At 37.3% G+C, this 57,671-nt stretch carries 51 protein-coding genes and 1 riboswitch (1 of these 52 running past the window's edge); of the genes, 45 read left to right on the top strand and 6 right to left on the bottom strand.

The genetic code is table 11. From position 1 onward, the window contains the following. Nucleotides 1-895, bottom strand: the 5' portion of a protein-coding gene (locus JF53_RS07100) for a tetratricopeptide repeat protein (protein WP_047980600.1). 113 nt of this gene lie to the left of the window's left edge; only the first 895 of its 1,008 coding nucleotides appear in the window; its start codon is at nt 893-895; the stop codon falls past the left edge of the window. Between the two features lie 354 nt (nt 896-1,249). On the opposite strand from JF53_RS07100, the gene JF53_RS07095 reads away from it, so the two are divergent. Next, nucleotides 1,250-2,743 (top strand): peptide MFS transporter, encoded by a 1,494-nt coding sequence (locus JF53_RS07095; protein WP_047980601.1) that lies wholly within the window; start codon nt 1,250-1,252, stop codon nt 2,741-2,743. 55 nt (nt 2,744-2,798) lie between these two features. Here the strand turns inward: JF53_RS07095 and JF53_RS07090 are convergent, their stop codons facing one another. After that, entirely contained in the window at nt 2,799-3,569 is a 771-nt protein-coding gene (locus JF53_RS07090; protein WP_047980602.1) for a class I SAM-dependent methyltransferase, read from the bottom strand. A 161-nt stretch (nt 3,570-3,730) separates the two neighbouring features. On the opposite strand from JF53_RS07090, the gene JF53_RS07085 reads away from it, so the two are divergent. The 3 genes from JF53_RS07085 (at nt 3,731) to JF53_RS07075 (ending at nt 6,815) form a co-directional block, all read left to right on the top strand. Continuing rightward, nucleotides 3,731-4,360: a hypothetical protein gene (locus tag JF53_RS07085; RefSeq protein ID WP_047980603.1), complete on the top strand. Its 630-nt coding sequence runs from the start codon at nt 3,731-3,733 to the stop codon at nt 4,358-4,360. A 37-nt stretch (nt 4,361-4,397) separates the two neighbouring features. After that, nucleotides 4,398-5,153: an acyl-[acyl-carrier-protein] thioesterase gene (locus tag JF53_RS07080; protein WP_047980604.1), complete on the top strand. Its 756-nt coding sequence runs from the start codon at nt 4,398-4,400 to the stop codon at nt 5,151-5,153. A gap of 123 nt (nt 5,154-5,276) precedes the next feature. Further along, a complete protein-coding gene (locus JF53_RS07075; protein WP_047980605.1) occupies nt 5,277-6,815 on the top strand; it encodes an alpha-amylase family glycosyl hydrolase in 1,539 nt (512 codons plus the stop codon). Nucleotides 6,816-6,862: 47 nt separating this feature from the next. Here the strand turns inward: JF53_RS07075 and JF53_RS07070 are convergent, their stop codons facing one another. After that, nucleotides 6,863-8,626, bottom strand: coding sequence for a glycoside hydrolase family 13 protein (locus JF53_RS07070; protein ID WP_047980606.1), 1,764 nt, complete (start codon nt 8,624-8,626; stop codon nt 6,863-6,865). Nucleotides 8,627-9,086: 460 nt separating this feature from the next. On the opposite strand from JF53_RS07070, the gene JF53_RS07065 reads away from it, so the two are divergent. The 8 genes from JF53_RS07065 to JF53_RS07030 all read left to right on the top strand — a co-directional run bounded on the left by JF53_RS07065 (nt 9,087) and on the right by JF53_RS07030 (nt 18,838). Beyond that, a complete protein-coding gene (locus tag JF53_RS07065; protein ID WP_047980607.1) occupies nt 9,087-10,334 on the top strand; it encodes an extracellular solute-binding protein in 1,248 nt (415 codons plus the stop codon). Between the two features lie 72 nt (nt 10,335-10,406). Next, on the top strand, nt 10,407-11,711 hold the full coding sequence (locus tag JF53_RS07060) for a carbohydrate ABC transporter permease (RefSeq protein ID WP_047980608.1): 1,305 nt from the start codon (nt 10,407-10,409) through the stop codon (nt 11,709-11,711). 2 nt (nt 11,712-11,713) lie between these two features. Continuing rightward, the gene (locus JF53_RS07055; protein ID WP_047980609.1) at nt 11,714-12,565 is read left to right on the top strand and encodes a sugar ABC transporter permease; all 852 of its coding nucleotides are present in this window, start codon (nt 11,714-11,716) and stop codon (nt 12,563-12,565) included. A gap of 43 nt (nt 12,566-12,608) precedes the next feature. Next, on the top strand, nt 12,609-13,454 hold the full coding sequence (locus JF53_RS07050; RefSeq protein ID WP_047980610.1) for a component of transporter: 846 nt from the start codon (nt 12,609-12,611) through the stop codon (nt 13,452-13,454). A 120-nt stretch (nt 13,455-13,574) separates the two neighbouring features. Next, entirely contained in the window at nt 13,575-15,230 is a 1,656-nt protein-coding gene (locus JF53_RS07045) for a glycoside hydrolase family 13 protein (protein WP_047980611.1), read from the top strand. A gap of 330 nt (nt 15,231-15,560) precedes the next feature. Next, complete coding sequence (locus tag JF53_RS07040; RefSeq protein ID WP_047980612.1) at nt 15,561-16,577, top strand: LacI family DNA-binding transcriptional regulator; 1,017 nt, start codon at nt 15,561-15,563, stop codon at nt 16,575-16,577. 131 nt (nt 16,578-16,708) lie between these two features. Continuing rightward, nucleotides 16,709-17,854, top strand: coding sequence for an exo-beta-N-acetylmuramidase NamZ family protein (locus JF53_RS07035; protein ID WP_053071866.1), 1,146 nt, complete (start codon nt 16,709-16,711; stop codon nt 17,852-17,854). A gap of 12 nt (nt 17,855-17,866) precedes the next feature. Continuing rightward, a complete protein-coding gene (locus tag JF53_RS07030; protein WP_047980613.1) occupies nt 17,867-18,838 on the top strand; it encodes an N-acetylglucosamine kinase in 972 nt (323 codons plus the stop codon). A gap of 160 nt (nt 18,839-18,998) precedes the next feature. Here JF53_RS07030 and JF53_RS07025 read toward each other — a convergent pair whose 3' ends face one another. After that, a complete protein-coding gene (locus JF53_RS07025) occupies nt 18,999-20,570 on the bottom strand; it encodes a SpoIID/LytB domain-containing protein (protein ID WP_047980614.1) in 1,572 nt (523 codons plus the stop codon). 336 nt (nt 20,571-20,906) lie between these two features. Between JF53_RS07025 and JF53_RS07020 the strand changes: the two genes are divergently transcribed. The 12 genes from JF53_RS07020 to JF53_RS06960 all read left to right on the top strand — a co-directional run bounded on the left by JF53_RS07020 (nt 20,907) and on the right by JF53_RS06960 (nt 33,522). After that, nucleotides 20,907-21,623 carry a PIG-L deacetylase family protein gene (locus JF53_RS07020; protein WP_047980615.1) on the top strand — a complete coding sequence of 239 codons (717 nt, stop codon included), beginning with the start codon at nt 20,907-20,909 and terminating at the stop codon, nt 21,621-21,623. 21 nt (nt 21,624-21,644) lie between these two features. Beyond that, a complete protein-coding gene (nagZ, locus tag JF53_RS07015) occupies nt 21,645-23,252 on the top strand; it encodes a beta-N-acetylhexosaminidase (protein WP_047980616.1) in 1,608 nt (535 codons plus the stop codon). Beyond that, nucleotides 23,252-24,448 (top strand): anhydro-N-acetylmuramic acid kinase, encoded by a 1,197-nt coding sequence (locus JF53_RS07010; RefSeq protein ID WP_047980617.1) that lies wholly within the window; start codon nt 23,252-23,254, stop codon nt 24,446-24,448. Before nagZ ends, JF53_RS07010 begins: the two co-directional genes overlap by 1 nt. A gap of 60 nt (nt 24,449-24,508) precedes the next feature. Further along, complete coding sequence (locus JF53_RS07005; RefSeq protein WP_047980618.1) at nt 24,509-25,858, top strand: extracellular solute-binding protein; 1,350 nt, start codon at nt 24,509-24,511, stop codon at nt 25,856-25,858. 117 nt (nt 25,859-25,975) lie between these two features. After that, nucleotides 25,976-26,908, top strand: a complete 933-nt coding sequence (locus JF53_RS07000; protein ID WP_236686923.1) for a carbohydrate ABC transporter permease — start codon at nt 25,976-25,978, stop codon at nt 26,906-26,908. 11 nt (nt 26,909-26,919) lie between these two features. Beyond that, entirely contained in the window at nt 26,920-27,885 is a 966-nt protein-coding gene (locus JF53_RS06995; RefSeq protein ID WP_047980619.1) for a carbohydrate ABC transporter permease, read from the top strand. A gap of 248 nt (nt 27,886-28,133) precedes the next feature. Continuing rightward, the gene (murQ, locus tag JF53_RS06985; protein WP_053351198.1) at nt 28,134-29,054 is read left to right on the top strand and encodes an N-acetylmuramic acid 6-phosphate etherase; all 921 of its coding nucleotides are present in this window, start codon (nt 28,134-28,136) and stop codon (nt 29,052-29,054) included. Nucleotide 29,055: 1 nt separating this feature from the next. After that, the gene (locus JF53_RS06980) at nt 29,056-30,003 is read left to right on the top strand and encodes a GNAT family N-acetyltransferase (protein ID WP_157052470.1); all 948 of its coding nucleotides are present in this window, start codon (nt 29,056-29,058) and stop codon (nt 30,001-30,003) included. 27 nt (nt 30,004-30,030) lie between these two features. Next, nucleotides 30,031-30,900: a MurR/RpiR family transcriptional regulator gene (locus JF53_RS06975; protein WP_047979887.1), complete on the top strand. Its 870-nt coding sequence runs from the start codon at nt 30,031-30,033 to the stop codon at nt 30,898-30,900. Nucleotides 30,901-30,962: 62 nt separating this feature from the next. Further along, a complete protein-coding gene (locus JF53_RS06970; RefSeq protein WP_047979886.1) occupies nt 30,963-31,922 on the top strand; it encodes a GNAT family N-acetyltransferase in 960 nt (319 codons plus the stop codon). Next, nucleotides 31,922-32,968, top strand: a complete 1,047-nt coding sequence (locus JF53_RS06965; RefSeq protein WP_047979885.1) for a serine hydrolase domain-containing protein — start codon at nt 31,922-31,924, stop codon at nt 32,966-32,968. The genes JF53_RS06970 and JF53_RS06965 overlap by 1 nt, the downstream gene beginning before the upstream one ends. 5 nt (nt 32,969-32,973) lie before the next feature. Next, nucleotides 32,974-33,522, top strand: a complete 549-nt coding sequence (locus JF53_RS06960) for a DUF402 domain-containing protein (RefSeq protein WP_047979884.1) — start codon at nt 32,974-32,976, stop codon at nt 33,520-33,522. Nucleotides 33,523-33,851: 329 nt separating this feature from the next. On the opposite strand, the gene JF53_RS06955 is transcribed toward JF53_RS06960, so the two are convergent. After that, a complete protein-coding gene (locus JF53_RS06955) occupies nt 33,852-34,310 on the bottom strand; it encodes a DinB family protein (protein WP_047979883.1) in 459 nt (152 codons plus the stop codon). Nucleotides 34,311-35,120: 810 nt separating this feature from the next. Between JF53_RS06955 and JF53_RS06950 the strand changes: the two genes are divergently transcribed. The 21 genes from JF53_RS06950 to pseI all read left to right on the top strand — a co-directional run bounded on the left by JF53_RS06950 (nt 35,121) and on the right by pseI (nt 56,135). Then, entirely contained in the window at nt 35,121-36,209 is a 1,089-nt protein-coding gene (locus JF53_RS06950) for an ABC transporter ATP-binding protein (protein WP_236686922.1), read from the top strand. Between the two features lie 36 nt (nt 36,210-36,245). Further along, entirely contained in the window at nt 36,246-37,313 is a 1,068-nt protein-coding gene (locus JF53_RS06945) for an ABC transporter substrate-binding protein (protein WP_053071834.1), read from the top strand. Between the two features lie 118 nt (nt 37,314-37,431). Then, entirely contained in the window at nt 37,432-38,217 is a 786-nt protein-coding gene (locus tag JF53_RS06940; protein WP_047979881.1) for an ABC transporter permease, read from the top strand. Further along, complete coding sequence (locus tag JF53_RS06935; protein WP_047979880.1) at nt 38,214-39,065, top strand: ABC transporter permease; 852 nt, start codon at nt 38,214-38,216, stop codon at nt 39,063-39,065. The genes JF53_RS06940 and JF53_RS06935 overlap by 4 nt, the downstream gene beginning before the upstream one ends. Before the next feature lie 211 nt (nt 39,066-39,276). Beyond that, a riboswitch (cyclic di-GMP riboswitch) is annotated at nt 39,277-39,362 on the top strand. Nucleotides 39,363-39,488: 126 nt separating this feature from the next. Further along, a complete protein-coding gene (locus JF53_RS06930; protein WP_047979879.1) occupies nt 39,489-40,022 on the top strand; it encodes a PilZ domain-containing protein in 534 nt (177 codons plus the stop codon). Between the two features lie 320 nt (nt 40,023-40,342). Continuing rightward, nucleotides 40,343-41,224, top strand: coding sequence for a flagellin Hag (gene hag / locus JF53_RS06925; protein WP_047979878.1), 882 nt, complete (start codon nt 40,343-40,345; stop codon nt 41,222-41,224). 472 nt (nt 41,225-41,696) lie between these two features. Further along, on the top strand, nt 41,697-42,305 hold the full coding sequence (locus JF53_RS06920; RefSeq protein WP_053071833.1) for a hypothetical protein: 609 nt from the start codon (nt 41,697-41,699) through the stop codon (nt 42,303-42,305). Next, nucleotides 42,295-44,160, top strand: a complete 1,866-nt coding sequence (locus JF53_RS06915) for a motility associated factor glycosyltransferase family protein (RefSeq protein ID WP_047979877.1) — start codon at nt 42,295-42,297, stop codon at nt 44,158-44,160. Before JF53_RS06920 ends, JF53_RS06915 begins: the two co-directional genes overlap by 11 nt. 68 nt (nt 44,161-44,228) lie before the next feature. Then, nucleotides 44,229-45,422, top strand: a complete 1,194-nt coding sequence (locus JF53_RS06910; protein ID WP_047979876.1) for a glycosyltransferase — start codon at nt 44,229-44,231, stop codon at nt 45,420-45,422. Between the two features lie 227 nt (nt 45,423-45,649). Further along, entirely contained in the window at nt 45,650-45,973 is a 324-nt protein-coding gene (locus JF53_RS06905) for a cupin domain-containing protein (protein WP_047979875.1), read from the top strand. A 35-nt stretch (nt 45,974-46,008) separates the two neighbouring features. Beyond that, nucleotides 46,009-46,743 (top strand): sugar phosphate nucleotidyltransferase, encoded by a 735-nt coding sequence (locus JF53_RS06900; protein ID WP_047979874.1) that lies wholly within the window; start codon nt 46,009-46,011, stop codon nt 46,741-46,743. Nucleotides 46,744-46,771: 28 nt separating this feature from the next. Next, the gene (locus JF53_RS06895) at nt 46,772-47,989 is read left to right on the top strand and encodes a WavE lipopolysaccharide synthesis family protein (protein WP_047979873.1); all 1,218 of its coding nucleotides are present in this window, start codon (nt 46,772-46,774) and stop codon (nt 47,987-47,989) included. 199 nt (nt 47,990-48,188) lie between these two features. After that, the gene (locus tag JF53_RS06890; protein WP_047979872.1) at nt 48,189-48,428 is read left to right on the top strand and encodes an acyl carrier protein; all 240 of its coding nucleotides are present in this window, start codon (nt 48,189-48,191) and stop codon (nt 48,426-48,428) included. A 14-nt stretch (nt 48,429-48,442) separates the two neighbouring features. Beyond that, complete coding sequence (locus JF53_RS06885) at nt 48,443-49,186, top strand: SDR family NAD(P)-dependent oxidoreductase (RefSeq protein ID WP_047979871.1); 744 nt, start codon at nt 48,443-48,445, stop codon at nt 49,184-49,186. 32 nt (nt 49,187-49,218) lie between these two features. Beyond that, entirely contained in the window at nt 49,219-50,583 is a 1,365-nt protein-coding gene (locus tag JF53_RS06880) for an AMP-binding protein (protein WP_047979890.1), read from the top strand. Beyond that, nucleotides 50,580-51,647, top strand: coding sequence for a LuxE/PaaK family acyltransferase (locus tag JF53_RS06875; protein ID WP_047979870.1), 1,068 nt, complete (start codon nt 50,580-50,582; stop codon nt 51,645-51,647). Before JF53_RS06880 ends, JF53_RS06875 begins: the two co-directional genes overlap by 4 nt. Next, the gene (locus tag JF53_RS06870) at nt 51,647-52,846 is read left to right on the top strand and encodes an acyl-CoA reductase (protein ID WP_047979869.1); all 1,200 of its coding nucleotides are present in this window, start codon (nt 51,647-51,649) and stop codon (nt 52,844-52,846) included. The genes JF53_RS06875 and JF53_RS06870 overlap by 1 nt, the downstream gene beginning before the upstream one ends. Continuing rightward, a complete protein-coding gene (pseH, locus tag JF53_RS06865) occupies nt 52,843-53,385 on the top strand; it encodes a UDP-4-amino-4,6-dideoxy-N-acetyl-beta-L-altrosamine N-acetyltransferase (RefSeq protein WP_236686921.1) in 543 nt (180 codons plus the stop codon). The genes JF53_RS06870 and pseH overlap by 4 nt, the downstream gene beginning before the upstream one ends. Then, entirely contained in the window at nt 53,385-54,107 is a 723-nt protein-coding gene (locus JF53_RS06860) for a cytidylyltransferase domain-containing protein (protein ID WP_047979868.1), read from the top strand. Before pseH ends, JF53_RS06860 begins: the two co-directional genes overlap by 1 nt. Then, entirely contained in the window at nt 54,108-55,082 is a 975-nt protein-coding gene (gene pseG, locus JF53_RS06855; RefSeq protein WP_047979867.1) for a UDP-2,4-diacetamido-2,4,6-trideoxy-beta-L-altropyranose hydrolase, read from the top strand. It abuts the gene before it with no gap. A 6-nt stretch (nt 55,083-55,088) separates the two neighbouring features. Beyond that, entirely contained in the window at nt 55,089-56,135 is a 1,047-nt protein-coding gene (gene pseI / locus JF53_RS06850) for a pseudaminic acid synthase (protein WP_047979866.1), read from the top strand. A 137-nt stretch (nt 56,136-56,272) separates the two neighbouring features. Here the strand turns inward: pseI and JF53_RS06845 are convergent, their stop codons facing one another. Further along, the gene (locus tag JF53_RS06845; protein ID WP_053351196.1) at nt 56,273-57,565 is read right to left on the bottom strand and encodes an IS256 family transposase; all 1,293 of its coding nucleotides are present in this window, start codon (nt 57,563-57,565) and stop codon (nt 56,273-56,275) included. Nucleotides 57,566-57,671: the final 106 nt, after the last annotated feature.

The following is a 57,671-nucleotide window of genomic DNA, read 5'->3' as shown; positions in this document are numbered from 1 at the left end:
ATAGACCAAGATTAAATTCACCGTAGGAATCTTCTCGATCAGCAGCCATCCTATACCAATCAATAGCTTCTTCTCCGTTACCATTTTCGATTGCCTCATGACCAAGTCGATTGGCGGCAAACACATCTCCATGAAGGGCAGATTGGATAAACCATTCCTTTGATTTTTCTAGGTCCGTGGCTGTTCCAACTCCGTTTTCATACATATACCCTAATGTGTACATCGCTTCAGGAACGCCATGTTTTGCGGCAACTGTAAACAATTCTAGTGCTCGTTTTTCATCCTTTTCCACGTACTCCCCTCGGAGATACATGTCAGCATAATTATTTATGGCATCTGGATGTCCCTTCTGAGCAGCTTCTTGATAACAGGTATACGTTTTTTCGAGATCTTGTGCGACAACATCACCATCATAATAGAGATTTCCCAACCAATATAATGCATCGGCATTTCCTGCTAGAGCAGCAAACTCATACCATGTGAAAGCCCAATCGTTATGCCCTATTTGTTTATAAAAATCTCCTAGTTCAAGCTGTGCTTCTGAATCACCATGCATTGCTTGTTGATATAATGTAATAACTTGTTCCCTATCAGAATCAGAAAGATAAATGGCAGTGGTATGGTCAGTTGTTGTTACGAAGTCTTTTAATATCGTTAAAAAATCTAGCTGCAGCTTATATGCAAATTCGGGTTTAAACACTGTTAAGGCATAAATTTGGTCATGAAGAATTTTACTAGCATCTGTTAGATTGCTATTATTCGCTATGTTACATAGCTCGAAAATTTGAAGCATATATACATGCATTTCATCCTTATTTTTCAATTTAGTCAAAAGATTTGCTGCTTCTCCATACCCACGTTCTTTAAGTATTTGTTGGATAGTTTGTAATTCCACGAAGGGACACTTCCTTTATCAATAATCTCTCTATATCATATCATTTTTTCCTGTTAATCGAGTTTCTTCACCGGTAAAACAGTTTGATAATTGATATTCAAATAATCACATTATTAGAATATTTTATGATAAAATCCATTATTTTACATCACAATAAATTGTAAAAGATGGATATACTAACTGTTGTATCGCTTACATAAAAATCATTCGTTATCTTGCTATTTTTTAGAACAGTTTCACTTTTCCTTAAAGCCTTTACGTGAATAAAAATATGTCTTAGAATGGGAAAAGTCAGCTTGAGAAGAGTTTTCAGTTTATTTAAGGAATTTCAACAATCAGGAGGCTTTTATACGTATGAATCAACAAGATAAGGATGCCATGCTAAAAACCATCCCGCAAAAAGGGTTTTTCGGTCATCCAAAAGGTTTATCGACTTTATTCTTTACTGAGTTCTGGGAGCGTTTCTCCTATTATGGAATGCGCGCCATCCTTCTATTTTACATGTACTACGAAGTATCAGATGGTGGACTTGGTATCGATCAGACTACTGCGAACTCTATTATGGCGATTTACGGATCGCTTGTATATATGTCTGGTATTATCGGTGGTTGGATTGCGGACCGTGTTCTAGGAACTGCAAGGACCGTATTCCATGGTGGAGTACTTATCATGGTCGGTCATATCATCCTAGCGCTACCAGCTGGAGTTCCTGGTTTATTTATATCCATGGCATTCATCATTATTGGTACAGGATTACTGAAGCCGAATGTTGGAGGTATGGTTGGAGATCTTTACAGCAAGAAGGATCCACGTCGTGATTCTGGATTTAGCATTTATTACATGGGTATTAACATGGGTGCCTTTATTTCACCATATATCGTTGGTACACTTGGTGAGGGAGTAAGCTTCCATTTAGGATTTGGTATTGCGGCAATTGGTATGTTAATTGGTCTAGTTGTCTATGTAATTACGCGTAAGAAATATCTAGGTTTAGCTGGTTCATTTGTTCCAAATCCACTAAAGAAAGAAGAAAAAGGACGTATTGCAAAGATAGTACTAGCGGCAGTTGTTGTGTTAGGACTTATCGGCTGGATGGGTATTTCTGGTGGTTGGTTATCAGTTGAACGTGTTATTTTCTTCATTAGTATTCTGGGTGTTATTATTCCGACGGTTTACTTCATCTTTATGTTCCGTAGCCCTAAAACGACTTCTGAGGAAAAATCTCGTTTGTTGGCATATATCCCATTATTCGTCGCGGCGATGGTATTCTGGGCTATTCAAGAGCAAGGATCAACAATTCTTGCAACATACGCAAATGAACGTACTGATCTGAACTTCTTAGGAATTGAATTACATGCATCTTGGTTCCAATCACTTAACCCATTATTCATTATTATGTTTGCACCATTATTTGCTGGAATGTGGATAAAGTTAGGTGACAAACAACCATCAGTATCTCAAAAGTTTTCATTTGGTCTAATTTTCGCAGGATTATCATTCATCGTGATGATATTCCCAGCGTATTTCAATGGAACGGAAAGCTTAGTTAGCCCAATGTGGTTAGTATTAAGTTTCTTCCTAGTTGTACTTGGTGAATTACTATTATCACCAGTCGGACTATCTGCTTCCACAAAGCTTGCACCTGCTGCCTTTGCAGCACAAATGATGAGTCTATGGAACCTTTCTAACTCATCTGCACAAGCAATTAACGCACAGGTTGTACGTTTTTATAAGCCGGACACAGAAGTTATTTATTTCGGTGTCATTGGTGGAATCGCAATTGTATTAGGTATTGTTTTATATCTGTTCTCGCCAAAGCTTAAGAAGTTTATGAAAGGCTTGAACTAACAAAAAATGCTGGCTCTGAAATGTTAGAATATTTCTAGAGCTAGCATTTTTTTTGTTAGTTGGTAGGGGTAGAAACAACTAGTCTAAGTGCACCGTTGAAGCGCGACATTGTTCGATGTTCACCAAATTTTTTATCCCACATGCCAGAATTCAACTCATCTTCTAATCGCTTCACAAGTCGATTCTCTTCCTCTTCGGATAGGAACCCCCAGGCAGACTGTGCCTGCCGGACTTCTTTTTGAAGAAAAGCTTCAGGTCTACCATAAAAAGCTTCCTGGAAGCCATCGACACAATCCAGTGGAATAGGGACAGGAATAATTTCTGTTCTTCCACCAAGGATTTCGGATATTTTCTCTATTCTAGGATAACGAGATCGTTCGACTTCCACTAATTCTCGGAAATAATGACTGTTCCAAAATACATCTAATGCATCTGGATCATACGTCATGATAACCACTTGATCCCTCGTTACTCTTCTAAGTTCGGTTAGTCCTTGTTCTAAATTCGGCCAATGATGAACGGTCAGAGTTGCCATAGACGCATCAAATGAATAATCGTCAAATGGTAGATGGTCCGCAGTTCCAATGACGGCAGGTGCTTTATTATGTTGAATCCGCTGAGCGCGCATCGTAGCAGAGGGTTCAACTGCCACAACATAGCGGTCTTTCGGTTCATAGGACCCTCCGCCTGCACCAACGTTTAAGACAGTTTTTGCAGAACCGAGTGCTTTGTGGACATATTCTTCAATACGTGGGTCTGTTTGCCGGTAGCTAGAATACTGCTGACCCTGTATATCGTAATTATAACCAGTAGAATTACGTGTCACTTCTCATCCATCTCCTTAAGCGTGTATAAATTATAGGTCTTCTACATTACTTATTCGCTTTTCATTGTTATTTTCCTTCTTGAACGGTAGTGTTGCTGTCAGGTTACATTTATTTTATAGTTGTATTATGTTTTTTTGAATTTAAAAAGGAAGTGAAATCCTTGAATACCGAAAAATCAACCATGCTCTTAAAGCTATTAGAAATTAATGGACCCCTACAAATGGTGGAATTACTAGCTAAACTTGATATTGAAAAAATCACACTTAGCAAACTAATCGAGATGATGAAACAACAAACATTAATTATTGAGGTCGGACCTGAACTTTTCGCTATCTCATCAACTGGTAGGTCTATCATTAAGAGTAATGGAAAAAAAATAAACGACCAAGAAATAATGAAGCAATCAATACATAACCAAATGGATCGGGAAATCAAGAATATCTATACGGTTCATGACGATAACAGAGTTTTGGCGTTGGAGGAGAGACTGAAACGACTAAAAAAAGAAAATGTACAATTAAAAGATGAAAATCTGCAGCTGCAAAAAGAAATAGAAGTTAACCATATACTAGAAAAAGAGTATGATAAGGGTAATGATACAATTCTATCAAAACCAGCACTATATAAAATTGCCGAATTAGAACATAAGATAGAGAAGCTTACATATGAAAAGAATAATTTAATCGTAGAAAATCAAGACTTGCAAAGAGATTTACAGATTGAAAAATATAAAAATAGGAGAATAAACACGGTAAAGATTCAAAGTGCTGACTTAGCGGATAAGATATAGTTCATTCGATATTATTTTTGTTTTTGGGAGCGATTAGATGGAACCATCAATGATTTACAAAAAGAACTATCATATTGATTTACGGGATGTTGATTTAAAGAAGGAGCTAAGACTAAGTACGTTGTTTGGTTATTTTCAGGATGTAGCGAATTTGGCCGCTGAAAATCTCGGTGCAAGTATCCAAGATCTGGAGCAGAAGTATGGGGTTGCTTGGATCTTAATGCAAATTCGAGTGGATGTTATCCGAAATCCGAAATTAGATGAGGAAATCACCATTGAAACATGGCCATTAGAACCGGGGAAACTCGAATTCGAACGTGATTTTCTTGTGCGAGATCAGCAAGGTGAAATTATTGCTCGAGCGGTCTCAGTTTGGGTGGTAATGGATATTGCAAAACGTAGGTTAAAACGAAGTGATACGATTTCACTTCAATATCCGTATGTCGTCACGGAAAGGGCAATGGATATTACACTTGGTAAGCTAAAGGGTTCGGAAAACTTAGACACAGCCTATCTAAAAACGATTGGGTATAGTGATATTGACTTTAATGGTCACTTGAATAATTCTCGATATGTGGATTATATGATGGACTGTTTTTCAGTAGAGGAGCACCAAGTCTATCATATAAGTTCTATAGAAGTGAATTATTTAAACGAGGTGTTACCTGGAGACACATTAGTTTTGAAGAAGGACTTATCTTCCGTTGAAAATCAAATGATTTACATCGAAGGTTTACGTAAGCGGGATGAGAAAATAGTATTTCGTTCAAAAGTAAAAATAGCTAGTAATTAAGGGTAGAGAAGGCTTCTTGTAAGTCATCTCTATCCTATTTTTATAGGTATACTATACTTTGCCAGTACACAAATAAAGAATAATAGGATAGAATGATTTGGAGTATAGCAGGGGGGACTTTTTATGTGGGAAAAGTTAATCGCTTTCATTTTGGTATTGTTAGTAATTGGTAGTGTAGCGCCAGTCCATGCGGCTGAACAAAAAGCAAGTACTTGGCAGGATGAAATTATCTATTTTGTGATGATCGATCGTTTTAATAATGGCGATACAGCGAATGACTATCAAGTAGATTCCAGTGACCCAAGCGCCTATCATGGTGGGGATTTCCAAGGAATAATGGAAAAGCTCGATTATATAAAGGAAATGGGATTTACAGCAATTTGGTTAACGCCAATTGTTAACAATGAAGCAAAAGGATACCATGGTTACTGGACAGAGGATTTCTACGAGGTAGAAGAGCATTTTGGCACATTGGATGAATTTAAATTGCTCGTCCAAGAGGCACATAATAGGGACATTAAAATTATTTTGGACCTAGTGGTAAATCATACTGGTTATGAGCATCCATGGCTAAGTGATCCAGACAAACATGACTGGTTCCATGAAGATAAGCCAATCTTAAATTCTAATGACCAAAACTTAATAGAGACTGGTAGACTAGCAGGATTGCCGGACTTAGCGCAGGAAAACCCGGAAGTGCGAGAATATTTACTTGATATGGCAAAATGGTGGATTGAGGAAACAGACATCGATGGGTACCGGTTAGACACTGTAAAGCATGTACCAAAAGATTTCTGGGAGGATTTTTCGAAGGAAGTAAAAGCGGTAAAAGAGGACTTTTTCTTAATCGGTGAAGTTTGGCATAATGATCCTACGTATGTTGCCGATTATGCCAAAACTGGGATTGATTCTTTTGTCGATTATCCATTTTACAATGAAGCAACTCGAATTTTTAGTAGTCCTGACCAAGCAATTGGTAAATACATGAATGGGATTTGGCAACGAAATGCGGTACTTTACGAGAACCCTTCTATTCTTGGGAATTTTATTGATAATCATGATAACAAACGATTTACACGACTAGCTATTGAGAAAGACCAAGATCCAGTATCTCGTTTAAAGCAAGCCTTAACGTACTTGTATACTGCCCCCGGTATCCCAATTGTTTACTATGGGACCGAAATCGCTATGGATGGTGGAGAAGACCCTGATAACAGAAGGATGATGGAATTTCAGGACCATGAACTGGTCTCGTATATTTCTGAGCTAGGTAAGATTCGTCAGGAGTATCCTGCATTATCTCGGGGAGATTATGAATTATTACTTGATCAAGCAGGGATGACAGTATTTAAACGGAGCGATGCTGAGCAAAGTATGCTTGTAGCGATCAACAATACAACGGCAGATCAAACCGTTACTATGACAAATGATATGATTGAAGCGAATCAACAATTGCGAGCAGTTTTAGGTGAAGGCATCATTTCGGGAAATTCTGATGGATATGTGATTCGTACATCAAGTGAATCAGCAGAAATTTTTGTTATAGAAGATGAGGAAGCACAGTTAATGGGAATGACTAGTTGGGTTGTAGGAACAGGGGGACTAGTCATCATTCTTGGTATAGTTTTCTTAATAGTCAAAAGGAAAAAGGTAAAACCATAAGGAAAACACCCATAATTATTGAGTCGATTATGGGTGTTTTCCTTATATTATACTTCAAATATCCTGTAGCCAAGACCGTTAACAGCAATCGTATTAGATACTTGTACCGATTGTTTTGTATCGTTCTCAACATGCCATTCAACTACCGTTTTATCCGTCTTTAATACTTGATTTACCGGCACTTCAATTTCGTTCGCACTATTATTTACGACGAAAATAAGACGTTTTTCGGAATTGAATTTCTCATAAATAACATAATTCTTTTCATTGTCTGCGTGGATGAAGCGGATATCCGCATGGTTCCCGAAGACGGATTCTTCTTTTCGCCATTTTAGCAATGTCTGCACGTACGTGAATAACACTCTATCCTGTTTTGCGATATCCCATTCCATACAAGCTCGACAGCCGGGATCTTGGCCGCCATCCATGCCGATTTCATCACCATAATAAATACATGGTGATCCGATAAAGCTAAGCTGAATTAAATACAATAGCTTTACGCGGTCATGATTTCCATTTGCTAGTGTAAGAATCCTAGGTGTATCGTGACTGTCTAACAGGTTAAACGCTACTTCATTGACATTTTTAGGATACATATGCAACACATTGACAATGGAGTCCACAAATTCTGTGGCAGTAATGGAATCCTTCGCTAGGAAATCGATTGCACTAGTTGTGAACGGATAGTTCATAACGGCATCAAATTGATCCCCTTGTAACCAAGGCATCGAGTCATGCCAGATTTCCCCTAAGATGTAAGCATCAGGCTTTGCGTTTTTGACGACATTCCGGAACTCTCTCCAGAAAGCATGATCGACTTCATTGGCTACATCTAAACGCCAGCCATCAATATCGAATTCCTCCACCCAATAGCGAGCAACTTCTAAGAGATATGCTTTTACCGCAGCATTTTCTGTATTTAACTTAGGCATGAAAGGTGTGAAAGCAAATGTATCATAATTAGGCTTTGGCTCCGTTACAACTGGGAAGTCCCAAAGATGGAACCAATTTTTATAATTGGATTTATCCTGCTTTTCTAAAACATCCTGAAATGCTGGGAAATAATAGCCACTATGATTAAATACAGCATCTAACATGACACGGATACCACGGTTATGGCACTCCTGAACCAGCTTGCGAAACGTTTCTTTATCACCAAACTGTGGATCGATTTCCATATAATCAATGGTGTCATATTTATGATTGGAATAGGCTTTAAAGATTGGTGTGAAATAAATACCACTAATCCCTAATTCAACAAGGTGATCAAGGTGATCAATAACGCCTTGGAAGTCACCACCGAAGAAATTCGTTGGTGTTGGATCTGCACTACCCCAAGGTAAAGTTCCTTCTGGGTTTATCGATTCATCCCCATTGCCAAAACGTTCGGGGAAAATTTGATACCATACCGTGTCTTTCACCCAAGTCGGGGCAGAAAAAACGTCAACATTATTAAGATACGGGAAACAGAAGTAGTTTCCGATGTCAGCAGGAGCAGTATTGAAAAAACCTCTTTCCGTATAGAAGTAGGTTTCTTCTCCATCTATACATGCAAAGGCATAGCGCATCCGATGGAATTCGGGCTCGACATCGATTGTCCAGTAATCATAGAGAGATGTTGAACCAGATTTTCTCATAGGCCTACGTTGGGTTTGCCATTTTTCATTAACCCAGTCATATGGGTCACCGAATAGAAGCTCTACGCTTTGTAAATCGTCTTTTTTCGATTGAAGCATAATGTGCAAGGTATCCTTGTCATACGCATAGGCAAAGTTGTTTTTTGGACGGTGGAAAATTGCTTCTTTAATCATCTTATCCTTCTCCTTTTTAAATGATAGTAGTTTACTAATGAAAAAAACAACCCCGCTTACTGTAGTAGTAAACGGGGTTGTTGTATCGAACAATGCATTGCCCTCAAGTTATACCATTAATGTAAGGCAATCGTTTTAGAAAGTCAACTACAAGTTTCAAAGAAAAAAATATTTATGAAAACGATTGCATTTTTTAAATAAAACCGTTACAATAATTTTGTAAGGTTGCGCAAACGTTTTCACACTTTAATCGTGAAACAAATTATAAAAGGGGGAAGCTTATGGTGATTGATATAATTTTGGTTACCAAATGAAGATGATAGAAAAATAGATATCCTTCGCGGTACTAAAAAATGTCAAGAAGCATGTGCCTTACAAGATTAGTAGTTTTACAGATTAATAAAAATAGAAGCTTCTAGTTAAAGGATTTAACTAAAAATGAAAGAGAGGATTACTTATTATGAAAAAATTCGCTTTAATCGTTATGTTAGTTAGTTTATTCGCTTTAGCAGCTTGTGGCGGGGATAAGGAAGAAGGCAATAGCTCTACAGATGGTGGAGAAAGTGCTGGCACATTAGAAATCGGAGTTGAAGCAGGTTATATTGATTATGTTAATGAGCTTGTTCCTGCTTTTGAAGATGAAACTGGTATTGATGTTACCGTTACAGAAAGAGATTTATTCGAAACTCTAGAAGCGTTACCATTAGATGGACCAGCTGGAATAGCTCCAGATGTTATGATTGCTCCTTATGATAGAGTAGGTAACTTAGGGCAACAAGGACATCTTGCGGAATATGCATTCCCAGATGATGGTCGTTATGATGATTTAGATAAGCAACAAGTTACAATAGATGACAAAACTTACGGAGCTCCATTCGTAATTGAATCGCTAATTCTTTACTACAACAAAGATTTAATTGATCAAGCTCCAGCTACTTTCGAAGAATTGGAAGCGTTAACGGAAGATGACCGTTTTGCATTTGAATCTGAAAGTGGAAGAAGCACAGCATTCTTAGCAAACTGGTTGGATTTCTATAGCACATACGGTTTACTATCTGCTTATGGTGGTTATGTGTTTGGTGAGAATGGAACAAACCCTGAAGATGTAGGGTTAAACACAGATGGTGCAATTGAAGGTATTGAATATGCAACAGAATGGTTCAATAAATGGCCACAAGGTATGTTAGATGCAACAACTGCTGGTAACTTTATTGATGAGCAATTTACTACTGGTAAAGCTGCTGCAATTATTGGTGGACCATGGTCTGCTTCTAACTACAAAGAAGCTGGTGTGAACTATGGCGTATCAATGATCCCAACATTACCAAATGGTGAAGAATATCAACCATTTGCTGGTGGTAAAGCGTGGATTGCAAGTGCTTATGCGAAAGATGCAGATGCCGCTGCTAAATGGTTAGACTTTGTTACAAATCAAGAAAATCAACAAAAATTATATGATGATAAAGGTGAAGTTCCTGCGAACCAAATGACAAGAGCTACAGTTAGTGAAGCAGGAGATGAGCTAACAACTGCAGTAATCAACCAATATAATAATGCAATTCCTATGCCAAACATTCCACAAATGGCCGAAGTTTGGACTGGTGCAGCAACATTAATGTTTGATGCGGCTTCTGGTAATAAGACAGCAGAAGAAGCAGCAAATGATGCAGTGAACGTTATTAGTGAAAACATTTCTCAAAAATACTAATAATGTAAAATGAAACTTTGGCAGAGATACGTTTCTCTGCCTCAGTTTATTTTTAAAGGGAGTGAGATTATTGTGGAGTATAAAGAAACTGACAAAAAGCGTGTGAGAACTGCAACATTGCTCTCTATAATTCCAGGCTTGGGCCAACTATATAACAAACAGCTGTTTAAAGGAATTGTATTTCTACTCATTTTTGCTTTGTTTATAGTAGAGATGATTGGTTATGGAGGGGAAGCATTAGTAGGATTAATCACTCTTGGTAGTACACCAGGTGTCGATCACTCTCTATTTATCTTAATTGAAGGTTCATTACAGCTATTAGTTTTGTTATTATTCATATTGTTTTATGCCATTAATATTAATGATGCAAAAAAGGTTGCCAAACAATGGGTAGAAACGCAAAAAGTTAATACCTCAACGAAATCAATTCTGTTAAATCTTGCAGATCATGGTTTCCCTTATTTATTTACAATTCCGGCATACATTGCCATGATTTTCGCAATTGTATTCCCAGTATTAGTAACGATATTTATTGCATTTACGAATTATGACTTCTATCATATTCCACCAGCGAAGCTTATTGATTGGGCAGGTTTTCAAAACTTTACCAATATCTTTTTCTTAAGCTCCTATCGTGATACATTCTTGGCAGTGTTTGGGTGGACAGTCATTTGGACTGTTGCCGCAACAACACTTCAGATAACAATTGGTGTATTTACCGCCGTTGTTCTGAATCAAAAGTTTATTAAATTCAAGCGGTTATTCGGAATTATTTTCTTATTACCGTGGGCAGTTCCAGCGTTTATCACAATTATGAGTTTTTCAAACATGTTTAATGATAGTATTGGAGCAATGAATACCCAAGTAATTCCATTGATTGATGCGTTAATTCCATTCGTTGATATTGGTAGCTTACCATGGAAGACGGATCCGTTTTGGACAAAGATTGCGATTATTATGATACAGGGCTGGCTAGGCTTTCCGTTCATTTATGTACTTGTCTCGGGTATATTGCAGTCCATTCCTGAGGAACAATATGAGGCAGCTAGAATTGATGGAGCGGGTGTTCTGCAACGATTCAGACATATTACCATGCCTACAGTATTCATGATTGCGGCACCAATTTTCATTACGCAATACACAGGTAACTTTAATAACTTCTCTATGATTTATCTATTTAATGAGGGTGGTCCAGGAAGTATCGGTGCGGGTGCTGGATCAACGGATATTTTAATCTCGTGGATTTATAAATTGACAACAGGAACTTCACCGCAATATTCTGTTGCGTCGGCAGTAACCTTGTTTATTTCCATGTTTGTCATTGTAATATCGTTAATTATCTTTAAGAAAACGAAAGCATTTGAAATGGGGGATTAATGATGAGCAAATTAGTGAAGTCCCAAAAAACCTCCCGGTTGCTTACGAAACTATTTACGTATTTCTATTTAATTCTACTAGCCGTAATCATTATTTATCCACTATTAATTACGGCAAGCTCAGCATTTAAGGCTGGAAATCTAACCGCATTTGATTTAAGCTTTGATGCAAATTGGACGTTAAGTAACTTTAGTCGACTCTTTAGTGAGACATTGTACGGGGAATGGTATTGGAATACGTTGATTATCGCATTGGTTACAATGGTAGTCCAAGTAACAGTAATTACATTAGCAGGTTATACGTATAGTAGATACCGTTTTGTTGGTCGTAAAAAGAGTTTAATGTTCTTCTTAATCGTTCAAATGGTACCGACTACCGCAGCATTAACGGCGTTCTATGTTATGGCGTTACTGTTAGGTGCTTTAGACCAAAGCTGGTTCCTGATGTTCCTTTATATAGGTGGCGGTATTCCGATGAATACTTGGTTAATGAAAGGTTACTTCGATACAGTACCATACGATTTGGATGAATCGGCTAAGTTAGATGGTGCTGGACATTTAAGGATTTTTGCACAAATTGTATTACCACTAGTAAAACCGATGATAGCTGTGCAATCCTTATGGGCGTTTATGACACCATTTGGTGAATATATGCTTGCGAAGTTCTTGCTTCGTACACCAGAAAATTATACGGTAGCGATAGGTCTGCAAACCTTTATTAACAACCCGCAAAACCAAAAAGTAGCATTGTTTGCGGCGGGTGCGATTTTAATTGCAGTTCCAATTTCCGTATTATTCTTTATGCTGCAAAAGCATTTTGTTGCTGGCCTAACTTCTGGTGGAACTAAAGGATAGTAATACAGCATGAGAGTTAATTTTATAGAAATGATGTGAATACATGAGAACAGATATATTTCCACTGAACTATTTTAAAAGCATAACGACACCGACGAACATCTTTAAGGGCAGAAAGCAATTAAATTGGTTCCAGATAGTTATCATCTTCTTATTTCTGAATGGGTTAATGATGATTCCATTATCGATTAATCTTGCAAAAATGGATTCTTATCCGGTTCAAGAAACATTTCCGAATGCGTTTGAGCTAGTGGACGAATCTGTTGTAACCGCATTACAGGAAGTGGAATTTTCACAGGGAGCAATGATAGCGAACCAGCAATTCTATTTCGAACGTGAGAATGGCGTTGTTGGGGGAAATGTATCAAATGCTGAGGAAAGGTCGGCATTACAGAAGGAAAATGCGCTACTTTTCTTAGAGAATGAACTTGTCATCAAGGAAGGAGACAATCCTGTTACACGAGTAATGTACACAGAGGATTTCTCTATGGATGGCGTAACTAGTGTGGAAGGCTTACAGACGAAAATCTCGGAGCAATGGTTTATTCAAAACAAGAGCTTCATTGTTGGAAGCTTATTGATGTCGGTATTTATCTTATTACTAGTAAGCATCGTTTTCATTTGCTTAGGTGCGGCAGTATTTGTGTACCTAACCAAAAAAGGACAGCTTTCATCAATTAAGACATATAAAGAATCGGTAAATCTAATCGTGAACACCATTGGACTATCGACAGTTATCGCATTGATAATAGGATTCATTCAATTCGACATTATCGTTATGATTATGACCCAAACACTTGGCTTTGTTATCATGCTATTGATTGTATTCGCCAAAACACGTTTTCACGATAGCGAAGACATTGTAGAAGAGACTAACGAATACAAGTAACAGTAATGCAAACAAAACATTCTATTTATAAACAGGAATCCAACGGTCAGTATAAAAACTGACCCCACTTCCGATAGCTATATTTCATCAACAAGAATATGATTAGCAAGGAGAATTTTCATGAAAAAAGTATGGTGGAAGGAAGCAGTCGCTTATCAAGTATATCCACGAAGTTTTATGGACTCAAACGGAGATGGCATCGGCGACATCCAAGGCGTCATCTCAAAACTTGATTATCTTAAAAATCTCGGTATCGATGTCATTTGGATGAGCCCAATCTATCAATCTCCCAATGATGATAACGGCTACGATATAAGTGATTATCAAGCTATTATGGATGAATTCGGAACGATGGAGGATTTTGATTTGCTTTTATCCGAGGTACACCGACGTGATATGAGATTAATCATGGATTTAGTAATTAATCATACATCAGACGAACACCCTTGGTTCATCGAATCACGTTCTTCCAAGGATAACCCTTACAGAGACTACTATTTATGGCATCCTGGTAAGGACGGAAAGGAGCCGAATAATTGGGAATCTATATTTGGTGGTTCCGCATGGAAATATGACGAGAAAACAAATGAATATTTCCTACATGTATTCTCTACGAAACAGCCCGATTTAAACTGGGAAAATCCAGCTGTTCGTAATGATTTATATAATATGGTAAATTGGTGGCTTGATAAAGGTATCGATGGATTTCGTGTGGATGCGATTTCCCATATTAAAAAGATTCCAGGATTTCCGGATTTACCAAACCCAGAAAATAAGCAATATGTTCCATCCTTTGATGGTCACATGAACCGTGAAGGAATTCAAGTATATTTGGAAGAGTTAAAGCAGAAAACCTTTGCGAACTATGACATTATGACAGTTGGAGAAGCAAATGGTGTAAGTATTGAGCAAGCAGAGGAATGGGTAGGAGAGAAAAACGGGAAGTTCGATATGATTTTCCAATTCGAACATTTAGACCTCTGGGGAAAAAATACGAAAACAGGCATCGATATCCATGCATTGAAACAGACAATGACTAAATGGCAAAAGGGACTTGAAGGTGTAGGCTGGAATGCTCTATTCCTTGAAAATCATGACCAACCAAGATCAGTTTCTACTTGGGGGAACAGTGGGGAATATCGAGTAGAATCTGCCAAATGTCTAGCTACTATGTACTTTCTCATGCAAGGGACACCATTTATTTATCAAGGTCAGGAGATCGGCATGACCAATGTCCAGTTCCCATCGATTGATGATTACGATGATGTTGGGATGCGGAATTATTATTTTCATGAATTGGAAAAAGGAACTCCTGAATTAGAAATCATGGAAGTCATTTGGAAAACAGGTCGCGATAATTCGAGAACACCAATGCAATGGACAATTGAGAAAAATGCAGGTTTTTCTAATGGAACACCATGGATGAAGGTAAATCCGAATTACACAGAAATCAATGTAGAAAGCGAAATGAAGAACCCAAATTCTATTTATCATTATTATCGAAAGCTAATCCAATTACGAAAAGAGCAATCTGTTCTTATCTATGGAAACTACGATATTGTGATGGAAGAACACAATCAAATTTATGCGTATAAGCGTACCTTAGGTGATGAAGCGGTATTAATTATGACAAATTTATTTGAAGAAGAGGTAGTATTTGACTTCCCAGCTGAATTCGTCAATACTCGAAAAGAGTTATTATTAAGTAACTACGATGACAATAAAGAAAATATACTTAAACCATATGAAGCTAGAGTTTATAAACTAGTTAAATAGGGTTAGGAAAAAGGGGGCAAAAATAGTTTGTCCCCTTACTGCTTAGATACGATTATGTGGGATATTTGATGATGTACCAACTTTGGTGTAGGCTGTTACGATGTGGTTGCTTTTTTAAAATGGTATGGATAGCTTTTTTAGAAGCCAGATTCAGAAATTAAGTAACCTGCCGATAAAGTAAATGTAAGGGTTTTAAATCAGACAGAAAACGATCAGTCTGCATACCTTGAAATCATGTAGAAGAGTTGAACTAAAACAGAATTTTTAAGTGGTAAACATGAAAAAATCGAAGAATATAGCAAGATAAAATGTAAATTAGAGGGTGATTAAATGGTAACAATAAAAGATGTGGCAAAAGCAAGTGGTGTATCACCCTCTACGGTTTCTCGTGTGATTGCCAATAATCCTAGAATAAGTGAAGAAACGAAGAAAAAAGTGCGTAGGATGATGAAGGAATTAGGCTATCATCCGAATATTAATGCCCGTAATCTAGTTGCTAAGTCTACTAAAGCAATAGGTGTTATTATGCCATCTTCTGCAAACCGTGCTTTGCAAAATCCATTTTTCCCCGAAATACTTCGAGGAATTAGCTCTGTTATTCATGATGTATCATACTCAATGTTTCTTTCGACTGGTGAAACGGAGGAGGAAATATTTAAGGAAGTTCAACGAATGGTTTATGGCAGTTATGTAGATGGTGTGATTTTACTTTATTCTCGTGTAGAAGATAAGGTGACCAACTTTTTACGTGAACAGGGATTTCCGTTTGTCATAGTTGGAAAACCTGACCGCTTTGAGACAGAAATTACCCATGTGGATAATGATAACTTCAAGGCTGGAAAGGAAATTACAACCCACTTAATTGAAATGGGGCATGAACGAATAGGCTTTATTGGTGGTTCTCGCGAGTTGCTAGTAACGCGCGAACGTGAAGGTGGTTATGAAGCTGCATTACGAGAAGCGGGAATTCCGAATCAGGAGTCGTATAAAATTCACACGCAGTTTTTGAAATCGGGTGGACGAGAAGCAGTGGAGCATTTACTTTCCCTGGAAACAATCCCAACAGGCTTAGTAGTCAGTGATGATTTAATCAGTTTAGGAATGTTAAGTAGATTAGAAGAGTCTGGTATCCGTGTCCCGCAGGATGTTTCGATGGTTAGTTTTAATAATGTTTACTTATCGGAGATTACTAGACCGGCCTTGACGACTGTCGATATTCATATTCAAGAATTAGGTGCTCAATCAGCGAAAGTACTGATTGAAAAAACGATAAATAAAAATGAGCCTGCGAAACGAATTATAATTCCACATAAAATCGTTTATCGGGATTCTGTGAGCAAACATTAGAAGAGGCCAATTTTGGCTTCTTTTTTATGCTTTCTTTCAGTTATGTATAAGGTGACTGAAAATTACGATTGTTATTGACCTGGTTATGGTATGATAGACATGAATTCAGACAGTTGTTGGGGAGTGGTGTTGTGAAGGTAGGCTTAGAGGTTTTTCTTGAAAAGCATACAAACATCGTCAAGGGGCAGCGAGTAGGGCTGTTAACCAATTTAACAGGGGTTAATCATCAGCTTGAGGCAACGATTGATTTATTTTATAAGCATGACGCAATTCAACTAACGGCATTATTTGGACCAGAGCATGGTCTTCGTGGAGAGGTTCAAGAGGGCCAGCATGTTGATTCCAGCATTGATTCGTATACGGGAGTACCAATATATAGCTTGTATACAAAGGATAAGAAACCAAATACCACAATGCTAGAAAATGTTGATGTAATGGTTTGTGACCTACAGGATATTGGTACACGGTATTATACGTTTATTTATACATTGGCAAATGTGATGAAAATTTGTGGGCAAATGGGTAAAAAAGTTATCGTACTAGATCGTCCTAATCCGATTAATGGTGTATCAGTTGAAGGAAATTTGGTAGAAGAGCGTTTCCGTTCGTTTGTTGGTCAATATCCTATGCCAGTCCGACACGGGATGACAATCGGGGAATTATCTGTATTATTCAAGCATGAATTTGGTATCGAGTGCGAGCTCGAGGTTATTGGAATGGAAGGTTGGCAACGGGGGATGTTTTTTGATGAGACAGATTTATTTTGGGTGCCTCCTACGCCGAATACAACGACGATGGATATGTGTCTGTTGTACCCTGGAACCTGTCTAGTGGAAGGGACTAACTTTTCAGAAGGAAGAGGGACAACAAGACCGTTCGAAGTAATCGGAGCACCATTTGTAGATGGACGAAAATTAGCGACCGAATTAAATAATCTTTCATTAGCGGGAGTGTTATTCCGCCCAACAGTGTTTAAACCGATGTATTCCAAGCATGCGGGAGAAGTCTGTGAAGGTGTACAGGTACATTTAGCTAATCGAATTATTAATCCATTTGAGATTGGAATTTACTTGATAGAAACACTAGCCAAATGCTACCCAGATGAGTTTTCGTATATAACAGCAGGAAAAGCAAATCGCTACTTTATCGATTTGTTGGCAGGAACAGATGATTTAAGACATCAGGTAGAGCAAGGGAATACAGCGCCGTTCCGTGAGTCGCTCTCGGCATCGGCACAGGAATTTATCACGATTAGAAAAAAATATTTACTCTACTAGTAGGTGAATAGGATGGTATATGTTGTCGGTATTGATGGCGGCGGGACAAAGACAGATGTGGTCGTTGCCGATGTAAAAGGGAATGTTTACATGTGTACTACATATGGAACAACCAATCCGAATACGATATCGAAGCAAGAATTGGAGGAAACGATTGCTAGTATTTTTCGAGATTTGAGGCGGAAAATAACAGTTACTGAGGTACACGCTGTTTTTGCAGGAATCTCTGGTGCGGGGAGTCCTGAAACCAAGCAGTATTTAGAAGGATTGCTACTAAAATATGTTGGGGACACCACAGAAGTTCGCGTTGAAATCGATGCATTGAATGCATTGTATTCCGGGACAATTGGAAAGCCGGGCATCGTTCAAATATGTGGCACTGGTTCCATTACCTATGGAATAACTAGTCAAGGGAAACAGGATCGTGTTGGTGGCTGGGGATATTTAGTAGGTGATGAGGGAAGCGGATATGATATTGGAAGACGAGGGATAAGTGCAGCTCTGAAACGACTGGATGGTCGAGGGAAAGACACTATTTTAGTGGAACTACTTTTCGATCGATTTGGGGTTCATAATGCTCGTTCCTTAATTGATAAAATCTATCAAGCTAATAATCCGAAAGTTAAGATAGCTCCAGTATCAGAACTAGTGCTGAGAGCTTTTGAAAAGGGAGATGAAGTCTCAAGTGAGATTGTTCGTGCAGTCGTTTCCGATGTTGGTGACAGTATTCGCGTGCTATACCGAAAATTATTTCATGACGATGAAGTTGCTCCAGTTCCAGTCGTGCTTTGTGGTGGTGTTTTTCAAGCAAAGCGTGTTATTCCGGTATTACTCCGGGAGGAACTACAGGATCTGGGTTCATCCATTGCGATTATGCTGCCTGAATTACCACCAGTTGCGGGGAGTGTGTTTGCTGCCTATAACATGATTGGTTTAACTCCTGATGAAGGCTTGATAGAAGCCTTGAAGGTTCGATTGAAATAAACAAGGCTGGACATAAGCAATTAGCGGCAGGTGTTTGCTCCTTTGGGGTATCCACCTTACCAGTTTCCCACCGGACCTACGTATACGCCCTACACTAAATTTGAGTGTTGGTCGTATTTTGCTTATGCCCCAGCCTTAATTTTACCTTTAACTCAAACCATTAATCCCATACTTCTAACTCAATCCCTTGATAATAATGCTTTAAAATTTGATCATAGGTACGGTTTTTAACGGCCATGCCCATTGCACCGGTTTGTGACATGCCGACACCGTGACCCCAGCCGCCGCCATAAACTTCAAAGCCAGTTAGTTCTTTAGTTCGTTTATCGTTTACCGGCTCTATATAGAAGAGGGTGCTGAGTAAAACACTTTGTGCGCCATTGGCATTAATGTATTTTAATGCCCAGCGGATTTGATCTTTGTATTCATAGAAGGTACCGTTTTCTGTTATGAATTCAATTTCTAGAACTCTACCGGAATTGGAACGTTCTACCACATTAATTTCATAGACTTCTCCAACATCGGTGCTAAAATAGTCACTTAGCACCTCACTAATCTCTTCTTTTGTCCATTCAAAATACCAACGATGGTAGCGAGACCAGTCTGCTTCAAAGTCACCATTTCTTGTTGCGCGTAGTGCCTTTGGATTGGCACTGTTTTTGAATACTGCAAGGGTTGGTACATGCTCGAAGGATTTTCCTCGTTGCGAATCTGGTACTCCACGCAAATAAGGCACAGGGTCAGAATTCCATACATCTTCATTATTTGCTGTAAATCCCCCTGAGGTTGAATGGTAGACTGCGCTAATTAAGTCACCGTTATACGTTGCAACAACCCCAGCGGTTTCTTGGACTGCTTGGGTGGAAACGGGTTGTTCCGCATCATAGCCCCCATATACTTGATCAGAAGTAGTTGGGAGTAAATCATAGCCATCCGCATTACGCTTTCCTAGACCAGAGATGGCGTAAGTTCTAGCTGCAACGGCTTGTGCTTTTTGTGCTTCTAGCTCGCCATATGGATTTGGTGGCAATTCCAAAGGTACAACCCCATATAAATATTCCTCCAGTGGTAATTCATTAATACCTGCTAGTGTACCACTGCTATTAAAGGCAACTTCACCAATTCCCCGGTATTGTTTTCCGTCAATCTTAATGAATCCATTTTCGGAGCTAATCTGAATTGCATTGGGGACAACTGTTTCAAAATCCTCTGCAATTACGCGGAATTCTGATTCACCAGATGAGACGGTTATTAACCGCCAATAAGCATCACTTGCAGCAAACCCTTGAGCAATCATTTGTTGGCGGAAAGCTTCTCGTTCTCCCCAACCGGCATTAGCAGGAAATTTACCAATTAATAAACGCCAGCCATTATTATAGTCTTCCACATACGTGTCATAGCCAGCAATTTCTGCTCGATTTAACCAATCCTGCATATAAGGGACATTGGTTGTCCAAGCTGTTTGCAGCCAGTAATTCGTTTCCACAGATGCTGCCTGAGAAAGCTCAACTTGTACCGTTTCACTAGTACCACTGTAAATAATTGCGCCTGTTTCTTTATCCGTAATCGTAAAATCTTGATTACTCCCGATGGTAATGGACTCAGTAGATGGTACGACACCAATACGTATTTGTTGTGTGGGACTGTCTGCAAAACTAGACAAATGGTTACTAAAAAAGCTTGCTAATACTAGTAAACTTACGAAAAAAATCAAACTAACCTTTCTTAACATGTGTAACACCTCCATTTTTTAAGCGCTTACACAGTTACTATTCAACATTAATGATAAGAATCCTCTTTCAGATAATAGGATAAAAGATGTGTTTTTCGTTAATTTATAGCTATTTAGTCCTGTTTAATACGATATTTTTGAAATATTAGACCGAAAAAATATAAAAAAATATGAATTAGTATTTTAATTTATCGGATTTATTGTATAATGATAGTGTTACATTATTCAGAAAATATAAGTTCTTCTTCTATAAGGCTTCGATAAGGTATTTTATTTCGCTCAAAAAAAGTATGTAAGCGATTACATCAAGTCATATCCATAGGAAGAGGTGCAGACATGAATGGAAAACATCACGTAATGGTAATTGGTGCTCATTGTGGGGATGCTGAGATTCAGGCAGGCGCAATTGCCCATAAATATGCAAAAGCAGGACATGAGGTGACATTTTTACATTTAACTGCAGGGGAAAAGGGAAATCCTACACATATTTCGGTGGAGGATTATCGGGAACAAAAAATTAAAGAGGCAGAAAAAGCGGCAGCTATACTCGGGGCTAAAAGCATTACATTAGGTTATAAGGATGCAGAGTTGAAGGAAGATGAAGAAACAGTAACAGCTGTAGCCAAGCTTTTTCGGGAACTAAAGCCAACGATTGTCATTACTCATTGGGTAAATAGTATGCATCCCGATCATGCCCTTTGTCCAAAGATTACACAGGCAGCATGGTTAAAGGCGGCATTGCCAGGGTTTGATATCGATGGGTTACCACCACATTCGTTATCAAGAATGCTTCATAGTGAAAACTGGGAGGATATGCAGGGCTATGAGCCAGATATTTATGTTGATGTTTCAGAAGAGTTTGATACGTATCTGGAAGCATTATCTCAATACTGGTTTATTATGAATTCCACTTCGTTCCGTTACTATGACTATTATAAAGCGCTTGGAACCATGAGAGGCTGTTTAATGCGAACAACCTATGGGCAAACATTGAAGTTCCCAATTGGCAGCAACACGCGAAAAGGAAGCTCTATTCCGGGATTTGAGCTATAGAAAAAGGGCGGTGTATAGGTCATGGAGATGACGATTGATAAAAAGATTGGCCAGTTAATGGTTTTTGGCTTTAAAGGAAAAACAGCAACACCAGAGATAAAGAAGCTTATTCAGCAACAGCATGTTGGTGGCATAATTCTTTTTGGGCGAAATATTGGTACGACAGAAGAAGTTCTTGCTTTAACGACAGAATTACAAAAGGTAGCCAAAGAATCGGGTCATAAACAACCGTTACTCATCTGTATAGATCAAGAGAATGGTGTTGTTCGTAGGCTAGGAGAAGGGGCTACTATCTTTCCGGGTTCTATGTTACTTGGGGCAACAGGTAGAAGTGAAAATGCTTATATAACAGGACTCTTGACTGGTCGTGAACTAAAATCGCTTGGGATAAATTGGAATTTGGCGCCTGTTTTGGATGTGAATAATAATCCAGACAATCCAGTTATTGGCGTGCGATCTTATGGCGAATCTGCGGAGATGGTTGCTGCGTTTGGTAAACAGGCAGTTAAAGGGATGCAGGATGCTGGCGTTATTACCACCTTAAAGCACTTTCCGGGACATGGGGATACAAATGTTGACTCACATCTCGATTTACCAACGATTGCCCATGATATGGAACGGTTGAAGCAGATTGAACTGAAGCCGTTTATCGAGGTGATGGAACAAGGGGCAGATACGGTGATGACGGCACATGTATATTTTCCTGCGATTGAAAAACAGCCAGGTGTACCAGCCACCTTATCAAAAAAGGTTATTACAGATTTGTTAAGAGAAGAATTAGGGTTTACTGGCGTAGTGACAACTGATTGCATGGAGATGAATGCAATTTCAGAAGGTATCGGTACGGCAGAAGGGGCAGTTGCCGCCTTAAAAGCAGGAGTAGACTTGATTATGGTCTCGCATCTTCAATCCAGACAATATGAAACATTAAGTCTTGTCAAAGCAGCAGTCCAGTCTGGTGAAATTACGGAAGGAGAATTAGATACAGCTTATGAACGTGTGAAGCGATTGAAGGCTGACTATTTAACCTGGGAGGATATTCCACTAGCAGCTACCCCAGTCGTGCCAACCGATGTTGGCAGTAAGTTTCATGAAGTAGAAGCATTTGAACTTTACAAGCAAGGCATTACTTTGGTGAAAAACGAGCAAGAGCTACTACCACTTAATCTTGTAGAAGATAGTCGTGTTTTGGTCGTATACCCTGAAAACAGCTATGCAATGCAAGTAGAGGATAAGCGCTATGCGACGTTTTCCCTCGGAGAAACTGTACATAAACTACATGAAAATACCGAGATTTTTGAGCTTTCCAATCCGCCAACAGCTGAAGAGATAAGCAATCTTAAGTTAATTGCAAAGGATTACCAAGCCATTATCGTAGGTACGCTTTCGGTAAAGCCAAGAGACAAACAAATCGAACTGGTTAAAGTGCTATTTCAAGAAAATCCACAAATCGTGGTAATTGCGACAAGAAGTCCCTATGATATTTCATATTTGCCAGATGTTCCAGCATATATTGCCACTTACGAGTTTACAGCACCAGCACTAAAGGTAGCAGTGGAAGCAGTATTTGGAAAGGTGACTGTAAAAGGAAAACTACCAGTAACGCTTCCTGAGAAGAAGGGAGAATAATGATGCCAATGCAGCAAGATGATTGCTATGCAGTCGGAATTATGTCAGGTACTTCTTTAGATGGTATAGATATAGCTGTCGTAAGGATAGTAGAGAAAGAAACGATCCAGCTCGAATTGACGTATTTTGAATCCTTTCCATATGCAGCTGACATTAAGCGGCACCTATTAGCACTTTGCGATCTGACTAGTGCCACGATCCAACTGATAGCAAGTATGAATATGTTACTGGGTAAGTTATATGCAGATGCAGCGTTAAAAGGGATACAGGGTGCTGGTCTTCGAAGGGAAGAGATCGCCTTTATTAGTTCCCATGGTCAAACCATTTACCATCAGCCCATTGGGATTGATATAGCTGGTGAGAACGTAACAGCTACACTACAAATTGGGGATATTAGTATGATTGCCGAAAGAACTGGTATTACAACGGTAGGAGACTTTCGAACACGAGACATGGCTGCTGGTGGTCAAGGAGCACCACTTGTGCCTTATGCTGATTTTCTATTATTTCGTGAAAAAGCAATTGGTCGTGTGCTCGTGAATATCGGTGGAATTTCCAATATAACGGTACTACCAGCAAATTGTAAGGAGTCTGATGTTCAGGCATATGATACAGGTCCTGGTAACATGATTATTGATTATTTTGCTAAACGAATGACGAATGGTAAACAAGCTTATGACAAAGACGGCTTCATCGCGGCAAAAGGCAAAACGAACCTAGAATGGCTGGAGAAATTATTGCTAGAGCCGTATTATGCACAGCAACCACCGAAGTCCACTGGAAGAGAGCTTTTCGGGGAGGAATATGCCCGTAAACTTTGGGATGAGGCGGAGGAACGGTCGATTAGTTTTGAAGACCGAATTGCGACAATTACCGAATTAACTGCGGTTACACTGGCAAATGAACTAAATCGCTATGCTATGCAAGTAAAGCTTCGGGAGGTTTTTGTCAGTGGTGGAGGTAGTAATAATACAACATTAATGAACGCTATTAAAAGGCACATGCCAGAAATGATAACTGTACATAAAACCGATGACATTGGGATGCCTGCTGATGCAAAAGAAGCAATGGTTTTCGCGTTGCTAGGCTATCAGTATTTGAATAAAAGAACGAATAATTTACCAGCAGCTACTGGGGCAGAATCGAAAGTCATGATGGGAAAAGTAGCATGGGGGTCTGCTGAAGGAGGTGAATAATTTCAAGCATTCATCCATTTTTGTTGAACGATTGAAAATTAACAGTAGGGGGAAGTAACCATGAAAGGAAAAATGAAACTGTTTTTGATGCTGTTATTGGCATGTGTACTTGTATTAAGTGCCTGTAACAATGATTCATCTGGTGAGACAGATGCAGATGGTAACTGGACTGGAACGATTACAATCTGGGATGGACCTCGTTGGGCAAAAGAGGGGGATACATCTGGTGAAGATGGTGAAGGGAATAAATATTTCTGGTTAGAAGAAAAAATTGAGGAATTTGAAGCTGCTCATGAAGGGGTAGAGATTGAGTTGGTACAGGTTCCTTGGGCTGAGATGCCAGATAAACTAGGGGTTAATATTGCCGGTCAATCATGGCCAGATATTGCACCAGTGGATATTAGTGGAAGTGCTGTGAGCATTGATCATATCGAACAAGGTGTTGTGGAGCCTCTGAATGATTTCTTTACAGAGGATGAGTTACGTGATTTCTATGACAATGCACTTGATGCGTATACGTACAATGATAAATTATACGGTATTCCAAACTCACTAACCGTTCATTCGATGTTGTTAAACTTAGATTTGTTTGAAGAGGTTGGTGTGGAACCACCTGCAAATGGAGAATGGACTTGGGATGAATTCGTTGAAACAGCTGAGAAATTAACATTTGATCGTGATGGTGATGGCGAAATGGATGTTTATGGATTTTCGACGTATATCATGCCTGGCTATTATGAAGCATGGCCATTTTTCTACATGAATGGAGCACAGCCTTTAAGTGATGACTTATCGGAGTTTACCTTTGATTCACCCGAAGCAATTGAAGCTATTCAAGCACTTGCAGATTTGAAGCTTGAGGATGGTGTTGCCCCAGTTTCAATGGGTGGTGCTGATGTTGGAGGTACCTTCCAAGCATGGGCAAGTGAAGAGCAACGTACTGTAGCAATGGAACCGTGGGCTACTTGGGCGATTACATCTGCTCAATCCGCGTATCCAACTAACTTTATGGTAGCCAATTATCCAACTGGTTCAACCGGAGAGCCAATTACAATTGGTGGTGTCGGTGGTTGGACGATGTTTAAGCAAGAAAGTGATGCGAAGAAGGAAGTTGTCGCGGAGTTCATGAAATTCATTTCTGATACAGATGAGCAATTCCTAATGGCGCAAGAGTATGGTATCTTCCCAGCTCGCATTAGTGCAGCAGAACAAGATCCATATGCAGATAATCCAGAAATGGCACGTGCACAAGAAATGTCTTCACAAGTGGTGATGCTACCGCGTCATCCAGAGTGGAAGAAGATTGATGAAATTATTCAACGTGAATTGCAGCTTGTATTTAACGGTGAGAAAACCGCTGAAGAAGCAATGGCTACTGCTAAACCTGAGGTGGAAGCATTGCTAGAGTAGGGATGAAAGGTAGACTTTGGGATTCCAGAGTCTACCAGCTTTTCTTCATCGGATAGTGATATTGGTAATTCTTTATCAGGCTTTACATAGTGAAAAGGACAGCGGGGAGGGAGAAATTTGGACGGATCTACTACATCAATTAAAAATTCAATGAAAAGTGCTGGAAAGAGTTTAAAAAGAACTGGGTATTTGATGCGAAAAAACTATGCAGCATACCTCTTTTTACTCCCAAAATTAATGTTATTTGTTATCTTTATCGCCATACCGGTTGTTTGGGCGTTTGTTTTATCATTTCAAGAATACCGCATTATGGATTCGAACGTATTCGTTGGGTTTGCTAATTATATGCAGGTGTTTGAAAGTGATGCCTTTAAGAAAGCACTTCTCAATACATCCATCTATACAGTAATAACGGTACCATTCAATGTTATTACCGCTTTAATTGCTGCATCGCTCATTCATTCGTTAGGTAGGTTTGCGCAAAGCTTTTTCCGAGCGGCATTCTATTTACCTACAGTGACATCGATGGTCATCATTGCGATGGTATGGCGATGGATGTATAACTATGAGTTTGGCTTATTTAATCATGTTATCGGTTGGTTTGGGATGGATTCGGTTAACTGGCTTGGTCAAACAGATTCAGCTTTATCAGCAATTATTATTATGCAAATGCTTATACCATTTGGTGTTGGGATTATCTTATATTTAGCTTCGATGAGCTCCATATCTGATTCCTTATACGAAGCCGCAACGATTGATGGTGCTAATGCATTTCAGAAATGGATGCGAATCACAATTCCGATGTTAAAGCCATCGACGGTGTATTTAACGCTACTAAGTACGATTGGTTCCTTCCAGGTATTTACGCAAATCATTTTAATGACTGGTGGCGGTCCTGGGTATGCAACGGAAACATTAGTGCACTTAATCTATAAAACTGGTTTCCGAGATTTTGAGTTTGGTTTGGCTGCGGCACAATCTGTTGTCTTATTTTTCATCATTTTAGTGGTATCAATTCTCCAATACAGAGCATTACGCCATGACGAGTAGGAGGGAAATACATGAATAAGCGATTTAGTTTGAAGAAGACGATTGTCTATATATTGTTAATCTCGGCAGCTGTTATTTCCCTTTTGCCATTGTACTGGGTGTTTAGTACTTCTGTTCAGTTAAGTAGTTATCAGGACGAGGAGCTAGATCGTCCGACTTCCTATGTGAATGCCAATCCACCAAAGATGTTTCCAGTTGGAATACCAGAGTATTTTGAGCATTGGGGAAAAGCAAGGGAAGCTGAAAAAATAGGGGATACGGAACAAGAAGCCTATCACCGTGACGTGATGGATAAAATTGTAACCGATATGTTTTCCGGTTTTAAACGATTATTCCAGCAAAATAATATGGGAATGTGGTTTATTAACAGTTTGTACATCGGTGTAGTGGTGACGATTGGAATACTATTATTTGATTCGATGGCCGGATATGTACTAGCAAAGAAGAAGTTTCCGGGACGAAATTTTATCTTCTGGTTAATTATTTCCACCATGATGATCCCATCACAGGTAACGCTAGTTCCGATGTTCATTATGATCCGTGATTTAAATTTAATGGATACGCATTGGGCGCTAATTTTACCGGATTTATCGATGGTATTTGGGGTGTTTTTAATGCGGCAATTCATGTTCTCGATTCCAGATGAATTATTGGAAGCGGCTAAAATCGATGGGGCAAGTGAATGGAAAACGTATTGGAGTATTGTCTTACCCCTTGCTAGACCAGGATTAGCAGCATTAGGGATATTTACATTTATGAACGTATGGAACTCCTTCCTATGGCCAATTATCGTATTAAATAGTGCGAAATTGTATACATTACCGGTTGGACTAAAAACGTTACAGGATGCTAATCTAGCAGATTTCAAGCTACTCATGAGTGGAGCTGCTATCGCTTCGATTCCAATGATCATCGTATTTATTTTCTTCCAGCGTCATTTTGTAAAAGGATTGACTTTGGGTGGCGTGAAGGAATAATCGGGTTTGGGCGGTATCAGTAGAAATGGCAGGATATCAGCAGGGAATGGGAAACATCAGCAGATATGGCCGGATATCAGCAGGGAATGGGAAACATCAGTAGGTATGGCCGGATATCAGCAGGGAATAAGAAATATCAGTAGATATCCTAACATATCAGCCGGAAAATTAATGAACTGTAGTAAACAGTAAACACGAGGAAACTAAATTAACTTCATGCTATATGGGATGAAGTGAAATAGGATGGTATGCAAATGAATAATTTATCAGCTTTGATGACAGAAATGAGAAATGAGCGTTCGATGACGATTGATAGCATGTCTACTTCTGATATATTAACGGTTATTAATCAGGAAGATCAGAAGGTAGCATTGGCGGTGCAAGCGGTATTGCCGGTTGTTGAAATGGCTGTTAATAAAATTTACGATTCATTGAAAAATGGTGGAAAGTTATTTTATGTAGGGGCAGGAACAAGTGGTAGACTAGGTATTTTAGATGCGGTGGAATGTCCGCCGACTTATAGTACACCACCTGATTTGGTGCAGGCGGTTATGGCTGGTGGTACAAGAGCAATTGAAAAGGCGGTTGAAGGTGCTGAGGATAGTGAACAATTGGGGGCAGATGACCTGAGGCAACGCGGTGTAACCGAGATAGATGTTGTCGTTGGGATTGCAGCAAGTGGACGTACTCCATATGTTGCTGGGGCACTTCAATATGCTAGGGGAATTGGTGCATCAACAGTGAGTTTGACGAGTAATAAAAATGCTGTTATTAGCAAATTTGCCGATGTGGCGATTGAGGTTGAAACTGGTCCAGAGGTGATTACAGGATCGACAAGGATGAAAGCAGCTACCGCACATAAACTGGTTCTTAATATGCTTACCACCGCAACGATGATTAAAATCGGTAAAGTGTATGAAAATTTGATGGTAGATGTGAAGGTAAGTAATCACAAATTACAGGAAAGAGCAATTAATATCGTATCGACAATCACCAATGTACCGTATGACCATGCGAAGAAAACATTGGATGAAACGAAGAATGAAGTAAAGCCTGCGATTGTCATGATTAAAACAGGGGTTACAGTGGACGTGGCAAGGAAAGCTATTCTTGATGCAAATGGTTTTGTTCGAAAAGCAATTGACATTGCAGAAAAAAGGGGAGTTTAACATGATCACTTACCGATGTTATCAGTCAGGTGATGAAGAAAACATTGTTGCGCTTTGGAATAGCTGTCTACCGAAGGATCCGATAACTGCTAGTAGATTTCGGAATCTAGTTTTATTGGATGCAAACTTTGATCCAAAAGGATTACAGTTAGCCTATGATGAGGACCGACTGGTTGGTTGTGTATATGGCTTAAGAAGATTACTCCCGATGATAGGAACAGATCTGGAAGAAGATAGTGGCTGGATTACGTTTTTCTTTGTGGCGAAAAAGTATCAGAACAATGGAATTGGAACAAATCTATTCCAAAATGTGGTAAAATTTTTAAAAGAGAATGGTAGAAAAAGTATATTCTTTTCTTCCTATGCACCGAATTATATTTTACCGGGATTGGATGAAGCTACTTATCCAGAGGGCTATCAGTTTCTGCAAAAGCAGGGATTTACTAGACTATATTCTCCGGTTGCAATGGACCTTAGTTTACTAGATTTTTATATGACAGAGGATATTCAACAGCTCAAAACAAAGCGAGAAGCGGAAGGATATACGTTTTCTATTGCAGAGGATAAGGATTTATATGAAGTAATTCAATTTGCGAACAAAGTGTTTAACCCAGATTGGGGTAGGGCAATTCGAGAAGGAATCCTGCAGGTTTTACCACTAGAGCGAATTCTAATTGCTAGGCACCAGGAAAAATTGGTAGGATTTTGTTTGTATGGTGGGTATGAAGGTGTTGGAGAGCGGTTCGGTCCGTTTGGTGTGGATCCAGAGCAGCAAGGGAAAGGACTTGGAAAGCTTTTGCTTCATGAATGTTTATTCCGCATGAAGGCTGAGGGGCTGCATAATGCTTGGTTTTTATGGACTGGGGAGAAAAGTGCAGCAGGACATTTGTATTTGAAAACTGGATTTGAAATAACTAGAACATTTCATGTGATGAAACTGGAATGTTAATGGGAATAGAGAAAGTGAGTTGAACGCATGTCTTACATGACTGGCGGCTTAACGATGTTAACGGAGATGTTACCTACGTTGCCTCCCTCAGAGAAAAAGATTGCATCGTATATCATTAGCCATCCTGAAGAGGCGATCAAGCTGACTGTTCAAGAACTTGGCAAAAGAAGTGAAACAAGTGGTGCTGCCGTTATACGACTTTGTAAATCGCTTGATTTAAATGGGTTTCAAGATTTGAAATTTCGTATTGCTGGAGATATCCAAAAGACAACGAATGAGGGATTCCGAGATATTAAACCAAATGAACCGTTGCAAGCAATTATTGATAAAATGACGAACAATAGCATCCAAACGATTCGTGAAACTGCTGAACTACTCAGGACGGATGAGCTGGAAAAAGCAGTTCATCTCTTATTACATGCGAAGAAAATTCACTTTATTGGTGTGGGGGCATCTGGGATTATTGCGAAAGATGCCGAGCAGAAATTTTTACGAATCAACAAAACAGTCCACGCATTTTCCGATATTCATATGGCGGCAACACTTGTTGCAAATGGTGATGAGGATGATGTCGTGGTAGGAATTTCGTTTTCGGGTGAAACGAAAGAGGTTGCAAAGATATTAGAGCTTGCCAAGATGAAAAACATGAAAACAATTAGTCTAACGAAATATGGTAGTTCTAAGGTGGCGGATCATGCTGATATTCGTTTGTATACGTCAGCAACGCGGGAACCGACATTTCGCAGTGGGGCAACATCATCACGAATTGGGCAACTACAGGTCATTGATATCCTGTTTATGCGTGTTGCGACTTTGAAATATGAGGAGACCGTAGAGTACATTGATGTGACGCGTGATGCAATTAATTTTATAACGATGAATGATAAGAAGAAGTAAGACAACATAGGAAGAGCTGACTCAATTGGGTTGGCTTATTTTATTAGATGGGAGGAAATGGGATGCAATTGAAGCCCTGGCGGAGTGTTAGACTAGAAGAACTAGTAGCATTATGGAATAAGGAATTAGAGGAACGCTTTCCAATGCGTAAGGAATTATTATTGCAGAATAGCTTTTTGGATGAAAATATTTCGTATGGTGGTTCGCGGATAGTTGTTAATGAGAAAGATCGTGTGATTGGCTTTGTTATTGTGAAATATGTAAAGGAAGAAACGCCAGTTAAAATGCGCGATGATATTGGCTGGATTCAAGCACTGTTAGTTGATTCAGCGTATCGAAAGCAAGGGATTGGTACACTGTTACTTAGGCATGCGGAAGAGGTATTGAAGGAAAAAGGAATGAAGGGGATTACGTTAGGCAGAGATACGTATCATTATTTTCCTGGTGTACCAAGTGAGGATAAGGAAACGGCACGGTGGTTTGAAAAACGAGACTACCAGCATTATGTAACCGATTATGATATGAAGTGTACGTATTTGGCTAGCGAAAAGCTTGCATGGCCAGCGATGCAAAATGTGGAATTTTTGCTTTTACAGGAAGGAGAAAAGGACGCATTATTAGATTTTATGCACCGTTGCTTTCCTGGTAGATGGGAGTATGAAGCCATGCATTATTTTAAAAAAGGTGGCACTGGCAGGGAGTTTGTCGTGGTGAAGGAGAATGGGAAAATTATTGGATTTTGCCGGATAAATGATGCTTTGTCACCTATAATGATGGGAAATGTTAACTGGGCACCATTGTTTGATGTCGATACGGTTGGTGGAATTGGACCACTTGGTGTTGCTGCTTCTCGGCGGAAGAATGGCTACGGGTTGGCTGTCGTGCGGGCAGCAGTGGCTGCTCTTCGGGAGCGTGGAGTGACGGATATTATTATTGACTGGACTGGTATTATCGACTTTTATAAGAAGTTGGGCTATGACATTTGGAAGAGCTATAAAGCATATAAAAAGGAGATTGGCTAATGCGGGAGAAGGTATTGCGATTTTTGCAAAAGGAAGTCGATTTGAATCATATTCCTGGTGCCGTGATTCATGTGTCCTATCAAGGGAATGTGTTATTGCAGGAGGCGATTGGTTACCGGTCAGTTTTTCCAGCAGAAGCTCCAATGAAACTGGATACGGTTTTTGATTTGGCTTCGTTAACGAAGGTTGTGGCTACGTTACCTGCGGTGTTAAAGCTGATGGATGTGGGGGAACTCCGACTAGATGACCGTGTTGCTTCCTTCTTACCTGCATTTGGCAGTCGAGGAAAAGAGGAAGTGACAATTCGGCATCTGCTAACCCATACATCAGGACTGCCAGCACATATAGCGTATTTTAAAGAAAAGTTGAATGCAGACCAGATACTAGATCGGATTTGTAACCAGCCTTTGAAAAATGCTAGTGGTTCCAAGGTGGTGTATAGTGATCTTGGGTTAATTACGTTGTATCACGTGATTGAAGTGATTACTGGTGAGCGCTTTGAGGATTATGTTGGACGTGAGATTTTTGCACCACTTGGGATGATGGAGACGGGTTTTAATCCTACCTTTGATAAAAGTCGATATGCGGTGATGGAGTATAGTGAACAGCTACAAGGCTATAAAGCAGGTATTGTCCATGATGAAAACACTGAATCAATGGGTGGCATTAGTGGGCATGCTGGACTTTTTTCCACTATTCAGGATTTATCAACGTTTGCTAGAATGATAGAACAGAATGGGATTTGCAATGGGAAGCGAATTTTATCGGAAGCGGGTTTGCGGCTTTCGAGGAAAAATTATACACCATTTGATGAGGAGTATCGTGGGCTTGGCTGGATATTGAAGAGTCCAACCTATTCATCTTGTGGGGATTATTTTTCCGATATGTCATATGGTCATACGGGTTTTACTGGAACTAGTATATGGTTTGACCCGGAAATGGAGTTGCATGTGATTCTGTTAACCAATCGCGTGCATTTTGGAAGAAAACCAGCGATATTAAGGCTACGGCCGAGACTACATAATCTAATTCGTTGTTATTTTTAGGGGAGATGGTTGTGGTGTTGAAAAGAAGATATGGGAATCGCCCTGATTGGAAACGAATCATTAAACGTGATTATGCGCAATCTTATTTTGATACGGAAGAATTCAGAGGTTATGTTTGTTTACTCCACACCGTTGAGGTTCGAGAACCATTGCATGTAAATTATGGGGAGAAGAAGTTATGTATTGTGGACGATGGCTATTGGTGGCTACAACAGTTTCCTAGTGGTGAAAAGTATTGCGTTACGACGATGTTTGATGCGGATGGGGAAATTGTGCAGTGGTATATTGATATTTGCCTTGAAACGGGCTTAGAGGAAGGCATTCCGTGGATGGATGACTTGTTTTTGGATATTATTGTGTTGCCATCAGGCGAGCATTTTTTAGTAGATGTAGATGAGCTTGATGATGCTTTAAATAAGGGAGTTATTGATCGGGCGGATTATGAGTTAGCATGGGATGAAGCGAAGCGGTTGATGAAGTTGATTGAGAAGCGGGAGTTTGGATTGTTGGATTTGGCGGAGGAGCATAAGAGGTTTTTTATAGATAAAGAGTGAATTTTGGGCAATGTGATTTTGCTATAAAAGAACCTTGAAGGGAAGTCCAATAGGTATAGGCTTTAACAGTCGCTGTTACGATTTTCGTCATGATAAATAGAAAATAACCGCCCCCACTACTGTGGTGTTGGCGGTTATTTCCATGTTCTATCTATTAGTCATAGTCAACCGCTTTTTGCGGTTTAGAATTGCTACTACCGAATGGTTGCCGCCACTCGGTTTTTCTATTTTTGATATATCATAATTTCGAATGTCTAAAACAGAAACGCTAGCTTTTTTAGGATTTTTCTAATCTATTTTTCGACAAAAATCGGGTGGTGACAGGCACCTTATTTTTCGTTTTCGTATACTTGTTTCATTGCTTTTAATTTTCCTAGTACTTCTGCTTCGCGGTGTGCGAGCATGATTAACAGATCTCCGTGTGTTTCTACATGGCTATGCGGTACTTTGAATTTTACGTTTGATTTCCAGAAAAGTTCATCGAAGCTGTTGATTCGGTTTTGCTGAACGAGTAAATTTTCTTTTAATTGGTCAAGTGTAGGTGGGGTAATCTTCCAATCAGATGATTTAATGTCCGAACTAAATAGCTCAGCATATTCAGTAGGAATGCTTTTCGATTTTTGGCTAACAAATAATAGTTTTTCATCAAAAAATAGTGTATTACCAATTTCCCAGCGCATGGTGTTTTCAAAGTATTTGAATTGATGATCAAGAATGTTTTCATCTAAATCCTCAATAAATGTAAGTAATGAAGTTCTTGCAAGGTTGAATTGTTTTAATTCAGACATAATAAATTCCTCCTATATAATCGTCGTACTTAGTATAGAGGAATGGGGGGGTAAATAAAAGTAAAGTGCCCGAGCGTGTGCTAGCAATCGTTATCGATTAGAATGTTGCTGGTGAGTAGTCACATGTTTTAGGTTCGGCATAACATGAGGATACTTCGGGATATATTATGGGAAGTTCGGCACAAATCGGTTTGCTTTCGGGTTAACTAAGAACTGGTTCGGGATTCCGGATTTGGTTCGGGATTTCTCCTCCGTGTTTCGGGAGTTCCTTATTCGAGTTCGGGACTTCTCACGCGACATTCGGGATTCCTCGCTCCGCTTTTGAAATCCCTAGCTACACAAGTAAATTTCCCAGCGCAATTCGACAAAAACCGGGAAGTGACAGGCACCTCTTTTGCACGGTGCTTGCTCCTGGTGACTTTTGCAATTTTTCTCTACACATTTTGTGGTTTTTGTAGTAAAATAGATTTTGTTAAATTTTTATTGCGATTTCGTGATAGAAGCAAGGATTTACTCATATATTTGCCTTGAAAGGAAAGATGGCATTTTCGCTAGTAGTTATTGCCTGTAAACCATGAAATTACATATAGTTTCACCTTTAACAGTACGCACCCAACGGGGAAGGACATTTACATGAAATGGGATCCTTTACCTGGTAGAGAAGGGTGTATTTTTAATGCCTAAAATTATGACTGATTGTCATTCTTTTTTCTAAGAATAGTTATGCGCAGGCAGGAAAAAGTAAAACGTATGGTAGACTCGCTAAAATACATAACTGTTCGATACATATAGTAAGAAATACTCACGGAAATGGAGGGATGCATGTTGGGTGTTCAAATGGTGCAATTGGAACATGTGACGAAGGAATTCGATGACACAACTGTCGTGGATGACTTGAATTTAGATATCAGAGCCGGGGAATTTCTGACCTTACTAGGTCCATCTGGCTGTGGTAAGACGACAACGCTACGCATGATAGCGGGCTTTGAAAAGCCAACGAATGGAAAAATCCTATTAAATGGGAAGCAAGTAGATGAGATGGAGCCTTATAAACGTGAAGTGAACACAGTGTTCCAGAGCTATTCCCTGTTTCCACATATGAATGTTTTTGATAATGTGGCATTTGGGTTAAAGATGAAAAAGGTTAGCAAAGACGAAATCACAGAGCGTGTGACAAGAGCATTAAAGCTTGTTCAGTTAGAAGCATTTGGGAATCGTAAGCCGAAGCAATTAAGTGGCGGACAGCAGCAACGAATTGCTATAGCTCGTGCAATTGTTAACAATCCTCAGGTATTGCTTTTGGATGAGCCACTTGGAGCATTAGATTTGAAACTGCGTAAACAAATGCAGTTAGAACTGAAACACTTACAGCAGACCTTAAACATTACGTTTATTTACGTGACACATGATCAAGAAGAAGCCTTAACTATGTCTGATCGAATTGTCGTTATGAATAGTGGTAAAATCGAGCAAATTGGTCTTCCTTATGAAATATATGAGCAGCCAAAGACACGATTTGTCGCAGACTTTATTGGCCAAACCAATATTTTAGAAGGTACTGTTACTGCTTTAAATGGAGAATCTGCGACGATGGAATTTGATGGACAAAGCTTTGAAATTCCGAATACAGCTGATGTGACGTTAAACGAAGAAGTATTTATCTCGGTTCGTCCTGAAAAAATGCAAGTTAGTAACACGCCATTTGATGGATCTGTCAATGTGAAGGGTACTTTTAAAGAGAAAATATACGTGGGATCTGTCACAAAGATTGTTGTTAGTATGCCGAATGGAAAAGAAATTACCGTTCATGAGGCACATGATAAAATCGCTGATTTAACGAATACTAATGATGTCTTTGTAAGCTGGAGTCCTAAAAATGCGGTTATTCTTAAAAAATAACATAGACTATAATTTTATGATTGGAGATGGGAAGGATTGAAAAAGTTTTTTGTGTTTGCATTATTTAGTATGTTGATTGTATTTCTTGCGGCATGTGGATCAGATGATGATGCCAATAATGCAGGTGGGGAAAAGGAATTAAGTGATGAGCTGCTTGTATTTAACTGGAGTGAATATATTCCACAGGAAGTTATTGATGGTTTTGAAAAAGAATTTGGAGTAGACGTTGTGTATTCTACATATAATTCAAACCATGAAATGCTGACAAAGGTACAAAGCGGAACAGTTGCTTATGACCTGGTGTTTCCATCTGATTATTATGTGAAACAAATGGTTGAAAATGATTTATTGCAGGAAATAGATTTCGATAATATTCCTAATTACGAGAATATCGCAAATGCATGGCGAGATATGCCGTTTGATCCTGAAAATAAATATTCCGTGCCATTTATGTATGGCTATGACGGAATTGCTTATAACAAAGAATTTATTAAAGAGCCACCTACTAGCTGGGAGGATTTATGGAACCCAGAATATGCAGGTAAAGTACTTCTTTTAGAAGAATCAAAAGAAGTATCGAACATGACTCAACAACTGTTAGGAAATGATATGAACGATCCTACGGAAAAACAATTAGAAGCTGGTGCAGAAAAATTAAAGGAATTAGTACCAAATGTATTAGCCTTTGATGCAACACCTTCAGATCGTTTAGTAAGTGGGGAAGCTTGGATTGCGCATGGCTATTCTGGTGCAGCTGCAACAGCTTGGTTAGAAAATCCTAACATAGATTTCGTTTTACCAGAAGAAGGTGGAATCGTGTGGTTAGATGCGATGGTCATCCCGGAAACGGCGAAGAATAAATACACTGCAGAGGTATTTATTAACTACTTGCTACGTCCGGAAGTAAGTAAAGAGTTATCAGAGTTTATTCCTTATGGTAATCCGAATGAAGAAGCAGTTAAAATCTTACCAGATGAAATCAAAAATAGCCCGGGAATAAACTTCCCAGAAGAAATTATCAAAAAAACAGAGTGGAATCTACCACTTGATGCAGATCGTACACAAATAATGAACCGTTTGTTCCAAGAAGCAAAGGTAGATTAAATTAGAATTGCATAAAGGAGACACTCTTTGGGATGTCTCCTTTCTTTATACATAAACTGGTCTCTGTCTGAATTCTAGCAGAGCTTATATTTTTAACAAGGGAAGGTAGGTGGAAAATGTGAGAAAACGAACGAAGAAGATTTTGTTTTCCTTTTCACTACTCGTCTTTTTATTCTTTTATATCCCAATTCTTTTTGTCATTATCTATTCATTCAATGATTCCAAGCTAGGAACCGTCTGGACTGGCTTCACCCTAAAATGGTATAGCTCCATTTTTGAAAACAGTCAGTTGATAGGTGCGACGATGAATAGTCTTTATTTGGCGGTTGTTTCCACCATTATTGCCACTATTTTAGGAACACTAGCCGCACTGGCGCTACATCGTTATACGTTTATTGGGAAAAAATCAGTGGAATTTCTCTTTTATATTCCAGTTGTCATTCCTGATATTGTTGTCGCGGTAGCCCTACTTGCGATATATGGAATCTTAAACATGTCACTAGGACTGAACACGGCGATTCCAGGTCATGTTGCGATTACGATTTCCTATGTCATGCTGGTTGTCCTAGCGAGATTATCTTCGTTTGATAAATCTCTAGAAGAAGCTGCAAAGGATTTAGGAGCAAACGAATGGAAAACATTTTGGAAGGTGACATTCCCACTTATTTTTCCAGGAATCTTAGCTGGAGCGTTACTTGCCTTTACGATATCACTTGATGAATTTGTTATTTCGTTCTTTACACTCGGACCTGGCGATAATACACTACCAGTACTAGTTTACTCGATGGTTCGATTAGGTGTTTCTCCAGAAGTAAATGTATTATCAACGTTTATTATTTTAATCTTGGTAATTGTAGTCGTGATCATGGGCTTACGAATGCGAAAAGGGGGAGAAGTTAAATGAGAAGAAGCTTCAAACAAGCATATATGCTGTTATCCCCTAGTCTGTTATGGTTAACCTTGTTTTTAGTTATACCAGTGGTGTTTATTGGCGTCATCAGCTTCACAACGAATGGTGATTTTGGAGCAATAATTTATCAGTTTAGTACGGAAGCCTACAGTGCAGCGTTTAGCTCGCTTTATGCAAAAGTCATTTGGCAATCACTGTGGTGGTCCTTTATTGCGACCTTAATTTGCTTATTCATTGCCTATCCATTTGCATACTTTATCGCCAACGCAGGTAAGTGGAAAAATTTATTGTTGCTACTAGTGATGGTGCCGTTTTGGACTAATTTACTGGTGCGTTTATATGCATGGATTATCCTGATGAATAATAATGGCGTTATTAATAATTTCCTAGTGGATACAGGAATTATAGAAGAACCACTGTCCTTAATGTATTCACCTGGTGGTGTTATCTTAGGCTTAGTGTATGGATTCCTTCCGTTTATGATATTGCCGATTTATTCATCGATTGAACAGCTGGATAAAACGTATTTAGAGGCTTCAGAGGATTTAGGGGCAGGGCCAGTTCGGACTTTCTTACATGTGACACTACCGCTAACATTCCCTGGAATCTTGGCTGGGTTTATCATTACGTTTGTTCCATCGATTAGTGTGTTTGTTGTGACCGACTTATTTACTGGTGGAAAATTACTGATGGTTGGGAATGTCATTCGTGATGCATTTTTAGTGGAGATGAACTGGCAGCTAGGTGCGGCATTATCGTTATTGTTGATGATCCTAGTGTTATTATCGCTGATGATTTTCATGCGGTTTACGAATCGGAAGGATCGAAAGTTGTTGGTATAAAAATGATGGTTAGGAAAAAGTATGCTATTTTTAGCGTGCTTTTTTTCTAAGTAAAATCAATAACTGATTAGGTCTTTATGACTACCTATCGGGGTTTATGGGTAGGTCTTTAGGATGGATTTCAGTAAAATGTGATATAATTTACAACTTTTATTAAAATATTGTCGAATTATGGAAATGTTTTTAGTATAATGGCACTAGACGTATAGGTTTTACGAAAAGGCAAACTTATCGAAAGGTAAGGACGCAAAGCAAAGGGCCTAAGGTTAAATGTGCTATGGCAGCCTAGCTACCGAAGAAAACTGGGACTGGATTGTGGGGAGAACCGTTATTCTTTGGGGTTCTCCTCTTTTATATGACGGTAATAGTCTCTAAATGAAATTAATCGTAAACCGATAATTTAGATAGAAATGAGGTGTTTCAATGGATACTAGAGTTTATATCATTATTCTGGCTGTTGTTTTTCTTCTATTATTAGTGTCATTATTTATTCTCATAAAAAAATTCTTTCATAGTCCCCATTCAGAATCCGCAGCTACGAATGAAACAAATGAGGAGTCAAGCGATCATTCCGGTAAAAATCTCAGAGAAAATTTTCGAGTTCCGCTAGAAGATGTATATTGTTTTGTTGAATTTCTTGATGTGGAAAACGAGGAATTAAAGCCGAAGTTCTTTAATGGCACCATGAAGAATATTAGCGCTGGCGGTGTAAAAGTTGTTTGTAATCATGAGTATCCAATACTAGATGATCTCAAGATCAAAATCCGGTTTACCTTACGCGATAGTATGTTTATTCTGAAGGGCAGATTGGTACGTAAGGAGACCTATCCAGAAAAAAATAAATTCGGATACGGTGTACAGTTCACGAGTCTTTTTGATGAGGAACGTGAGCTTTTGTATCAGATTTTGAATCGGATGGTGATTGAGAAGAAGCGGGAGAAATTGGTTGGGAATTAAATAGTTGTGGAATGGGTCTTTGGTTGTTGTGCCAGGGGCTTATTTTTTTGCCTAGAAACCAGTAGTTTACAAATGGGTTTACAGCTACCGATAAAAAAGAATAAATTTTTATTGAAAAAGATTAAACATCTTTTTATTGTGCCGATATAAATGATACATCATCGCGATGAATGAAATGTTTTGGCCGAACATTTAACAGTGTGGAGTGGAAACTCCTTAAACTATCAAACAACTAATAACTCATAGAGTTATTATACATGCGAGGCATAAGGATGTGGCTCGCTAAAATAAAAAACTACTTACATGGAGGTAAGGAAAACATGATTATCAATCACAATATTTCAGCATTAAACGCACACCGTCAAATGGGTGTAAACACTGGAAATACACAAAGTTCTTTAGAAAAACTTTCTTCAGGTCTTCGTATTAACAAAGCCGGCGATGACGCTGCCGGTCTAGCAATCTCAGAAAAAATGCGTGGACAAATCCGCGGATTAGAAATGGCTTCTAAGAATGCTCAAGATGGTATTTCTTTAATCCAAACTGCTGAAGGTGCTTTGAACGAATCTCATTCTATTCTTCAACGTATGCGTGAATTAACTGTTCAAGCTGGTAACACAGGTACTCAAGAAGCTGATGATTTACAAGCTATTCAAGATGAAATTGATCAACTTTCAGAAGAACTAGATGGAATTTCTTCTCGTACTGAATTCAACGGTAAGACATTACTTAATGGTTCGTATGCTGTATCAGGAACGAATAAAGAAGGACTTACATTCCAAATTGGAGCTAACGAAGGACAACAATTAAGTGTAAACATTGAAAGTATGGCAGCTTCTGGACTTGGTCTTGCTAGTGGTTCAGGTGCAGTAACTATGGACAAACTTAGCGTTTCTGGATTTGCCGGTGCAAGTGGTAAAGCGGCATTTGACGGCGCAATTAAATCTATTGACGAGGCAATTAAGCAAGTATCAACACAACGTTCAGCTTTAGGTGCTGTACAAAACCGCTTAGAGCATACTATTAACAATTTAGGTGCTTCTCAAGAAAATCTAACAGCTGCTGAATCTCGTATTCGTGACGTTGATATGGCGAAAGAGATGATGGAATTCACTAAGAATAACATCCTTAATCAAGCTGCTCAAAGTATGTTAGCACAAGCTAACCAGCAACCTCAAGGAGTATTACAATTACTTCGTTAAATTTTAATTTTAAAAAAGACCCTAGCAAAATTGCTAGGGTCTTTTTTAAAAGCCTATAAACATATTTTTCGTACGTAATCTTCATTGTCTGAATTCGTATACTGTAGAATAATCTATCCATCATATTAAATTTACTATAACACTATATTTTACCTTGATTTTTTAAGTAGATCATTTTGTAAATCAAGTAAATTTTATAGTTTCTATTTCTAAATTAATTGCTAACTATATCTTCGTACTATAAATAGCTAGATTTATATATTTTTGACTTTATTCTAATTTGGATATATTTTATTGATTTCTTATACATTATTATAATGATGTTTAAAGAATTAACTTAAACTGAATTTTAACATAAGAAACATACCAATCATTCCTAATTGATATAAAATTGACTAGTTGACTTGAATTAGTTCCTTATCTGCCGATATTAATGATATATGATGTAAAGTTTTATAAACAGGAGGATCTCATGCAAATAATATATAACGAAGTGGAACTTAATATAGATAATGATTATACAGCTATTAACACTATTTTCGAGAAGATAAATGATTCTATAAAGAGACAAAATGTGGTGTTTAGTCATTTAACCGTGGATGGGATAGAAGTATATGAAAATCATGAGGAGTATTTAAAAGATCGGATATATGATATTAATACGGTTGAGATAGTTCTTAGAAAAACAAAAGTAATGATTTGGGAAACCATGACTTCTGTAAATGATTATTTATTACGAGCTATTCCTGCTCTTAAAAAGTTAGCTGATGAAAGTTATGAAAAATTTACTAAAGAAACCTGGAAGGGAATTGATCAATTAGCAGACGGAATGCAATTAATACTACAGTTTGTTTCATTTACTAAGTCTTCAATACAACAACCTTTACATTGGGATGAGATTGAAAAGAGTTTCCAAGCTTGTGAAGAGAATTTTGTAAAATTAATCGAAGGTGTTGAAATCAAAGATACTGTGCTGATTTCTGACATTTTAACTTATGAAGTAACGCCCGCGTACGAGGAACTACAAAAACGATTAGCAGCATCGCTTAAAGATGAGGAGTTTTTAAGAAATGTTAATTGATAATACTTTACTACTGCGAGAACATTTTCCGCAAATTCGCAAGTATTTTTTGGAGTATGGGAAGTATTTAGATTGTAATAATTTGGAAATATTAAATTCGAAATCAGGACAAAAAACTATCCGTTATCTGATTGAAGATAATAAAGGTATAATGGTTCATAGTGCGTATGATCCAGTACATGAAGCTGAAAGAATAATAGCTGCACATAGAGATGAGATAAAAAAAGATACCCATGTCTTTTTTTATGGGATTGGTATGGGTTATCATGTTGAAAGGTTCAAGGAACTTTTTCCTAATAATAGTTATTCTTTATATGAGCCATCACCTGAAATCTTTTATAAAATGACTCAGCATAAGTTGTTAGAATCTATTATAACTAAAAAAATTGAGCACCTATATATACATTCACACATTAATGAATCAAACGAATATTTGGAAGAATTTAATACAAATAATAAAGATATACGTCTTATTGTTTTGCCTAGCTATGAAAATATTGTTAAAGATAAAATTCAACATTTTCGTACTAAGATAACGGAAGCTATAAGAGTTCGTCGTGCAGGTTTGCATACAAATGTTAGTTTTCAAAAATTATGGGTAATTAATAGTTTGCTTAACTTCAAAGAAGTTTTAGAAACTCCAAATATTCTGAGGGATATTGATCATTCGCAATTTGCTGGAAAACCTGCAATAATTGTTTCGGCAGGTCCTTCCTTAGCAGAGGATATTGAGCATATTAGATATATCAAGGAAAAAAAGTTGGCAAACATATTTTCTGTAGGTTCAGCAATTAATAGTTTAATTTCTTATGACGTATTGCCAGATGCAGTATGTACGTATGACCCAGGAAAAATGAATCATAAGGTTTTTGAACTTATGATTGAAAATAATATTGATTATATACCAATGGTATTTGGTTCGAGCGTAGGATATGAAACATTAACTAATTATCAGGGTCCGAAAGTACATTTTATTACATCTCAGGATAGATCATCAATTTACTTTTTAAGAGAACAATTGAATATAGAACAAGACATTGTAATGGATTCTCCTTCAATTGCTGTTATGACGTTCCAAATCCTAAACAAGTTAGGTGCAAATCCAATTATTTTTGCAGGACAAAATCTAGGTTATTTATATGATCGATTATATTCAGAGGGTATTGAATATGACCATATAAATTCAATAGTGGATAAAAAGAAGTTAGGGAAAGCTCTTAAGACTACTGATGTATATGGAAATGAAATTAAAACGAACATAGGGTTTAATAATATGCGTGAAAGTATAGAACAATTGACTAAGATTTTTAAAGGTACAACGTTCATTAATACTACAAAGGGTGGGGCAGAAATTGAAGGAGTTCCTTTTCAACCAATTGAAGATGTGATTAAAAATACAATAAATCAACCAATAAAAAAGAACGATTTATGGTGGAAATCACATAATTCATATAGTAAAACTGAAATGGACAATAAAATGGAAGAACTATATAAAGCCATGGATAAATATAATAATATTATCAGTAAATTTGATGCTTTATGTGATTCATTTGGTGACCATAATAAATTGCGAAACCAATTAAAGGTGGGAGAATTACTTATTCAATTCAATTCATTATATAATCAATTAAATCAAAATATATATTACAAAAATTTCTTGTCATTTTATATTAGAGTTCAGGTTCAATATGTAGCAAATGAAGTAAAACGATTAAATAGTGAGATAGATTCGGTGTATGTTATAAATGAAGTGCTGAAGTTTCTTCCGAATTTTTTACAACAATGCAAGCAAGGAAATAAAGAATTAGAACAATTTATACGCCATAGTCAGAAGAATACTGGTGCTAAGGAATAAATAGATTGAATGTGACCTTTAATGAAAATAGTATATAATACAAATTAAAACATGAATGGAGATATAGAATGGCAAGAATTATTTTATACAAAGGTCAATCTAATTATGGGTCTTTAAGATTGCATGTGGATCAATTGGGTTCAGCCTTACGAAAATCCGGACATAACGTTATAATTATTGATTTAATGGAGAAATATAGTCTAACAAATCTAAATAGGGAATTGAATAACAAGCCTGATTTTGTACTTGGTTTCAACGGTATAGGGATTGATTTAACTTCTCAGGGGAAAAGTATTTATGATATTGTAAATGTTCCATATATAGCAGCGATTGTTGACCATCCTCACTTTCACATTGAGAGACTAAGTACTAAAATGAATCAATTATATGTTACTTGTTTAGATAGAAGCCATTTAAAGTTTTTAAGGACATATTTTCCTGAAAAACACATTAAAGGTTCTATGCTTTGGATGCCTGGTGGAAATAGAATAATAAGTAATGATATAAATGTTGATTCTAAAGAAAAATATCTTGATAGGGATATTTCTATCTTATTCACTGGTACATTTAGAGGGGAACCGGAAAGAGGTTGGAAAAATTATGCACCGTCAATCAAATCTTTGTTAGACAATATTACAGACAAAGTTTTGTCATCTAATCTATTATCCTACGAAAATGCTTTAGAAACAGTATTAAATGAACTTAATATGGATTTGAGTAAAGAACAGATTAATAAGATGAATTTATTAATGCCTCTAGTAGATTCTTTTGTACATGCATATAGGCGATATACATTCTTAGAGCAATTAGCTCAACATAATCTTAATATAGATCTCTATGGAATTGGTTGGGAGAAGATGAAATCCAAATGGTCATCTTTTACATTCAATGGAGAAGGTAGCTTTTCAGATACTTTAATAAAACTAAAAAAAGCAAAGATTGTATTGAATACAAATTATAATTTTGTTGATGGTGGTCATGAGAGAGTTTTTGCTGCAATGATAAATGGTGCAGCAATAATCACTGATCCAAGTAAAGTATATATGGAGGAATTTCAGGATAAACAGGACATCTTTTTCTATGATTGGAAACAATTAGACAGCGTACCAGCTAATATAACAAATCTTCTTGAGAACCCAGACGAACTGTGGGAAGTAGCTGTCAGTGGTCAGAAAAAAGTTTTGAAATCTCACACTTGGGAGGCAAGAGCGGAACAATTAATAGATTTTGTTGAATTAAACAAAATTATTTATAGTTTGTAATATAAATATTTCTTAGAAATCATGGCATTGTAAGGAGTTCGGTTAGAAACCCTATAATAAAAAGGGTAGATTTCTATAACTATCTTATGATTGAATTGAAATGAATTCTTAAGTTGAACTATTTTAAAAACGAATGCATATGGGGGACGTTAGATATATACCAATAATTAGCTTTTTTATATGTTTTCAACAATTTTTATTTAATTCATTCCTCATAAGGAGAAAATATGAAAGTTAATCATATATCTGATATGGAAAATGGCTGGTTTATTGGTGATTTTTCTCCAACTATTTTGGAAACGACTGATTTTGAAGTAGCTGTGAAGAATCATAAAGCTGGTTATGTTGAAAAAAGTCATTATCACAAGCGTGCAACAGAAGTAATAGTTGTTGTCTCAGGAAAAATCTCAATGAATGATATTATATATACAGATGGTTCTATTATTACGCATGAGCCATTTGAAGTAAGCGATTTTTGTGCTCTAACCGATGTGACTACTGCAGTAGTTAAATTTCCAAGTCTAGTCGAAGACAAATATTATATCAAATAACGAGATGACAATATAAATATAAAGGATGAGGAAATGTGGAAACAGTTGGATTAATTCCAAGTGCAGGAAAGGGAAGTAGGTTAGGATTACCTTTTTCAAAAGAGATGTTCCCAGATGTGCATAATGAGAGTTATAGACCAATTATTATGCATACAATTGATGCTATGAAGCGATCTGGGATAGAGCATCTTATTTTTACAATTAATCCTAAGAAGAAAGAATTAATTGAATATCTAGGTAATGGGAAACAATTTGGTATGAATTTTTCGTATTGTATTCATCCGGAACCCCGTTCATTACCCGAGTCTCTTCATGAAAGTTACCACCTAATAAAGGGAAAGAGAGTTGTCTTCGCAATGCCTGATACGGTTATTAAACCAGATAGCTTTATAGATGACATGATTTATGCTCATGAACATACAAAGAATACAGCTGCCACGTTAGGCTTATTCAAAACTGATACACCTAATAAATTTGCTATGGTTGACTTTGAAGGTGAAAAAGCTACGTATGCAATAGAGAAGCCAAAGAAATCGGATTTAAAGTGGATGTGGGGTTCTATGGTTTGGGGAGAGGAATATATTGAGAGGTTTCATCAGTATGTTGAAGAAAACAAGTATAAGGAACGTGAAGGGGAGATGATGTTGACCAATTCACTCACAACCCTTATTCAAGAACGTAAAGTTACAGTAGTACCTTTTGAATACGGAGAATATAGAGATCTGGGTACTTACTCCGAAATCATTAACTGGGCCACCATTAAGCAATAATATTCCTTAAGGTAGTAAGGAGATTGAAATGAAAGGATTACTTGAAAACAAAAAAATTATAGCATGGGGGTCAGGCTTGTTTTTTCAAGAGTGCTATTTGGAATTACCATTATCTATTAGCTACATCGTTGATAACGATTCTAAAAAATGGGGAACTAGTTATAAAGGAATACCAATTTATAGTCCTGATAGACTGAAAAATGAGGATAAATCTAATACAATCATTATTATTTATTCCTTGTTTTTTCAAGAGATAAAACTACAAATAGGTACTTTAGGTGATTATGTTTCTATTTTTTACGGAGAATTATTTGAAGAACAATTTCAGGAGAAGGTAAATTTAATACAATACAACATCTCAGATAAACATATTCAGAGAAACCCAAAGTCAACTAATGCAATAGTGGTTCAAGGATTAGTAGATGAAAAGGTTACTAAAGATGTGTTGAATTATTATGCTGTTAAATATCCAAATGATTATATAATATTATCAACATGGGAAACTACACCAACCGGCGTACTAAAAGAACTTGAATTGTATGTCGACTATATCCTTTTACATCCTATTCTTCCTTGGAATGGCCAAGGAAACCGAAATGCACAAATTGCTACAACTTTCCAAGGGATACTTAAAGCAGCAGAACTTGGTGCAAAGAGTGTCTTAAAGACACGTACAGATATGGCAGTTTTAAGGGAGAATATATTCGATGCTAGTATTCTGCTGAGTGAATCCTTTGACAACAAAGTTGTTCAATCTTATGGTTTAAATAGCCGAATCATCATCCCTCAGTCTTATACAGCAAAGTACAGACTTTATCATCCATGTGATCTAGCGATGTTAGGTAATACGGAAGACTTACTTAAATATTGGAATATTCCAAATGATGATCGCTATTATGAAGTAACCAAGTTCCGTAATCTAAATAATGTTTCAATTTATGAGGCATTTGAGAAAGAAATGTTAGCTGAATCCTATATAGCTGTAAATTTTTGTAAAAACATCGGTCGTAAATTACAGGGAACTTTGAAAGATAGCTTAAATTTTTACCGAGATTTTTATATAGTTCAGGATAACAACTGGTTTGATTTACAATGGTTTAAATATAAATTTATACATCAGAGTAAAACATTATATATAGATCATTACGAATGGATAAGGTTATATAAAAAAATGCAAATTGATTTGGTAGAAGTAGATATATATAAAGATAAAATATCTTCACTCCCTTTTAATATATCTATATAATGAATTCATAAACTTCAAGATAATAATTTAATATTTCCTCTTAATGATCCTCTATTGGAAAATGCTTAAAAGTCTTAAGGGGAGAGACAAGAAAAAAAGACCCTGGTCAAAAAATAGGAGTACAGCTCTGAAAAGATTTTTATAGGGATTGAAACTATTATAAAATTGGAATAAATGGATGAAAGGAATTATTTAATTAATGAACACAAAAAAATTACGTACAGTTTTCGCAGAATCCTTAGAACTTGATTTATCCCTTGTTACAGATAACTTAACTTATAATTCTGTCCCCGAATGGGATTCAGTAGGACATATGGCATTAATTGCTGAAATTGAAGATACGTTTGACATCATGCTAGATACAGATGATGTATTAGATATTAGTTCTTTTGCTAAAACAAAGGAAATATTAACAAAATATGATATTTTCTTTGAGTAGAAAGGAATAACCATATGTTATTAGATGGAAAAATAATTTTAATAACAGGTGCTTCCCGTGGGATTGGACAGGCAACCGCTGTCCAATTAGCTAAAGAAGGGGCACGAGTTATTATTCATGGTCGCTCGAAAGAAAGTTTAACAGAAACTAAAAATCAGATTGAACATTTAACTAGTTACCAACCTTTTGAGGTTATCTATGATGTTCGTGATGAGTCTGAAATGAGATTTTCTTTTCAACAGATTAAAAAGCAATTCGGTTATTTAGATGGTATTGTAAATAATGCAGGCATTATGCATGAAGCGCTATCAGGTATGTTACCAAAAGAATCATTACAAGAAATGCTAGATGTTAATGTAATAGGGGTATTAAATCATATACAACTAGCATCAAGATTGATGTTAAAACAAAAAAAGGGATCTATAGTGAATATAAGTTCTATTATCGGTACAAATGGAGCTGAAGGCAGTGTAGGATATTCGGCCACTAAGGCTGCGGTTGTTGGAATATCACGATCAGCTGCAAAAGAATTGGGCGAACGAGGTATTCGAGTGAATGCTATAGCACCAGGATTTATCAATACAGATTTAACAAAGCATTATGAAGGATATAAAAAAGAAAAAGTTTTAAGCAAAATTACAATGAATCGATTTGGACAGGCGGAAGAAATAGCAAATGTAATAGTCTTCCTTATGTCTGATTTATCTTCTTATGTAACAGGTCAAGTCATCGGAGTGGATGGTGGCATGGTTATTTAACCATGCTTTTTCCAATGGAAAGGGTTGTATACATGTATCTTTGGGAGAATCTACAAAAAGAAAATACTGCAATAATTACACAAACAAATTCAAAAACATATACGAATTTTTTTCAGGATGTCGAAGCTGCTCAAGAAGTTTTGAGAAATGATGAAACCGATAAACAATTAATTACATTGTTATGTAAAAATAATTATGAAATAGTTGTCATGTATATAGCTGCCTTACGATCAGGTCATGCTGTTATGTTATTAAATGAGGACATAGAGAATTCCTTATTGGAAAAAATTATAAAAGAATATCAACCTAAGTGGATATTTGGAGATACTGAGATTAAAGGGTATAAATTAGAACAAGAGAAATTAAGAGCTAGAATAGACAACGTAAACTATAAAATCCATCCTGACTTAGCTGTTTTACTAAGTACATCAGGCACAACCGGCAGTCAGAAATTTGTACGATTATCTTATTCGAATATCCAATCTAATGCACAGTCGATCATTGAATATTTGGATATTACACAAGAAGATAGAGGAATTCTTAACTTGCCATTATCCTATTCTTATGGATTTTCCATTCTTAATAGTCATTTACTTGTCGGTGCGACTGTGTTATTAACAGATGAAAGCGTTATGGAAAGATCATTTTGGAAATTTGTTAGAGAATATAAAGCAACTTCATTATCAGGAGTACCGTATACGTATCAAATGCTTCGACGAGTAGGATTCCTAAATATGGATCTTCCAGATTTAACTACATTAACCCAAGCTGGTGGACATTTGGACGAAGCACTTGTAAAAATATTTGGTGAGTATGCTCTACAAAATGATAAAAGATTCTTTGTTATGTATGGACAAACTGAAGCATCGCCTCGGATGGCTTATGTTCCATCAGAGGCCATATTGGAGAAGCCAAGTTCAATTGGTATTCCAATTCCTGGTGGAAATTTTAAGATTGAATCTGAAACAAGTGAATTGATTTATACAGGTCAGAATGTGATGATGGGTTACGCTGAGTCCAAGGAAGATTTAGAAAAAGAGGATGAATGTCATGGATTATTATATACTGGGGATAAAGCAAAGGTAGATCAAGATGGTTACTACTATATTACAGGGCGTATGAAGCGTTTCGTGAAACTTTTTGGTCTACGTATTAATTTGGATGACATTGAAAGAAAACTGGAATCTATAACTAGACAAGCTGTTGCATGTATAGGAAATGATGACAGACTACTCGTTGCAGTAGAAACAGAAGATACTGTTTCTGATATAAAGGAATGTTTAGAAAAAAACTATAAACTACATAAATCAGCTTATAAAATTTATGTAGTTGAGTCAATTCCAAGATTGGCAAATGGAAAGACTGACTATCGATCTATAAAGGATGTAATACAATGACTTTTCCATATGATTTAGAAAAACGAGAAAAACAGTCAAAATTACTATATCAACTAAATCAATTAACCTCTTTTCATATAAATAATAATCATGCTTATAAAAATATGATTAATAAATCAATAGGAATAAAACAGGCAGCTACCATAGAAGAAGTCCCATATTTACCAGTTCAATTATTCAAGTTAATGGATCTTGTAACTGTTCACAAGGAAGAAGTTGTTAAAGTCCTTACTTCTAGTGGCACAACTGGCCAACAGGTGTCCAAAATTTATTTAGATAAAGAGACTTCCGCCAATCAGACTAAAGCATTGGTTGAGGTTATGAGGCCAGTATTAGGAAACACTAGGTTACCTATGATTATTTTGGATTCAAAGTCAGTGCTAAAAAACCGACGTTCTTTTAGTGCAAGAGGTGCTGGAATATTAGGTTTTGCTAACTTTGGTAGGAAGCATTTTTACGCCTTTAATGATGATATGACCGTGGACTGGGAAGGGTTAAAAGAATATGTAGTTAAAAATAAAGGCACAAGACTATTATTATTTGGGTTTACGTTTATGATATGGAAATATGTGTATAAGGAAGCTAAGGAAAAAGGTATAGATATTGAGTTTGGAGACAGTACCTTAATACATGGTGGTGGATGGAAAAAGCTACGAACTGAATCTGTTGATCGTCATATATTTAATTCCGAACTTAAGCGTGTACTAGGTATCCAGGAGGTGCATAATTACTATGGAATGGTGGAACAGGTTGGTTCTATTTTCGTAGAATGTGAAAATGGGTATCTACATACACCAAATTATGCCGATATTATAATTAGAGATCCAATCACATTAGTGCCTCTACCACATGGTGAGCAAGGTTTAATTCAGGTAGTAAGCTCCCTTCCGAAGAGTTACCCAGGTCATAGTTTACTTACAGAGGACTTGGGAACGATTCATGGAGAGGATGATTGTTTATGTGGATGGAAAGGTAAGTATTTTTCTGTATCTGGAAGGATTCCAAAAGCAGAATTAAGGGGATGCAGTGATACATTCGCTTATGATCAAGGAGGGGAAAACTAATGCACTTTTATTGGCCAAAGAATGGCACAGAGCAGTCGATCGAGGATTTACAAACAAAGTCCCCCCTTTCTCCTTTTAATACTAATGTGTTATCGTTTATTCAATCATTATCTAAGCGTTTAATACGATATAGACAGTATCCTGAAATTGTAGCACTAGGCTATTGGATGAGAAAATCACAAATTGCTGAATTGCAAGTTATATGGGAAAGAGAAAATAAGAATAAGTTTATTAAAGCTAGGGGAATAGTATTTCATATTGCCCCTTCTAATGTTGATACAATATTTATTTATTCATGGATTTTATCTTTACTAGCAGGTAATTGCAATATTATTCGAATATCTGGTAAAGTACAGCAACAAAAAAATATATTATTATCTGCTGTTTTTGAGGAATTATCTAATTCTAATAATCAGGAGATTGCAGATAGAACAATTGTATTAACCTATCCCCATCAAGATAATACTACGGAAAAATTAAGTCTGCAGTGTCATACCCGTGTTGTGTGGGGAGGAGATAATACGGTAAATACAATACGTAAAATTCCTCTGTCTCCTATGGCTAACGAACTAGTTTTCCCAGATCGTTTCGCAGTGTCAATAATAAATGCAGAAGCTGTAATTGCTTTAAGAAATCAGGAGCTTCAACAACTGGCAGAACAGTTTTATAATGACGCATTCTGGTTTGATCAAATGGCATGCTCTTCACCAAAACTAATTTTGTGGACAGGGTGTCAAGATACAGTTAAAAATTCAAAAGAAACTTTTTGGAATGCAGTTGAACAAGTGGTTAAAGATAAGAATTATGAATTCTATTCTGCCGTACAAGTTCAGAAGCTTGCTACTGGGTTATGGCTAACAGGCGAAGATGATGTAACAGAACTAGATCACCGAGTACAGTTCTCTCGGGTCTTGTTCGAAAGTATTACCCCAGATTTTCGAGAAAGACATTGTGGAGGCGGACTTTTTTACGAGCAATATCTTAAAAATACCGAGGATATCGCAAAAATAATAGTTGACAAAGATCAGACAATTTCATACTTTGGTTATTCTAGGGAAGAATTAATCTCTGTAATAAATCAGATACGAACTCGAGGAATTGATCGTATTGTACCAATTGGTAAAGCGTTGGAGTTTCAAACAGTTTGGGACGGACAAAATTTCTTAAAATCCTTCTCGAGAGAAGTTGTGCTTATATGATGAAGTGGTTAAAAATAAAGGAAGAACATTTACAGCAAATTTTAGAGTGGCGTTCTAGTAAGGACGTAACCAGATATATGTATACTGATATACCTTATGATTTGGATAATCAAAGAAAATGGCATATGTCTATTAAAGAAGATACCAATGGTTTCTATTGGGTAATTGAGTATAAAGGAGAATTAATTGGATATATCTCGATAACAGATATAAACTGGAAACATAAAAGTGGATATTGGAACTTTTATATCGGAAATAATAAATACGGTATGCTAGCAGGATTCTTGGGAGCTTATATGTACAACTTTGCATTTTCTTCATTACCATTAAATAAACTAATGGGCGAAGTTATGGCATCGAACGTAGGAGTACGAAAGATGCATTCTAAGCAAGGTGCGCGTGAGATAGGTTATTTTGAAAAACATATTCAGAAAAATGATCAATGGCACGATATATTTTTATATGAGATGACGAAGGAAAAATGGATAAGTAAAGGTAGTAAATTTCATAAATATATACCTGACGTGGAAGTGGAATAATGAAAACAATTGCAATTATACAAGCGAGAATGGGTTCATCTCGGTTACCTGGGAAAGTTTTAAAACGCGTAGGTAATTTTGACAATTTGACCTATGTAACGGAACGAAGTAAGAAAATTGAGGGCATTGCTGAGGTAATCGTAGCCACATCTACAAGGCGAAATGATGACTCTGTTGAATCATGGTGTAATGAACACAATATAATTTGTTTTCGAGGATCAGAGGATGATGTTCTCGATCGCTATGTTCAGTGTGCGAAACAGCATGATCCAGATTATGTTATTCGAATAACAGCAGATTGTCCATTTGTAGATTATGAAATGGCATCTGAAATGGTAGCTATAATGAACGAACAACAAGTAGATATTATTGATCTCACCAGTGATGTACCTAGAGGGTTGGCAGTAGAAGTCATTTCTTTTCGTGCCCTTCAGTATATTCATGAGAATGGAAGTGAAAAGCGTCATCGGGAGCACGTAACCTTTTATGCATATGAGAATAAGAATGAATTTAAAAGAGTTGCTTATCAAGTACCTTTAAATCGTTTATACCCTAAACTCAGAATTACATTAGATACAGAAGCGGATTATAACTTAATTTCTAACGTTGCCGTGCATTTTAATGATTTATACGTTTCTAGTGCAGATGTAATTCAGTATTTACTAGACCATCCTGAAATCGCTAAATTGAATGAACATATTGAACAAAAGCCGGTGATTTAAATGAATATATTAGTACGTACGGATGCCTCTACTGAAATTGGAAGTGGTCATGTGATGCGGTGTTTAACAATTGCGGACAGTTTAAAAAAAATTGGGCATCTTGTGACGTTTTGGATGAAAGTATTACCAGGGAACCTAATTAGTTTAGTAGAAGAAAAAGGATATACTGTTGTGCAAAAGGTCGAACTATCGGATATATTGATTGTTGATCATTATTGTCTAGATAGGAAATGGGAACAAGACATGCGAAAGTATACAAATAAAATAGTTGTAATTGATGATCTTGCAAATAGACAACACGATTGTGATCTTCTGCTGGATCAGAATGTCGTCTTTAATTATGAAATACGTTATGATAACTTAGTACCTAGGCATTGTAAAAAACTTCTAGGACCGAAATATTTAATTATGCGTGATGAATTTATTCTAGCCCGTTTGAATAATCAACATCATTCAGGAAGGCTGGATAATCTCCTCGTTTTTATGGGAGGCAGTGATCTAACAAATGAAACGCTTAAGGTTTTGGAAGCATTAGAAAAAACAAAAACAGAATTTAGCCAAATAAATGTTGTTGTTGGAAGTAGTAACCCAAATAAATTAAACATTAATGAGATATGTTTAGAAAAGAACTACTTCTTTCATTGTCAAATAAATTATATGGCAAGATTGATGGGTGAGGCAGATTTTTCTATTGGAGCAGGAGGATTATCAACTTGGGAAAGATGTTATGTTGGACTTCCATCTTCTAGCACGATAATTGCAGACAATCAATTAGAAACTACAATAACAGCTGAAAAATTAGGTGCTGTAATTAATTTAGGAAGGCATGAAGAGGTTACAATTAATACTTATACAGAACTATTAAATTCCTTGCCTAGACGTAAACAAGAATTACTACGAGTTAGTCAAAAAGGATTAGAAATAACTGAAAGCGAAGGACAACCTAACCTTTGGCTTCAAGAAATAGTGGGGTAGTTATTTATGATGAAAATTGGTAATAAGGAAATAGGTAATCACACAAAGCCCTTTATAATTGCAGAAATGTCGGGAAATCATAATCAGTCATTAGAACGAGCTTTACATTTAGTAGAATTAGCAGCAGATGCTGGTGTAGACGCAGTAAAACTACAAACTTATACGCCAGATACCATAACTTTAGATGTTCATACTGGAGAGTTTTTTATCTCCAATGAAAGGGATCTATGGAAAGGACAATCTTTATATCATTTATATGAAAAAGCCTACACTCCTTGGGAATGGCATAAGGAAATTTTTGAGAGATGCCAAGAGCTTGGAATGTTAGCATTCAGTTCTCCATTTGATGAGACTGCTGTTGATTTCTTAGAATCACTGAATGTACCTGCATATAAAATTGCCTCTTTTGAGAATGTGGATATTCCTTTAATTAAAAAGGTTGCAAAGACTGGAAAACCTATAATTATTTCCACTGGGATGGCAACATCTGCTGTTCTGGATGAGGCAGTTCAAGCGGTCAGATCGGAAAATAATAATAAAATCATTTTGTTGAAGTGCACCAGTAATTACCCGGCAACACCAGAAAACTCTAACATAGCTACGATTCCACATCTTAAGGATTTGTTTAATACAGAAGTTGGATTATCAGACCATACAATGGGAGTCGGAGTATCTGTTGCAGCAGTTGCTTTAGGAGCTACTGTAATTGAAAAACATTTTACAACTTCACGTGCTGAAGGTGGAGTAGACGCTGCTTTTTCATTGGAACCACATGAATTAAAATCACTTGTTTATGAAACTGAACAAGCTTGGCAAAGTATTGGTAAAATCCAATATGGACCGACTGAAGCAGAAAAAGCTTCACTAAATAGTAGGCGATCACTATATATTGGTGAAGATATGAAGGCTGGAGATATTTTTACTCAAAATAATCTTCGAAATGTACGTCCTGGATTAGGACTAGAACCTAAATATTACGATTTAATACTAGGAAAAAAGATAAAGGTAGATGCTAAAAAGGGATTACCACTTAATTGGGAAATGTTAATATAATTTGTATTAGAAAAATGATTTATGTATGAGGATTAGTCCCATGATATTTAGCTGATATTATCTGATTTTGTTCTTTTGATTTCCCAAGGCCAGAATGGTGCTGGAATGACTTTAATTATGACTCTTTTTTGAAAAAACTAATAAAAAAGCAATGGCGGGTTTGTCAAATAAAGTGTGTAAGTCCTAAAAAGCACACTCAGATATTTGAGAACCCTATCCTTTAATCGGTCATCCGTTAATAGCTGGTTCATGGCTAAAGACCAGTTTTGAATATGACCGCCTTCCCATTTGTTTTCTAATTCTTTAACTCGTAAATATAGAACTTTAAGCAGAGCGTTCTCGTTGGGGAATGCTCCTTTTTTTGTTGCTTTTCTAAAGCTAGAATGGATACTTTCCACTGCATTGGTTGTGTACATAATTTTGCGGACAGCACTGCCATATTCATATAATTGTTCAACGTGTTCAAAGTTTCGTTCCCAAACATCAATAGCACCTGGGTAGGCAGACCATTGTTGTTTGAAGGATTCAAAAGTGCTTTGACAAGCCTTTAGACTTTGAGCTCCGTAAACCTTTCTTAAAGAGGCTGTAAATGCTTTGTAGTCCTTGCTTGGAACGTACTTAATGGAATTACGGATTAAGTGTACAATGCACCGTTGTACGACTACGTCAGAAAATATTGAGCGGGCTCCTTCCTCCAGTCCTGATACGCCATCCATAGAAATAAAGAAGATATCTTCGACTCCTCTTGCTTTAATTTCATCAAAGATTTGCATCCATTTGTGCTTGCTTTCTGTTTCATTTAGCCACAGACCAAGAATGTCTTTGTTGCCCTCTATTGTATAGCCTAAAATGGTGTAAACAGCGTACTTTTTTGTCTCGTATTGATTGCGAATGGTTGTGTACATGCAGTCTACAAAGACAAAAGGATAACATTCATCTAAAGGACGACTTTGCCATTCTTCTAAATCAGGCAGCACGGTATCTGTGATATCAGAAACCATTTCATGAGACACAGAAAAGCCGTAAATGTCTTCAATGGTAGATGATATGTCTCGTTGGGACATGCCTCTCGCATACATGGAAATAACCTTGTCCTCTATTTCAGAAACATCTTTTTTACGTTTCGGGATGATCTGAGGTTCAAAAGAGCCGTCACGATCTCGTGGCACCTCGATTTCCACTTCCCCAGCACTGGTATTTAAGATTTTCTTTCCGTAACCATTTCTCCTGTTATCTGTGCTCTTTTCCCCTTTATCGTTTGAATCATAGCCAAGATGATGGTTCATTTCACCTTTTAACATGGATTCAAACATAGGGCCAAATATGTCTTTCAGTGCATTCTGCATGTCTTGTACGGACTCTGGTTGGTATTGTTCTATAATTCTATTAGCTAACTCTACTGATTTTGGATCACGCTTCGATTTCGCCATTAGAAACAACTCCCCAATTCATATATTCTTAGTTTAACAATAAAAAAATAAACTGCGAAGTAAGAGCCGTACGCTCTCTTACTTACACAGTTTATATTACACTCCC

It is taken from the genome of Ornithinibacillus contaminans (genome assembly GCF_001038425.2).
Lineage (GTDB): Bacteria > Bacillota > Bacilli > Bacillales > Amphibacillaceae > Ornithinibacillus > Ornithinibacillus contaminans.
The sequence above is the reverse complement of the archived record's forward strand: the minus strand, read 5'-3'. Positions and strand labels throughout refer to the sequence as shown.

Bases quoted from the DNA above. Each gene is read 5' to 3' on its own strand.
- JF53_RS07005 (WP_047980618.1), top strand. From the start codon at position 24,509: ATGAAAGGAAAAATGAAACTGTTTTTGATGCTGTTATTGGCATGTGTA.
- JF53_RS06980 (WP_157052470.1), top strand. From the start codon at position 29,056: ATGATCACTTACCGATGTTATCAGTCAGGTGATGAAGAAAACATTGTT.
- hag (WP_047979878.1), top strand. From the start codon at position 40,343: ATGATTATCAATCACAATATTTCAGCATTAAACGCACACCGTCAAATG.
- nagZ (WP_047980616.1), top strand. From the start codon at position 21,645: ATGGAGATGACGATTGATAAAAAGATTGGCCAGTTAATGGTTTTTGGC.
- JF53_RS06845 (WP_053351196.1), bottom strand. From the start codon at position 57,565: ATGGCGAAATCGAAGCGTGATCCAAAATCAGTAGAGTTAGCTAATAGA.
- murQ (WP_053351198.1), top strand. From the start codon at position 28,134: ATGCAAATGAATAATTTATCAGCTTTGATGACAGAAATGAGAAATGAG.
- pseG (WP_047979867.1), top strand. From the start codon at position 54,108: ATGAATATATTAGTACGTACGGATGCCTCTACTGAAATTGGAAGTGGT.
- JF53_RS06995 (WP_047980619.1), top strand. From the start codon at position 26,920: ATGAATAAGCGATTTAGTTTGAAGAAGACGATTGTCTATATATTGTTA.
- JF53_RS06890 (WP_047979872.1), top strand. From the start codon at position 48,189: ATGAACACAAAAAAATTACGTACAGTTTTCGCAGAATCCTTAGAACTT.
- JF53_RS06880 (WP_047979890.1), top strand. From the start codon at position 49,219: ATGTATCTTTGGGAGAATCTACAAAAAGAAAATACTGCAATAATTACA.
- JF53_RS06885 (WP_047979871.1), top strand. From the start codon at position 48,443: ATGTTATTAGATGGAAAAATAATTTTAATAACAGGTGCTTCCCGTGGG.
- JF53_RS07075 (WP_047980605.1), top strand. From the start codon at position 5,277: ATGTGGGAAAAGTTAATCGCTTTCATTTTGGTATTGTTAGTAATTGGT.
- JF53_RS06965 (WP_047979885.1), top strand. From the start codon at position 31,922: ATGCGGGAGAAGGTATTGCGATTTTTGCAAAAGGAAGTCGATTTGAAT.
- JF53_RS06970 (WP_047979886.1), top strand. From the start codon at position 30,963: ATGCAATTGAAGCCCTGGCGGAGTGTTAGACTAGAAGAACTAGTAGCA.
- JF53_RS06960 (WP_047979884.1), top strand. From the start codon at position 32,974: ATGGTTGTGGTGTTGAAAAGAAGATATGGGAATCGCCCTGATTGGAAA.
- JF53_RS06950 (WP_236686922.1), top strand. From the start codon at position 35,121: ATGGAGGGATGCATGTTGGGTGTTCAAATGGTGCAATTGGAACATGTG.
- JF53_RS06955 (WP_047979883.1), bottom strand. From the start codon at position 34,310: ATGTCTGAATTAAAACAATTCAACCTTGCAAGAACTTCATTACTTACA.
- JF53_RS07010 (WP_047980617.1), top strand. From the start codon at position 23,252: ATGATGCCAATGCAGCAAGATGATTGCTATGCAGTCGGAATTATGTCA.
- JF53_RS07030 (WP_047980613.1), top strand. From the start codon at position 17,867: ATGGTATATGTTGTCGGTATTGATGGCGGCGGGACAAAGACAGATGTG.
- JF53_RS06875 (WP_047979870.1), top strand. From the start codon at position 50,580: ATGACTTTTCCATATGATTTAGAAAAACGAGAAAAACAGTCAAAATTA.
- JF53_RS06910 (WP_047979876.1), top strand. From the start codon at position 44,229: ATGGCAAGAATTATTTTATACAAAGGTCAATCTAATTATGGGTCTTTA.
- JF53_RS07050 (WP_047980610.1), top strand. From the start codon at position 12,609: ATGAGAACAGATATATTTCCACTGAACTATTTTAAAAGCATAACGACA.
- JF53_RS07095 (WP_047980601.1), top strand. From the start codon at position 1,250: ATGAATCAACAAGATAAGGATGCCATGCTAAAAACCATCCCGCAAAAA.
- JF53_RS06930 (WP_047979879.1), top strand. From the start codon at position 39,489: ATGGATACTAGAGTTTATATCATTATTCTGGCTGTTGTTTTTCTTCTA.
- JF53_RS07045 (WP_047980611.1), top strand. From the start codon at position 13,575: ATGAAAAAAGTATGGTGGAAGGAAGCAGTCGCTTATCAAGTATATCCA.
- JF53_RS06975 (WP_047979887.1), top strand. From the start codon at position 30,031: ATGTCTTACATGACTGGCGGCTTAACGATGTTAACGGAGATGTTACCT.
- pseH (WP_236686921.1), top strand. From the start codon at position 52,843: ATGATGAAGTGGTTAAAAATAAAGGAAGAACATTTACAGCAAATTTTA.
- JF53_RS06905 (WP_047979875.1), top strand. From the start codon at position 45,650: ATGAAAGTTAATCATATATCTGATATGGAAAATGGCTGGTTTATTGGT.
- JF53_RS07070 (WP_047980606.1), bottom strand. From the start codon at position 8,626: ATGATTAAAGAAGCAATTTTCCACCGTCCAAAAAACAACTTTGCCTAT.
- JF53_RS07020 (WP_047980615.1), top strand. From the start codon at position 20,907: ATGAATGGAAAACATCACGTAATGGTAATTGGTGCTCATTGTGGGGAT.
- JF53_RS06860 (WP_047979868.1), top strand. From the start codon at position 53,385: ATGAAAACAATTGCAATTATACAAGCGAGAATGGGTTCATCTCGGTTA.
- JF53_RS06935 (WP_047979880.1), top strand. From the start codon at position 38,214: ATGAGAAGAAGCTTCAAACAAGCATATATGCTGTTATCCCCTAGTCTG.
- pseI (WP_047979866.1), top strand. From the start codon at position 55,089: ATGATGAAAATTGGTAATAAGGAAATAGGTAATCACACAAAGCCCTTT.
- JF53_RS07040 (WP_047980612.1), top strand. From the start codon at position 15,561: ATGGTAACAATAAAAGATGTGGCAAAAGCAAGTGGTGTATCACCCTCT.
- JF53_RS07080 (WP_047980604.1), top strand. From the start codon at position 4,398: ATGGAACCATCAATGATTTACAAAAAGAACTATCATATTGATTTACGG.
- JF53_RS07055 (WP_047980609.1), top strand. From the start codon at position 11,714: ATGAGCAAATTAGTGAAGTCCCAAAAAACCTCCCGGTTGCTTACGAAA.
- JF53_RS07025 (WP_047980614.1), bottom strand. From the start codon at position 20,570: ATGTTAAGAAAGGTTAGTTTGATTTTTTTCGTAAGTTTACTAGTATTA.
- JF53_RS06920 (WP_053071833.1), top strand. From the start codon at position 41,697: ATGCAAATAATATATAACGAAGTGGAACTTAATATAGATAATGATTAT.
- JF53_RS06915 (WP_047979877.1), top strand. From the start codon at position 42,295: ATGTTAATTGATAATACTTTACTACTGCGAGAACATTTTCCGCAAATT.
- JF53_RS07065 (WP_047980607.1), top strand. From the start codon at position 9,087: ATGAAAAAATTCGCTTTAATCGTTATGTTAGTTAGTTTATTCGCTTTA.
- JF53_RS06895 (WP_047979873.1), top strand. From the start codon at position 46,772: ATGAAAGGATTACTTGAAAACAAAAAAATTATAGCATGGGGGTCAGGC.
- JF53_RS06870 (WP_047979869.1), top strand. From the start codon at position 51,647: ATGCACTTTTATTGGCCAAAGAATGGCACAGAGCAGTCGATCGAGGAT.